40 protein-coding genes and 1 pseudogene are annotated in these 42,467 nt (G+C 74.5%); 33 read left to right on the top strand and 8 right to left on the bottom strand.

Translation table 11 applies throughout. The features are described from left to right. The 19 genes from ACFUVW_RS05270 to ACFUVW_RS05180 form a co-directional block, all read left to right on the top strand. A partial coding sequence (locus ACFUVW_RS05270) for an HIT family protein (RefSeq protein ID WP_430570300.1) occupies window positions 1–433 on the top strand: 433 nt, incomplete at its 5' end. Beyond that, window positions 433–1,089 carry a phosphatidylinositol phosphate synthase gene (pgsA, locus tag ACFUVW_RS05265; protein ID WP_430570299.1) on the top strand — a complete coding sequence of 219 codons (657 nt, stop codon included), beginning with the start codon at window positions 433–435 and terminating at the stop codon, window positions 1,087–1,089. The genes ACFUVW_RS05270 and pgsA, both read left to right, overlap by 1 nt. Then, on the top strand, window positions 1,089–2,051 hold the full coding sequence (locus tag ACFUVW_RS05260; RefSeq protein ID WP_430570298.1) for a phosphatidylinositol mannoside acyltransferase: 963 nt from the start codon (window positions 1,089–1,091) through the stop codon (window positions 2,049–2,051). Before pgsA ends, ACFUVW_RS05260 begins: the two co-directional genes overlap by 1 nt. Beyond that, the gene (locus ACFUVW_RS05255) at window positions 2,048–3,301 is read left to right on the top strand and encodes a glycosyltransferase family 4 protein (RefSeq protein WP_430570297.1); all 1,254 of its coding nucleotides are present in this window, start codon (window positions 2,048–2,050) and stop codon (window positions 3,299–3,301) included. The genes ACFUVW_RS05260 and ACFUVW_RS05255 overlap by 4 nt, the downstream gene beginning before the upstream one ends. Beyond that, window positions 3,298–3,885: a hypothetical protein gene (locus ACFUVW_RS05250; RefSeq protein ID WP_430570296.1), complete on the top strand. Its 588-nt coding sequence runs from the start codon at window positions 3,298–3,300 to the stop codon at window positions 3,883–3,885. The genes ACFUVW_RS05255 and ACFUVW_RS05250 overlap by 4 nt, the downstream gene beginning before the upstream one ends. Before the next feature lie 69 nt (window positions 3,886–3,954). Further along, the gene (gene pdxS / locus ACFUVW_RS05245; protein ID WP_430545412.1) at window positions 3,955–4,875 is read left to right on the top strand and encodes a pyridoxal 5'-phosphate synthase lyase subunit PdxS; all 921 of its coding nucleotides are present in this window, start codon (window positions 3,955–3,957) and stop codon (window positions 4,873–4,875) included. Continuing rightward, complete coding sequence (locus tag ACFUVW_RS05240) at window positions 4,872–5,438, top strand: NUDIX hydrolase (protein WP_430570295.1); 567 nt, start codon at window positions 4,872–4,874, stop codon at window positions 5,436–5,438. The genes pdxS and ACFUVW_RS05240 overlap by 4 nt, the downstream gene beginning before the upstream one ends. After that, window positions 5,435–6,109: a pyridoxal 5'-phosphate synthase glutaminase subunit PdxT gene (gene pdxT / locus ACFUVW_RS05235; RefSeq protein ID WP_430570294.1), complete on the top strand. Its 675-nt coding sequence runs from the start codon at window positions 5,435–5,437 to the stop codon at window positions 6,107–6,109. The genes ACFUVW_RS05240 and pdxT overlap by 4 nt, the downstream gene beginning before the upstream one ends. Window positions 6,110–6,116: 7 nt before the next feature. Next, window positions 6,117–6,875, top strand: a complete 759-nt coding sequence (locus ACFUVW_RS05230) for a YebC/PmpR family DNA-binding transcriptional regulator (protein ID WP_430570293.1) — start codon at window positions 6,117–6,119, stop codon at window positions 6,873–6,875. Between the two features lie 203 nt (window positions 6,876–7,078). Further along, entirely contained in the window at window positions 7,079–7,669 is a 591-nt protein-coding gene (gene ruvC / locus ACFUVW_RS05225; RefSeq protein WP_430570292.1) for a crossover junction endodeoxyribonuclease RuvC, read from the top strand. A gap of 109 nt (window positions 7,670–7,778) precedes the next feature. Further along, window positions 7,779–8,417 (top strand): Holliday junction branch migration protein RuvA, encoded by a 639-nt coding sequence (ruvA, locus tag ACFUVW_RS05220; protein ID WP_430570291.1) that lies wholly within the window; start codon window positions 7,779–7,781, stop codon window positions 8,415–8,417. After that, complete coding sequence (ruvB, locus tag ACFUVW_RS05215) at window positions 8,362–9,513, top strand: Holliday junction branch migration DNA helicase RuvB (RefSeq protein WP_430570290.1); 1,152 nt, start codon at window positions 8,362–8,364, stop codon at window positions 9,511–9,513. The genes ruvA and ruvB overlap by 56 nt, the downstream gene beginning before the upstream one ends. 142 nt (window positions 9,514–9,655) lie before the next feature. Next, window positions 9,656–10,108: a preprotein translocase subunit YajC gene (gene yajC / locus ACFUVW_RS05210; RefSeq protein ID WP_430570289.1), complete on the top strand. Its 453-nt coding sequence runs from the start codon at window positions 9,656–9,658 to the stop codon at window positions 10,106–10,108. Window positions 10,109–10,295: 187 nt separating this feature from the next. Continuing rightward, window positions 10,296–12,338, top strand: coding sequence for a protein translocase subunit SecD (secD, locus tag ACFUVW_RS05205; protein ID WP_430570288.1), 2,043 nt, complete (start codon window positions 10,296–10,298; stop codon window positions 12,336–12,338). Beyond that, the gene (secF, locus tag ACFUVW_RS05200) at window positions 12,338–13,435 is read left to right on the top strand and encodes a protein translocase subunit SecF (RefSeq protein ID WP_430570287.1); all 1,098 of its coding nucleotides are present in this window, start codon (window positions 12,338–12,340) and stop codon (window positions 13,433–13,435) included. Before secD ends, secF begins: the two co-directional genes overlap by 1 nt. 12 nt (window positions 13,436–13,447) lie before the next feature. Next, the gene (locus tag ACFUVW_RS05195; RefSeq protein WP_430570286.1) at window positions 13,448–14,065 is read left to right on the top strand and encodes an adenine phosphoribosyltransferase; all 618 of its coding nucleotides are present in this window, start codon (window positions 13,448–13,450) and stop codon (window positions 14,063–14,065) included. Between the two features lie 53 nt (window positions 14,066–14,118). Further along, window positions 14,119–16,482: a RelA/SpoT family protein gene (locus ACFUVW_RS05190; protein ID WP_430570285.1), complete on the top strand. Its 2,364-nt coding sequence runs from the start codon at window positions 14,119–14,121 to the stop codon at window positions 16,480–16,482. Window positions 16,483–16,548: 66 nt separating this feature from the next. Continuing rightward, window positions 16,549–17,706 carry an ATP-dependent DNA ligase gene (locus ACFUVW_RS05185; RefSeq protein ID WP_430570284.1) on the top strand — a complete coding sequence of 386 codons (1,158 nt, stop codon included), beginning with the start codon at window positions 16,549–16,551 and terminating at the stop codon, window positions 17,704–17,706. Window positions 17,707–17,786: 80 nt separating this feature from the next. Beyond that, window positions 17,787–18,329: a dihydrofolate reductase family protein gene (locus ACFUVW_RS05180; protein WP_430570283.1), complete on the top strand. Its 543-nt coding sequence runs from the start codon at window positions 17,787–17,789 to the stop codon at window positions 18,327–18,329. Window positions 18,330–18,406: 77 nt separating this feature from the next. Here ACFUVW_RS05180 and ligD read toward each other — a convergent pair whose 3' ends face one another. The 4 genes from ligD to ACFUVW_RS05160 form a co-directional block, all read right to left on the bottom strand. Next, window positions 18,407–19,492: a non-homologous end-joining DNA ligase gene (gene ligD / locus ACFUVW_RS05175; RefSeq protein WP_430570282.1), complete on the bottom strand. Its 1,086-nt coding sequence runs from the start codon at window positions 19,490–19,492 to the stop codon at window positions 18,407–18,409. Window positions 19,493–19,502: 10 nt separating this feature from the next. Then, window positions 19,503–20,189 (bottom strand): hypothetical protein, encoded by a 687-nt coding sequence (locus tag ACFUVW_RS05170; RefSeq protein ID WP_430570281.1) that lies wholly within the window; start codon window positions 20,187–20,189, stop codon window positions 19,503–19,505. Window positions 20,190–20,257: 68 nt separating this feature from the next. Then, on the bottom strand, window positions 20,258–22,006 hold the full coding sequence (locus ACFUVW_RS05165) for a DUF349 domain-containing protein (RefSeq protein WP_430570280.1): 1,749 nt from the start codon (window positions 22,004–22,006) through the stop codon (window positions 20,258–20,260). After that, complete coding sequence (locus tag ACFUVW_RS05160; RefSeq protein ID WP_430570279.1) at window positions 22,003–22,785, bottom strand: peptidylprolyl isomerase; 783 nt, start codon at window positions 22,783–22,785, stop codon at window positions 22,003–22,005. Before ACFUVW_RS05160 ends, ACFUVW_RS05165 begins: the two co-directional genes overlap by 4 nt. 186 nt (window positions 22,786–22,971) lie before the next feature. Between ACFUVW_RS05160 and ACFUVW_RS05155 the strand changes: the two genes are divergently transcribed. From ACFUVW_RS05155 to ACFUVW_RS05145, 3 genes are all read left to right on the top strand, one after another. Next, window positions 22,972–23,727, top strand: coding sequence for an MBL fold metallo-hydrolase (locus tag ACFUVW_RS05155; protein ID WP_430570278.1), 756 nt, complete (start codon window positions 22,972–22,974; stop codon window positions 23,725–23,727). A 74-nt stretch (window positions 23,728–23,801) separates the two neighbouring features. Further along, window positions 23,802–25,205 carry a histidine--tRNA ligase gene (gene hisS, locus ACFUVW_RS05150; protein ID WP_430570277.1) on the top strand — a complete coding sequence of 468 codons (1,404 nt, stop codon included), beginning with the start codon at window positions 23,802–23,804 and terminating at the stop codon, window positions 25,203–25,205. A 35-nt stretch (window positions 25,206–25,240) separates the two neighbouring features. Then, window positions 25,241–26,371 carry a hypothetical protein gene (locus tag ACFUVW_RS05145; RefSeq protein ID WP_430570276.1) on the top strand — a complete coding sequence of 377 codons (1,131 nt, stop codon included), beginning with the start codon at window positions 25,241–25,243 and terminating at the stop codon, window positions 26,369–26,371. A gap of 4 nt (window positions 26,372–26,375) precedes the next feature. Here the strand turns inward: ACFUVW_RS05145 and ACFUVW_RS05140 are convergent, their stop codons facing one another. Further along, a complete protein-coding gene (locus tag ACFUVW_RS05140) occupies window positions 26,376–26,759 on the bottom strand; it encodes a VOC family protein (protein ID WP_430570275.1) in 384 nt (127 codons plus the stop codon). A 194-nt stretch (window positions 26,760–26,953) separates the two neighbouring features. Here ACFUVW_RS05140 and ACFUVW_RS05135 point away from each other — a divergent pair, with 194 nt between their 5' ends. The 3 genes from ACFUVW_RS05135 to ACFUVW_RS05125 all read left to right on the top strand — a co-directional run bounded on the left by ACFUVW_RS05135 (window position 26,954) and on the right by ACFUVW_RS05125 (window position 30,373). Continuing rightward, complete coding sequence (locus ACFUVW_RS05135; protein WP_430570274.1) at window positions 26,954–27,568, top strand: hypothetical protein; 615 nt, start codon at window positions 26,954–26,956, stop codon at window positions 27,566–27,568. 79 nt (window positions 27,569–27,647) lie between these two features. Then, window positions 27,648–28,718 (top strand): hypothetical protein, encoded by a 1,071-nt coding sequence (locus ACFUVW_RS05130; protein WP_430570273.1) that lies wholly within the window; start codon window positions 27,648–27,650, stop codon window positions 28,716–28,718. 50 nt (window positions 28,719–28,768) lie between these two features. Beyond that, window positions 28,769–30,373, top strand: a complete 1,605-nt coding sequence (locus tag ACFUVW_RS05125) for an Rv2578c family radical SAM protein (protein ID WP_430570272.1) — start codon at window positions 28,769–28,771, stop codon at window positions 30,371–30,373. 25 nt (window positions 30,374–30,398) lie between these two features. Here the strand turns inward: ACFUVW_RS05125 and ACFUVW_RS05120 are convergent, their stop codons facing one another. After that, complete coding sequence (locus ACFUVW_RS05120) at window positions 30,399–30,758, bottom strand: DoxX family protein (protein WP_430570271.1); 360 nt, start codon at window positions 30,756–30,758, stop codon at window positions 30,399–30,401. A 54-nt stretch (window positions 30,759–30,812) separates the two neighbouring features. Further along, window positions 30,813–31,286: a PPOX class F420-dependent oxidoreductase gene (locus ACFUVW_RS05115; RefSeq protein ID WP_430570270.1), complete on the bottom strand. Its 474-nt coding sequence runs from the start codon at window positions 31,284–31,286 to the stop codon at window positions 30,813–30,815. Window positions 31,287–31,400: 114 nt separating this feature from the next. Here ACFUVW_RS05115 and aspS point away from each other — a divergent pair, with 114 nt between their 5' ends. The 3 genes from aspS to ACFUVW_RS05100 all read left to right on the top strand — a co-directional run bounded on the left by aspS (window position 31,401) and on the right by ACFUVW_RS05100 (window position 34,823). Beyond that, the gene (gene aspS, locus ACFUVW_RS05110; protein WP_430570269.1) at window positions 31,401–33,188 is read left to right on the top strand and encodes an aspartate--tRNA ligase; all 1,788 of its coding nucleotides are present in this window, start codon (window positions 31,401–31,403) and stop codon (window positions 33,186–33,188) included. Continuing rightward, window positions 33,185–34,042 (top strand): GNAT family N-acetyltransferase, encoded by an 858-nt coding sequence (locus ACFUVW_RS05105; protein ID WP_430570268.1) that lies wholly within the window; start codon window positions 33,185–33,187, stop codon window positions 34,040–34,042. Before aspS ends, ACFUVW_RS05105 begins: the two co-directional genes overlap by 4 nt. A 172-nt stretch (window positions 34,043–34,214) precedes the next feature. Continuing rightward, complete coding sequence (locus tag ACFUVW_RS05100) at window positions 34,215–34,823, top strand: peroxidase-related enzyme (RefSeq protein ID WP_430570267.1); 609 nt, start codon at window positions 34,215–34,217, stop codon at window positions 34,821–34,823. 47 nt (window positions 34,824–34,870) lie between these two features. Here the strand turns inward: ACFUVW_RS05100 and ACFUVW_RS05095 are convergent. After that, window positions 34,871–36,223 (bottom strand): annotated as a pseudogene (locus ACFUVW_RS05095) (FAD-dependent monooxygenase); the annotation flags it as partial. A gap of 85 nt (window positions 36,224–36,308) precedes the next feature. Here ACFUVW_RS05095 and ACFUVW_RS05090 point away from each other — a divergent pair. From ACFUVW_RS05090 to alaS, 5 genes are all read left to right on the top strand, one after another. After that, complete coding sequence (locus tag ACFUVW_RS05090; RefSeq protein ID WP_430570266.1) at window positions 36,309–37,697, top strand: replication-associated recombination protein A; 1,389 nt, start codon at window positions 36,309–36,311, stop codon at window positions 37,695–37,697. Window positions 37,698–37,913: 216 nt separating this feature from the next. Continuing rightward, window positions 37,914–38,540 carry a 30S ribosomal protein S4 gene (rpsD, locus tag ACFUVW_RS05085; protein ID WP_429729429.1) on the top strand — a complete coding sequence of 209 codons (627 nt, stop codon included), beginning with the start codon at window positions 37,914–37,916 and terminating at the stop codon, window positions 38,538–38,540. Between the two features lie 145 nt (window positions 38,541–38,685). Then, window positions 38,686–39,066 (top strand): DUF948 domain-containing protein, encoded by a 381-nt coding sequence (locus tag ACFUVW_RS05080; protein ID WP_430570265.1) that lies wholly within the window; start codon window positions 38,686–38,688, stop codon window positions 39,064–39,066. Further along, a complete protein-coding gene (locus ACFUVW_RS05075) occupies window positions 39,066–39,458 on the top strand; it encodes a hypothetical protein (protein WP_430570264.1) in 393 nt (130 codons plus the stop codon). The genes ACFUVW_RS05080 and ACFUVW_RS05075 overlap by 1 nt, the downstream gene beginning before the upstream one ends. Window positions 39,459–39,622: 164 nt before the next feature. Next, the gene (gene alaS / locus ACFUVW_RS05070; RefSeq protein ID WP_430570263.1) at window positions 39,623–42,322 is read left to right on the top strand and encodes an alanine--tRNA ligase; all 2,700 of its coding nucleotides are present in this window, start codon (window positions 39,623–39,625) and stop codon (window positions 42,320–42,322) included. Window positions 42,323–42,467: the final 145 nt, after the last annotated feature.

Here is a 42,467-nt window from a genome sequence, read left to right as displayed (position 1 = left end):
CGACGAGGCCGGCCTCGTCGTCGCCCGCGGGGCCGAGTGCTACGTGGTGCTGAACCTGTACCCGTACAACTCCGGTCACCTCATGGTGCTGCCGTACCGGCACGTGTCCGGCTACGTCGACCTCACGCCGTCGGAGACCACCGAGCTGGCCACGATGACCCAGACGGCGATCCGCACCCTCACCGAGGTGTACGGGCCGGCCGGCTACAACATCGGGATGAACCAGGGTGAGGTCGCGGGCGCCGGCATCGCGGCGCACCTGCACCAGCACGTCGTGCCGCGCTGGCTGGGCGACGCGAACTTCCTGCCCGTGGTCGGCCAGACCAAGGCCCTGCCGGAGCTGCTGGCCGACACGCACGCCCGGCTCGCCGCGGCCTGGCCCGCCGCCGGCGCGGGCACGGACGCCGGCAGCGAACCCGACGGGGGGCGCTGATGCTCGGTGGCCTGCGGGCGACGATGCAGCGGCTGTTCACCCCGCCCGCACGGCTGCTCCTGAGACTGGGGGTGTCGCCGGACGCCGTGACGATCGCCGGCACGGTGGTCGTCGTCGTCCTCGCCCTCACGCTGCTGCCCGCCGGGCACGTCCTGCTCGGCGGCGTCCTCATCGGCCTGTTCGCGCTCGCGGACTCGATGGACGGCGTCATGGCACGGCTGTCGGGCCGCACCGGGCCGTGGGGGGCGTTCCTCGACTCCACCCTCGACCGGGTCTCGGACGGCGCCGTCTTCGCCGGCATCACGCTGTGGTTCGTGCTCCACCCGGACCTGCCGCACGCCACGTGGGGGATCGGCGCGTCCCTCGCCTGCCTGGTGCTCGGGTCCGTGGTGCCGTACGCCCGGGCCCGTGCCGAGAGCGTGGGGGCGACGGCCGCCGTCGGCATCGCGGAGCGCACCGACCGGCTCGTCGTGGCCCTTGTGGCGGTCGCGTTCACGCAGGTGGGGCTGCCGGTGCTCGTGACCGAGATCGCGTTGACCCTGCTCGCCGTCGCCAGCCTCGTCACCGTCGTCCAGCGCGTCTCGACGGTCCGCCGGCAGCTGGCCGCCGCGCCCGCCCCGCACGCACCCACCGACCGCCCCGACCCGGAGGCCTGATGCGGATCGACGTCGCCCGCCTGTACACGTTCGCCTGGCGCCACGCGCCCAAGGTCCCGGAGCCGGTGCTGCGCGCGGCCTTCACCGCCGTCGCCGACCTCACGTGGCTGCGCCGCACCGAGGGGGTGCGCCGCCTCGAGGCGAACTACGCGCGCGTGCGCCCCGACCTCGACGGTCCTGAGCTGCGCCGCCTCACCAGGGCGGGCATGCGCTCCTACATGCGGTACTTCCGCGAGGCGTTCACCCTGCAGGGGGCCACCGCGAAGCAGGTCACCGCGCGCGTGCGCGTGGACGGGTACGAGAACGTCGCGGGCCCGGTCGCCGACGGGCAGGGCGTGTCCCTCGCGCTGGCGCACCTCGGCAACTGGGACCTCGCCGGCGCCTACGCGACCCCGCACATCGCCCCGGTCCTGACGGTCGCCGAGCGGCTCAAGCCGGAGGAGCTGTTCGTCGAGTTCGTCGAGTTCCGCCGCTCGATCGGCATCGAGGTGCTGCCGCTGGGCGACCACGACGTGTTCCGCAACCTCGTGCGCGGCGCCGTGAAGGGCGGGAGCATCATCCCGCTGCTCGCCGACCGCGACCTCACGGCGTCCGGCGTCGAGGTGGACCTGTGCGGGCACCGCGCCCGCGTCGCCGCAGGGCCTGCGGCCCTGGCGCTCGCGGCCAAGGTCCCGCTCGTTCCCGTGGGCATCACCTACGAGCGCCTCACCGGCGAGCGCCGGCGTGCCGCCGGCACCGCCTGGGGCATCGTCATCCGGTTCTACCCGCCGGTCCCGGTGCCCGACGACTCCGGCCTGCACCGCAAGGACCGGGTGGCGCGCATGACGCAGGGCTGGGTGGACGCGATCGCCGTCACCCTGCAGGAGTCCACGCAGGACTGGCACATGCTGCAGCGCGTCTTCGTCGACGACCTCGACGCCGAGCGGTACGCGCGCACCAAGGCCGAGGCGGGCGAGGCATGAGCGCGGTCCCGGACGCCGCGGTGGCCGTGACGCCGTCGCGCCCGCTGCGCGTCGGCATCGTCTGTCCGTACTCGTTCGACGCCCCGGGCGGGGTCCAGTTCCACGTGCGCGACCTCGCCGGCGCGCTCCAGCGCGCCGGGCACGAGGTCTCGGTGCTGGCCCCGGCCGACGACGAGACCCCGGTGCCCGACGTCGTCACGTCCGCGGGCCGTGCGATCCCCGTGCGCTACAACGGCTCCGTCGCGCGCCTGACGTTCGGGCCGCGCACCGCGGCGCGGGTGCGGCGCTGGCTCGAGGCGGGGGAGTTCGACGTCCTGCACCTGCACGAGCCGATGGTGCCCAGCCTGTCCATGCTCGCGCTGTGGCTGGCCGAAGGGCCCGTCGTGGCCACGTTCCACACCTCCCAGGAGCGGTCCCGCGCCCTCCAGGTCGCGTTCCCGCTGCTGCGGCAGTCCCTGGAGAAGATCTCCGGGCGCATCGCCGTGTCGGAGGACGCGCGCCGTACCCTCGTCGACCACGTGGGCGGCGACGCCGTCGTCATCCCGAACGGCGTCTACGTGGACACCTTCGCGGCCGCCGCGCCGTCCGACCGGTGGCGCGGCACCCCCGAGGCGCCGACGATCGCGTTCCTCGGCCGGCTCGACGAGCCGCGCAAGGGGCTCCAGGTGCTCGCCGCGGCGGCGCCGCGGGTGCTCGAGCAGGTGCCGGGGGCGCGCTTCCTCGTGGCCGGCAAGGGCGACGACGGCCGGGACGCGGCGCTCGAGGCGCTCGGCCCGCACGCCGGGTCGTTCGAGTTCCTCGGCGGCGTGAGCGACGAGGACAAGGCGTCGCTGCTCGCGTCGGCGGACCTGTACGTCGCGCCGCAGACGGGCGGCGAGAGCTTCGGCATCGTGCTGGTCGAGGCGATGAGCGCCGGAGCCGGCGTCGTGGCCAGCGACCTCGGGGCGTTCCGCCGGGTGCTGGACGAGGGTGCCGCAGGGCGGTTGTTCCGCACCGGCGAGCCCGACGACCTGGCCCGGACCGTCCTCGAGGCCCTGGGCGACGTCGCCGGCACCCGGGAGCGGCGGGAGCGCGCCACGGCGTTCGTGCGCCGGTTCGACTGGGCCGCGGTGACCGAGCAGGTGCTCGCGGTCTACGAGATGGCCGTGGCCGCGGGGGAGGCGCTGGGCTCCCCGGTGGCACCGACGCGGACGGAGAGCGCCGTCGGCTGGCTGCGCACCCGGCGCGCCGCGGGAGGTGAGGGCGCATGACCTGGTCAGAGCTCGCGCTCGTCGTCCTCGTCGTCGCGGCCGTGGCGGTGTGGCTCGCCTGGATCTCGGCCTCACGCCTCGACCGGCTGCACCGCAAGGTGGTCGCGTCGCGCATCGCGCTGCAGGCCCAGCTCGCGCGCCGCGCGGGAGCCGCCATCGACCTGGCCTCCTCGGGGCTGCTCGACCCGGCGGGGGCCGTGCTCGTCGCGGACGCCGCGTTCGCCGTCGTGGAGGACGCCGCCCCGCCGCCCGCGCCCGGCGCGGAGCTCGCGCTCGAGGGTCTCGGCCCCGACCGCGAGCGTGCCGAGAGCGAGCTGTCCGCCACGCTGCGCTCCGCGCTCGGCGACGACGAGGCGCTGGCGGAGCTGCGCGGCGCGCCGGACGGCGACGAGCTGCTGGGCCAGCTCTCGGCGGCCTGGTACCGCGCCCAGCTGGCGCGGAGGTTCCACAACGAGGCCGTGGCCCAGGCGCGCCGGGCACGACGGACCTGGTACGTGCGCCTGCTGCGGCTGTCCGGGCACGCGGCGCTGCCGCGGACGGTCGAGCTGGACGACCAGATGCCGGAGGGGCTCTCCGGAGCCTGACGCGCGGAACTAGGATGGACGGTGCGTGACAGCGGTCACGCGTCCCACTGCGACACGAGCGAGGTTGCGTTGAGCGAGACCATCGGCAGCGACGGCCGGATCCCCGCGGGCGAGGTGGGCACGGCCCGCGTCAAGCGCGGCATGGCCGAGATGCTCAAGGGCGGCGTCATCATGGACGTCGTCACGCCCGAGCAGGCGAAGATCGCCGAGGACGCCGGCGCCGTCGCCGTCATGGCCCTGGAGCGGGTGCCCGCCGACATCCGTTCGCAGGGCGGCGTCGCCCGCATGAGCGACCCCGACATGATCGACGGCATCATCGACGCCGTCTCGATCCCCGTGATGGCGAAGGCGCGCATCGGGCACTTCGTCGAGGCGCAGGTGCTGCAGTCCCTGGGCGTCGACTACATCGACGAGTCGGAGGTGCTCACACCCGCCGACTACGCCAACCACATCGACAAGTGGCAGTTCACCGTGCCGTTCGTGTGCGGTGCGACCAACCTCGGCGAGGCGCTGCGCCGCATCACCGAGGGCGCGGCGATGATCCGCTCCAAGGGCGAGGCCGGCACGGGCGACGTCTCCAACGCGACCACGCACATGCGGCAGATCCGCGCGCAGATCCGCCGGCTGACGTCGCTCCCGGAGGACGAGCTGTTCGTCGCGGCCAAGGAGTTGCAGGCCCCGTACGAGCTGGTCGCCGAGGTCGCGCGGGCCGGGAAGCTCCCGGTCGTGCTGTTCACCGCGGGCGGCATCGCCACCCCGGCGGACGCCGCGATGATGATGCAGCTCGGCGCGGAGGGCGTGTTCGTCGGCTCCGGCATCTTCAAGTCGGGCGACCCCGTCGCGCGTGCCAAGGCGATCGTCCAGGCCACCACCTTCCACGACGACCCCGACGTCGTCGCCAAGGTGTCCCGCGGGCTGGGCGAGGCCATGGTGGGCATCAACGTCGAGGCCGAGCCGGCGCCGGTGCGCCTGGCGGAGCGGGGCTGGTGACGCCCGCCCTCGGCGACGACTGGGCGGTCGGACCGGACGGGCTGCGCCAGCGGCGCGCCGCGCGCGTCATCGTGCTCGACGACGCCGGCCGGGTGCTGCTGGTGCGCGGACACGACGCCGACCAGCCCGACCGGTCGTGGTGGTTCACCGTCGGCGGCGGCATCGACGCCGGCGAGAGCGAGGTCGACGCCGCCCTCCGCGAGCTGCGCGAGGAGGCCGGCCTCGCCCTCGCGCCGGGCGACCTCGTAGGCCCCGTGCTGACCCGCGACGCGTACTTCCACTTTTTCGCCGAGACGTGCCGCCAGCAGGAGGTCTTCTTCCTGGCGCGCGTGGACGGCGGCCACCGGCCCACGGACGACGGGTGGACGCCGGAGGAGCGCGACGTGCTCGACGAGATGCGCTGGCTGACGACCGCCGAGCTGCGCGCCGAGACGCGCGAGGTGTTCCCAACCGCCCTGCCGGACGTCGTCGACGCCCTGGCCGCCGGGTGGGACGGCACCGTGCGCCACCTCGGCGTCGAGCACGACGACGAGCCGGCCGACCCGGAGGAGCTCCGGCGGTGACGACCGACGTCCCGACCCCGGGCGCGGCCCGGCCCACCGTCGGCGTGCTCGCCCTGCAGGGCGACGTGCGCGAGCACGTCGCGGCTCTGGAGCAGGCAGGGGCGCGCGCGGTGGGGGTGCGCCGCCCGTCCGAGCTGGAGGCGCTGGACGGGCTCGTCCTGCCGGGCGGGGAGTCGACGACGATCGACAAGCTGCTGCGGCTCTTCGAGCTGGCCGACCCGCTGCGGCGCCTGATCGGCGACGGTCTGCCCGTGTTCGGCTCGTGCGCGGGCATGATCCTGCTGGCCGACCGCATCGAGGGCGGCACCGCCGACCAGCGCACGCTGGGCGGGATGGACGTGGTGGTGCGGCGCAACGCGTTCGGTCGTCAGGTCGACTCGTTCGAGGCGGACCTGCAGGTCGCGGGCGTCTCGGACGCGCCGGGCGGCCGACCGGTGCGCACCGCGTTCATCCGCGCGCCGTGGGTCGAGGAGGCGGGCCCGGACGTCGAGGTGCTCGCCCGCATCCCGGACCGCTGGGCGGACGGCTCCGCGGTGGGGCCCGCCGCCGGTAAGATCGTCGCAGCACGTCAGGGACGGCTGCTCGCCACCGCGTTCCACCCGGAGATCACGGGGGACGCGCGTGTGCACGGGTTGTTCGTCCGGCTCGTCCAAGCATCGCGAAGGAGTTAGGGAGCGCATGTCAGGTCACTCCAAGTGGGCCACGACCAAGCACAAGAAGGCGGCGATCGACGCCAAGCGCGGCAAGCTTTTCGCGAAGCTGATCAAGAACATCGAGGTCGCCGCGCGCACGGGCGGCGGGGACCCGGCCGGTAACCCGACGCTGTTCGACGCCATCCAGAAGGCGAAGAAGTCGTCGGTCCCGAACGACAACATCGACCGCGCCGTCAAGCGCGGCTCCGGCGAGGGCGCCGACGCCGTCGACTACCAGACGATCATGTACGAGGGCTACGGCGCGAACGGCATCGCCGTCCTCGTCGAGTGCCTCACGGACAACAAGAACCGCGCCGCCTCCGAGGTGCGCCTCGCGTTCTCGCGCAACGGCGGCAACCTGGCCGACCCGGGCTCGGTGTCCTACCTGTTCTCGCGCAAGGGCCTCGTCGTGGTGCCGAAGGCCGAGGGCGTCACCGAGGACGACGTCATGCTGGCCGCGCTCGACGCGGGCGCCGAGGAGGTCAGCGACGAGGGCGACGTCATCGAGGTCCTCTCGGAGGCCACCGACCTGGTCGCCGTGCGCACCGCCATCCAGGAGGCCGGCATCGAGTACGACTCGGCCGACTCCATCTGGCACCCGTCCATGGAGGTCGAGGTCGACGTCGAGGGCGCGCGCAAGATCATGCGTCTCATCGACGCGCTCGAGGACAGCGACGACGTGCAGAACGTCTACGCGAACTTCGACGCCTCCGACGAGGTCATGGCCGCCCTCGACGAGGACTGATCTCTCCGACCGTCCCTTTCCGCGAGGTAGTTCAGATCACCGCGAGGTAGTCGAGGCGAGCGCGAGGTAGTTCTCTGCGCCAGCCTCGGACTACCTCGCGACCTGCTGAACTACCTCGTGGTCTGTCGAACTGCCTCGCGGGGATCTGGACTACCTCGGCGAATCTCGGACTACCTCGGCCGGGTGCGTGAGAGGGTGACGACGTGCGCGTGCTGGGGGTGGACCCGGGGCTGACCCGGTGCGGTGTCGGCGTCGTCGACTCGTTGCCGGGTCGCAAGGCCCGCATGGTCGACGTCGGGGTCGTGCGCAGCGAGCCCGAGCTGAGCGTCGACCTCCGGCTGCTGCGCGTCGCCGAAGGGCTCGAGGAGTGGCTCGAGCGCACGGTGCCCGACGTCGTCGCCGTGGAGCGCGTCTTCGCCCAGAACAACCGCGGCACCGTGATGGGCACCGCCCAGGTCGCGGGCCTCGCGATGGTCGCGGCCGCCCGGCGCGGGGTCCCGGTCGCGATGCACACGCCGAGCGAGGTCAAGGCCGCCGTCACAGGGTCCGGTCGCGCCGACAAGGAGCAGGTGCAGCGCATGATCGCGCGCATCCTCGGGCTGGCCGAGCTGCCGCGTCCTGCCGACGCCGCCGACGCGCTCGCCCTCGCCGTCACCCACCTGTGGCGGCCGTCGGGCGCGCTCCAGGGCGGCGAGCGGAACGAGCTCACCCCGGCCCAGCGCGCCTGGGCCGCGGCCGAGCGCACCGCGCGGACGAGCTCGCACCGTGGCGCGCCCTCCCGCGCCCGCCGCTGAGCGTGCACCGGCCGGTCCCCGGCGGCGTGTGTCGCCGCCCCGGCGTCGGCGCCGGTTGTTACAGTGACGCCTCGTACGGGTGTTCGAGGGTTCGACGGAAGGACCACGGGTGATCGCCTCCCTGACCGGCACGGTCACGCACGTGACGCTGGAGCGGGCCGTGCTCGACGTCGGCGGGGTCGGGTACCTCGTGCACGCCACCCCGGGCACGCTGGCGGGCCTGCGGGTCGGGGAGCGGGCGCAGCTGCACACCACGCTCGTCGTCCGCGAGGACTCGATGACGGTGTTCGGGTTCGCCGAGGCGGACGAGCGCGAGGTGTTCGAGACCGCGCAGTCGGTCTCGGGCGTCGGCCCGCGCATCGCGCTCGCCATGCTCGCCGTGCTGACCCCCGACGCGCTGCGTCGCGCCGTCGCGTCCGAGGACCTCGCGGCGCTGCGCCGCATCCCCGGCGTCGGGCCCAAGAGCGCCCAGCGCCTCGTGCTCGAGCTGTCCGGCAAGCTGGGCGCGCCGTCCCCCGACGCCGGCGGCGCGGCCGTGCCGGACGCACCCCCGGTCGCGGCGGGAGACCCGGCGCGCGACCAGGTGGTCGAGGCGCTGGTCGGCCTGGGCTGGGCGGCCAAGGTCGCCCAGGACACCGTCGACCGCGTCCTCGCGGACGCCGGCGACGACGGGCACGTCAACGGCCCTATCGATGTCGCGGCCACGCTGCGCGCGGCCCTGCGCTCCCTGGGCGGACGGCGTGGCTGAGCCGCTGGAGCCGGAGTACGGCGGGGAGCGGCTCGTCACCTCCTCGGCCGACGACGTCGAGCGCGCGGCCGAGGCGGCGCTGCGCCCCAAGAAGCTGGACGAGTTCGTCGGGCAGCGCGTGGTGCGCGACCAGCTCTCCCTGGTGCTCCAGGCCGCGCTGGCACGGGACGCGTCGCCCGACCACGTGCTCCTGTCGGGGCCGCCCGGGCTCGGCAAGACGACGCTGGCGATGATCATCGCGGCAGAGCTGGGCACGTCGCTGCGGGTCACGAGCGGCCCGGCGATCCAGCACGCGGGCGATCTCGCGGCGGTGCTGTCCTCGCTCGAGGAGGGCGAGGTGCTCTTCATCGACGAGATCCACCGCCTGGCGCGCCCCGCCGAGGAGCTGCTCTACGTCGCGATGGAGGACTTCCGCGTCGACGTCGTCGTCGGCAAGGGGGCGGGCGCGAGTGCGATCCCGCTGGCGCTGCCGCCGTTCACCGTCGTCGGCGCGACGACGCGGTCGGGCCTGCTGCCCGCGCCGCTGCGCGACCGGTTCGGGTTCACCGGCCACCTCGACTTCTACGACGCCCACGAGCTGGAGCGGGTCATCACCCGGTCCGCCGGGCTGCTGGGCGTCGCCATCCAGCACGCGGCCGCGCACGAGATCGCCGGGCGGTCGCGCGGCACGCCCCGCATCGCGAACCGCCTGCTGCGCCGCGTGCGCGACTGGGCGCAGGTGCGCGGGGACGGCAGCCTCGACCTGCGGGCCGCCCGGGCGGCGCTGGAGGTCTACGAGGTCGACCCCATCGGGCTGGACCGCCTGGACCGCGCCGTCCTCGACGCCGTCTGCCGCCGGTTCGGCGGCGGCCCCGTGGGGCTGGGCACCCTCGCGATGACCGTCGGGGAGGAGCCCGACACCGTGGAGACGGTGGCCGAGCCCTACCTCGTGCGCGAGGGGCTCCTGGGCCGCACGCCGCGCGGGCGCGTCGCGACGCAGGCCGCCTGGGAGCACCTCGGGCTCGAGCCGCCGCCCGGGGCGTGGGGCGCCCCGCTCGGGGGGACGCTGTTCGACGGGTCCGGCGCCGGCGGCGGTGACGGCGGGGCGCCCCAGTAGACTGGGGACGCCCCCGGCCGCCGACGGCCCGGGGCCGGAACTCGACGGGTGCCGTGCTCGTTGGGGCCCGTGTGCGCAGGACCCTGCGCCCCCGACGCCCGGTCGGTCACGACCGTCGGGCAGCGACAGACAAGGACGCTCCGTGGAACTCATCATCCTCTTCGTGGTCCTCGCCGGCCTCATGTTCTTCATGAGCCAGCGGACGCGCAAGCAGCAGAAGCAGCAGGCCGAGTTCCGGTCGCAGCTCGCGCCGGGCCAGGAGGTCATGACCGGTTCGGGCCTCTTCGGCACGGTCGTGGAGATCGACGAGGCGACCGACACCGTCACCATCGAGACGGCCCCCGGCGGCGCGCAGACCCGCTGGCTGCGCGCGGCCATCGCCAAGCGCGTCGACACGCCGGTCGAGGAGCCCGCCGCGCCCGCCGAGGCGGCCGACGAGACCGACGTCACAACCGACTCCACCGCGACCGGTACGATCACCTCCGGCGACGGTCACATCGACGTCCCCGACGACCTGTCGAGCCTGGACACCGCGCAGCGGGAGTACCGGGAGCAGCAGCGTCGTGACGAGGGCGAGGCCGGCACCACGAAGTGACAGCACCGAAGTGACAGCACCAGCGACATGGGACGGCGGGCGGTCGCGCCCGTCGGCCTGACGACGCGCCGGTCGGGGGGATCCCGGCCGGCGCCATCACGCGCCGGCCCCGCGGCGGCGCGCAGACGGGAAGAGACAGAAGTTGGCGAACTCACGCACGAAGCGGTCGCGTCCGGTACGCACCCTCGTGGTCTTCACGATCCTGACGATCGTCCTGCCGTTCCTCGCCCTCGGCGCCGGCGTCTTCTGGGACGCCAAGTCCGACTCCAACCCGGACGGCGCGAGCTGGGCACCGGGGCTGGCGCTCGACCTGCAGGGCGGCACGCAGCTGATCCTGAAGGCTGACACCACCGACGGGTCGCAGGTCACGTCGGAGACGATCGACGAGTCGATCAACGTCATCCGCCAGCGCATCGACTCCTCGGGCGTCTCCGAGGCGGAGATCACCGCGCAGGGTTCCCAGAACATCGTCGTGGGCATCCCTGGCGAGGTGTCGCAGGAGACGATCGACCTCATCTCGCAGCCCGCGCAGATGCGCTTCCGTCCCGTCCTGACGTACGCCGCGGGCACGCCGACCCCCCAGCCGTCCGCCTCCCCGAGCGCCGACTCCGGCGACGCGGCGACGGACGACGCCGGGGCCGAGGACGCCGCCGGCGACACCCCGAGCGGCAAGAGCGCGGGTGCGCCGCTGTCCGTCCCGGCGGACACCGACCCGTCGGCCACGCCGAGCGCGACGGCGACCGCGACCGACGGCGCCGACCCGTCGCCGTCCCCCTCCGCCACCCCGGAGGGCGAGGAGGCCGCGGCGTCCGACCCGAGCGACCTGGCGCAGATCACGCCGGAGATCCAGAAGCAGTTCGAGGAGCTGGACTGCACCGACCCTGCCAACCTCAAGGGCGGCGGCGGTGACGACCCGGACAAGCCGCTGGTCACCTGCGGCGAGCAGGACGGGATGAAGTACATCCTCGGCCCGATGGAGGTCGACGGCGTGCACATCGCGTCCGCGAGCTCCGGTCTGGTCCCGGGCGCGAACGGCACCACCACCAACGAGTGGGGCGTGTTCCTCAACTTCGACTCCGTGGGCACGAAGGAGTTCCGCGAGACCACGACCCGCCTGCAGGGCCTCGAGGCGCCGCGCAACCAGTTCGCCATCGTGCTGGACGGCCTCGTCGTGTCGGCTCCGTCCCTCGACCCGGGCGTCATCATCTCCAACGGCCAGGCGACGATCTCCGGGTCGTTCACCCGCGACAGCGCGGCCACGCTGGCGAACCAGCTGAGCTTCGGCGCGCTGCCGGTGCAGTACACGGTCGAGAGCCAGGAGGTCATCTCCGCGACGCTCGGCTCCGAGCAGCTGCGCAACGGTCTGATCGCGGGCCTCATCGGCCTCGCCCTCGTCGTCGTGTACTCGCTGCTGCAGTACCGCACGCTCGGACTGCTCACCGTCGCGTCGCTGGTCGTCGCGGGAGTGATCACCTACGTGTCGATCGCGTTGCTCTCGTGGGGGATGGGCTACCGGCTCTCGCTCGCGGGCGTCGCCGGCCTCATCGTCGCGATCGGGTTCACGGCCGACTCGTTCATCGTGTACTTCGAACGCATCCGAGACGAGCTGCGCGACGGGCGCACGCTGGCCTACGCCGTCGAGCGGGGCTGGGCACGCGCCCGGCGCACGGTCCTGGCGGCCAAGGCCGTCAACCTGATCTCCGCGGTCATCCTGTACTTCCTCGCCGTCGGCGGCGTGCAGGGCTTCGCGTTCACGCTGGGTCTGACGACGATCATCGACGTCGCCGTCGTCTTCTGGTTCACGCACCCGATGATGGAGGTCCTCACCAAGATCCCGTTCTTCCGGGACGGCCACCTCTGGTCGGGCCTGTCGCCCGAGCGGCTGCGCGCGGGCACCGGCCCGCGGTACGTGGGTGCCGGGCGGGTGCGGATGCCGCAGCCCGCCGCGGCGGGTGCCGCCGCCGACGGGGCCGACACTGGCTCCGCCGACGCCGACGTGCCGGGCGAGCGCGTCCCGGCCCAGGCCGTGCACAGCGGGGCCCGCCAGGCGCCCGCCGCCCCGGTGACCGACGCCGCCGGACGACGGCTCACGATCGCCGAGCGCCGCGCGGCGGAGCGCCGGGCGGCCGCCGAGGAGGCGGACACGGGGCCGGGCAGGGAACCCGACGACGGGACGTCGCCCTCGGCGACCGGTGAGAACCACTCCGGCACGAACGAGGAGAGCCGCTGATGGCCCGCATGCGATTCGCCCAGTGGGGCAATGACCTCTACACGGGCCGGCGGTCCTACCCGATCGTGCAGCGCCGTGCGCGCTGGTTCACCGTGGCGGGCATCCTCGCGGTCGCGTCGATCGCCGTGATCCTCGTCAAAGGCCTCACCCTGGGCATCGACTTCCGCGGCGGCACCGAGTTCACGGTCAACGACGTGACCTCCACCGAGCAGCAGGTGGCCATCGACGCCGTGCACGAGGTGCTCCCGAACGAGGAGCCCCGCGTCGCGATCGTGGGCGGCTCGGCGGTGCGCGTGCAGACCGAGCAGGTCACCCCGGACGAGGAGGCCGCCCTGGTCACGGGGCTCGCCACCGCGTACGACGTCGACGAGTCCGCCGTGACGACGTCGTTCGTCGGCCCGACCTGGGGCGCCGGCGTCTCGACCCGCGCGCTGTGGGGCACCGTCGTGTTCGTGGTCGCCGCGGCGCTGTTCATGGCCGTGTACTTCCGAGCCTGGCGGATGTCCGTGGCGGCGATCGTCGCGATGCTCGCCGACCTGCTCATCTCGGCCGGCGTCTACGCGGCGATCGGCTGGGAGGTCACGCCGTCGACCATCATCGGGTTCCTCACGATCCTCGGCTTCTCCCTCTACGACAAGATGGTCGTGTTCGACAAGGTCCGCGAGAACACGGCGGACGTGCTCACGCAGACCCGCAGCACCTACGCCGAGCGGGCCAACCTCGCCGTGAACCAGACCCTGGTGCGGTCGATCAACACCTCGGTCGTGGCGCTCCTGCCGGTGGCGAGCATCCTCTTCGTGGGCGCGTTCCTGCTGGGCGCGGGCACGCTGCGCGACCTGTCGCTGTCGCTGTTCGTCGGTATCGCGGTAGGCGCGGCGTCGTCGCTCTTCCTCGCCACGCCGCTCGACGTCGCCCTGCGTGAGCGCGAGCCGAAGATCGCCGCGCACACGAAGGCGGTCCTCGAGGAGCGCGCCGGCCTGGTCGCCGAGGGCGGCCACGACGCCGAGGTCGCGGCGTACACGACCGGGTCCGCGCAGCTGATCCCGGGCCAGCACCAGGGCAACCGTGCCCAGCCGCGCCGCAAGCGCGGCCGCTGAGCCGGGACGAGCATGAGGGACGAGACGGCCGACGACCTCGGTCTGCCGAGCGGCACCGTGGACGACATCGTCGTCGACGGGCTGGGCGGCCTCGGCGCCGAGCGCGCCGCGGAGGTGCGTGCGCTGATCCGCGACGTGCCGGACTACCCGCACCCGCCGGTGGTGTTCCGCGACATCACCCCGCTCCTCGCCGACGGCGCGGCGCTGGCGGACGTCGTGGAGGCGTTCGCCCGCCTGGTCGACGCCGACGGCGGCGTGGACGTCGTGGCGGGCATGGAGGCGCGCGGCTTCCTCCTGGGGGCGCCGCTCGCGACCCGCCTCGGGGTCGGGTTCCTGCCGCTGCGCAAGGCGGGCAAGCTGCCGCCGCCGGTGGAGCGGGTGGACTACGACCTCGAGTACGGCTCCGCGGCGATCGAGCTGCGCACGGGAACACTCGAGGCGGGCGCGCGTGTTCTCCTGGTCGACGACGTGCTCGCGACCGGAGGGACGGCGTGCGCGGCGGCCGAGCTGGTGGAGCGGTCGGGCGGCCAGGTGGTCGCCCTGGCGTTCCTGCTCGAGCTCGCCGGCCTGGGCGGACGCGACAGGCTGACCGGCCGGACGGTCGAGGCTCTGCTGCGCGTGGAGTCGTAGACTTGCCGTCCCGGCCGTCGGCGACCCCACGGTGGTTGCGGAAGGAGGCGCAGATGAGCGACGAGACGAAGGTCGCGCGCGCCGCCGCGCCCCAGGGATCCACCGGGCAGGGGGCTGCGCCGGGACGCGGCGGCGGCTCCGGCCGCAGCGTGCGCAACCGGCTCGTGCGGCTCGGCGTGCGGGGCGCGCCACCCACGACGCCGGCGCTCGAGCCCGTCCTCCAGGCCGTGCGCACCAACCACCCGAAGTCCGACCTCTCGGTGCTCGAGCGCGCCTACGCGACGGCCGAGCGATGTCATCGGGGCCAGGAGCGCAAGTCCGGCGACCCGTACATCACGCACCCGGTCGCCGTGGCGACCATCCTCGCCGAGCTCGGCTTCGACGGCGCGACCCTGGCGGCCGCGCTGCTGCACGACACGGTCGAGGACACGGACTACGGGCTCGACGAGCTGACGCGCGAGTACGGCGAGGAGATCGCCATGCTCGTCGACGGCGTCACCAAGCTGGACAAGGTGAAGTACGGCGACGCCGCCCAGGCGGAGACCGTGCGCAAGATGGTCGTGGCGATGGCCAAGGACATCCGCGTGCTGGTCATCAAGCTCGCCGACCGCCTGCACAACGCCCGCACCTGGAAGTACGTCTCCGGCAACTCCGCGCAGCGCAAGGCGCGCGAGACGCTCGAGATCTACGCCCCGCTGGCGCACCGGCTCGGCATGAACACGATCAAGTGGGAGCTGGAGGACCTGTCCTTCCAGACCCTGTACCCCAAGGTGTACGACGAGATCGTGCACCTGGTGGCGGAGCGTGCGCCGGCCCGCGAGGAGTACCTGTCGGTGGTGCGCGAGCAGATCTCCGCCGACCTGCGCAGCGCGAAGATCAAGGCGACCGTGACGGGCCGGCCCAAGCACTACTACTCGATCTACCAGAAGATGATCGTGCGCGGGCACGACTTCGCGGAGATCTACGACCTCGTCGGCACGCGCGTCCTCGTGGACACGGTGCGGGACTGCTACGCGGTGCTCGGCGCGCTCCACGCGCGCTGGAACCCGGTCCCGGGCCGGTTCAAGGACTACATCGCGATGCCGAAGTTCAACATGTACCAGTCGCTGCACACGACGGTGGTGGGCCCGGGCGGCAAGCCGGTCGAGATCCAGATCCGCACGCACGACATGCACCGCCGCGCGGAGTACGGCGTGGCCGCGCACTGGAAGTACAAGCAGATGGCGCCCGCCGGCAAGGCCGCGTCGGACGACCCGCGCGCCAACGACATGGCCTGGCTGCGCCAGCTCGTGGACTGGCAGCGCGAGACCGCCGACCCGAGCGAGTTCCTCGACTCGCTGCGCTACGAGATCGGCGGCGCGGAGGTGTACGTCTTCACGCCGAAGGGCGAGGTCATGGCGCTGCCCGCCGGCGCCACGCCGGTCGACTTCGCCTACTCGGTGCACACCGAGGTGGGCCACCGCACGATGGGCGCGCGCGTCAACGGGCGCCTCGTGCCGCTGGACTCGACGCTGCAGAACGGCGACACGGTCGACATCCTCACCTCGAAGGCGGAGTCCGCGGGCCCGTCGCGGGACTGGCTCGCGTTCGTGAAGTCGGCGCGTGCCCGCAACAAGATCCGCCAGTGGTTCACCAAGGAGCGGCGCGAGGAGGCGATCGAGCAGGGCAAGGACGCCATCACCAAGGCGATGCGCAAGCAGAACCTGCCGATCCAGCGCCTGCTCAGTCACGAGGCGCTCGTCGGGCTGGCGAACGACATGCGCTACGCCGACGTCTCCGCGCTGTACGCGGCGGTGGGCGAGGGCCACGCGTCTGCGCCTCACGTCGTCGACCTGCTGGTCAAGTCCCTGGGGGGCGAGGAGGGCACCGAGGAGGACGCCGCGGAGGTCGCGGCCCCCGGCCGCCCCTCGCGTCGGGGCCGCACCGGCGACCCGGGCGTGGTCGTCAAGGGCGTGGACGACATCTGGGTCAAGCTCGCCAAGTGCTGCACCCCGGTACCCGGGGACTCGATCGTCGGCTTCGTGACCCGCGGGGCGGGCGTCAGCGTGCACCGCGCGGACTGCTCCAACGCGGAGCAGCTCGCGAAGGCGCAGCCGGAGCGGATGGTGGACGTGTCCTGGACGACCGGCGCGAACACGATGTTCCTGGTGCAGATCCAGGTGGAGGCGCTCGACCGCTCACGGCTGCTGTCCGACGTCACGAAGGTGCTGTCCGACTACCACGTCAACATCCTGTCGGCGACGGTCTCGACGTCGTCCGACCGGATCGCGCTGTCGAAGTTCGTCTTCGAGATGGCGGAGCCGGGCCACCTGCAGCAGGTGCTCACCGCGGTGCGCAAGGTGGACGGCGTCTTCGACGTCTACCGGATCACCGGCACGAAGGCCGCCGACGTGCACCAGGAGTCCGCGGGCGTCTGACAGCACAGGGCAGCCTGGGCGGGTCTGACAGCGCGGGCCGCGGGTCCGCGGAGTAGGTTCGCCAGCATGACCCTGCCGCTCGAACCGCCGGTGCTGCCCATGCTCGCGAAGTCCGTGCCGGAGGTGCCGGACCAGCCCGACGGCGAGGCGGCCTGGGTGTACGAGCCGAAGTGGGACGGCTTCCGCGCGCTGGTGTTCCGCGACGGCGACGACGTGCGGATCGACTCCCGCAACGGCCGCCCGATGCAGCGCTACTTCCCGGACGTGGTGGACGCGGTGCTCGACGCGCTCCCGGAGCGCTGCGTCGTCGACGGCGAGATCGTCGTCGCGCGCCCCGGCGAAGGCGCGGCCGGGACGGCGGCGCACCTGGACTTCGACGCGCTCGGTCAGCGGATCCACCCGGCCGAGTCGCGTGTGCGGCTCCTCGCGACCGAGACGCCGGCCAGCCTCGTCGTCTTCGACGTCCTCGCCCTCGGCGACGACGACCTGTCCGGGCAGCCGCTGCGCGAGCGTCTCGCCGTGCTCGACGGGCTCGGACTCGACGGGCCGCAGGTGCACGCCACGCCCCGTACGCAGGACGCCGCCGTCGGCCGCGACTGGTTCGAGTCGTTCGAGGGCGCCGGGCTCGACGGCGTCGTCGCGAAGCGGCTCGACGACCCCTATCAGCCGAACAAGCGCGCGCTGCTGAAGATCAAGCACGCCCGCACGGCCGACGTCGTCCTCGCCGGCTACCGGCTGCACAAGACGTCGACGGCCTCGAAGCCCCTCATCGGCTCCCTCCTGCTCGGGCTGTACGCCGACGCCGACGATCCCACCAGCCTGCAGTTCGTCGGGGTCTCGGCCTCGTTCCCGGCGGCCCGGCGCGCGGCTCTGCACGCCGAGCTCGCGCCCCTCGTCGTGGAGCCGGGCACCGAGGACGCCGCCGCGCACCCGTGGGCCGACTGGCAGGACCCGGCGGTCGCGGACGGCAGCGCGGGGGAGCGGCGCCCGGGCGCGCAGTCGCGCTGGAGCGCCGGCAAGGACCTGTCGTTCACGCCGCTGCGGGTCGAGCGGGTGCTGGAGGTCGGGTACGACCACATGGAGGGCTCCCGCTTCCGGCACACCGCGCAGTTCAAGCGCTGGCGGCCCGACCGGGAGCCGTCGTCGTGCACGTACGCCCAGCTCGAGGAGCCGGTCGGCTACGACCTGGCCGGCCTGCTGCCCGGAGCGCCGGGCACGGCCTGACCCCGCTGCCGGGAGGCCGACCGATGAGGACGGGGCGCGAGGACGGTCTGGGGACCATGGGCACACTCAGGTACGGACTCATGAGCTGTTCGCTCGACGGCTACGTGGCCGACGCGTCGGGCGACTTCGACTGGGGCGCGCCGGACGACGCCGTCCACGCGTTCATCAACGGCCAGGTCCGGGACGTGCGGACCTTCGTCGTGGGCCGGCACATGTTCGAGGCCATGCGCGTGTGGGACACGTGGGAGACCGGGCAGAGCGACGCGACGGACGAGTTCGCGGAGATCTGGCGGGGGATCGACAAGGTGGTGTGCTCCGACACCCTCGTGGCGGCCGGGAGCGGCGTCGACGCGCCCCGCACCACGCTCGAGCCGCGGCTCACTCCCGAGCGCCTGGCCGAGATCGCAGCCGGGACCGACGGCGTCGTCGAGGTCTCCGGCCCGACGACGGCCGCGGGGGCGCTGCTGGCCGGGGTGGTCGAGGAGCTGACGGTGCGCGTGGTGCCGCACGTCGCCGGCGGCGGGCTGCGCCTGCTGCCGGACGGGATGCAGGCCGACCTCGTCCGGGCCGAGTGCGTGCCGCTCGGCGACGGGTCGGTCTTCCTGCGCTACACCCGCCCCTGACAGTTGTGGGTGCTCGTCTGGCGCGATCCACCACATGAATCACGCCCGACGAGCGCCCACAACGATCGGGTGGCCGCTCAGCGCTTGCGGTCGGTGTCCCGGCTGGGCTGCACGCGCTTCGGCTCGCCCGGCATCTTCGGGTACTCCGGCGGGTAGGGGAGATCGCCGAGCCCGTGCTCCTCCTCGTCGCGCCGCGCGAGCTCGAGCGCGGCGTCGAGGGAGCAGTCCAGGCCCGGGTCGCGGTCGGCCCGGAGGGCGGCGAACAGGTCGCCGCGCTCCGCGAAGCGGGCGGGGACGGTCGTGACGTCGAAGTCGTCCGGGTGCACCTCGCCGACCTCGTCCCACTCCAGCGGCGTGGAGACGGTGGCGCGCTTGTTCGCCCGGACGGAGTACGCGGAGGCGATGGTGCGGTCGCGCGCCATCTGGTTGTAGTCGACGAAGATCTTCTCGCCCCGCTCCTCCTTCCACCACTTCGTCGTGACCCGGTCGGGCAGGCGGCGCTCGAGCTCGCGGCCGACCGCGATGGTGGCCCGGCGGGCCTGCTGGAACGACCAGCGCGGCGCGAGGGGCACGAAGACGTGCAGGCCGCGCCCGCCCGACGTCTTCGGGTAGCCGGTGAGCCCGAGCTCCGTGAGCAGGTCGCGCAGGTGGGGCGCGACCGCGGCGGCGTCGTCGAAGGAGGTGCCGGGCTGCGGGTCGAGGTCGATGCGCAGCTGGTCGACCGCCTCGACGTCGTCGCGGCGCACCGGCCACGGGTGGAAGGTCAGGGTGCCGAGGTTGGCGGCCCAGGCGACGACGGCGAGCTCCGTCGGCGCGACCTCGTCGGCGGTGCGCCCGCTGGGGAACGCGATGGTCGCGGTCTCCACCCAGTCGGGAGCGCCCTTCGGCAGGCGCTTCTGGTAGAACGCGTCGCCGCGGTTGTCGGCGCGCGTCGCCATCACCGCCTCCGGCCACCATCCCTTCGGCCAGCGCTCGAGCGTCGTGGGCCGGTGCAGTAGCGCGCCGAGGATGCCGTCGCCCACGGACAGGAAGAACTCGACGATCTCGCGCTTCGTGAGGCCCGGACGGTCGGACAGCTCGGGGAAGACGACGCGGTCGGGGCTGGAGACGCGCACGGGGCGGCCAGCGGCGTCGAGCTCGACGGCGGGTGCGGCGGAGGCCATGCGGCTCAACCTAGGGCAGGGCGGCGGGCGCCGCACGGAGGCCGGCGGCACGGGACAGCACCCGGCGGGCCCGCGGACGCCCCACGACGCGGGCCCGGCGCTCCAGCAGCGCGGCCGCGTCCGTGAGGGCGAGGCGGCAGGAGTCCGCCACGACGCGCGCGAGCCGGGCCGCGTCATCCTCGTCCGGGACGTGCACCGCCACGTCGACGACCGTCCGCAGCGGTGCGGTCACGCGCGTCCCGGCCAGCTCGACGACGTCGCCGCGCAGCAGGGGCGCCTGCCACACGAGCCCGGCGCCCCAGAGCTCGGGCCGGTGCCCGCCGGCCGCGTAGGCGACGTCGAGAGGGTCGGCGGAGCGCGCGCCCGCCGCCCGGCCGGCGTGCACCCACGCCGCCGTGCGGCCGGCGGCCACGGCCCCCGCGGGCAACGACCCCGCCAGCAGCGCCGCCCGCAGCAGAGGAGTCACGACCGTGCCGGCGACGACGGCCGCGTCGCCCCGCACCACCTCGAGGGCGCCGTCGCGCACGAGGACGTCCCACGCCGCGCGCCCGCCGACGTCCTCGGGGCGCACCAGGGGACCGTACCGGCGGTCCGGCGCCGTGAGGAGGTCACCGAGCCGTCGCGGCGGGGCGATGCCCTGGTGACGGCGGCCGGCGGGCGCTGCGGGCGGCACGGGGAGGACGACGAAGGGGCTCACGACGCGGAAACTATCCGGTCGTGAGCCCCTGCGGTGGGCCGCCTGTGGACGGTCGCGGCCGTGCGCCGTCAGCCGCGGGTGTCCTCCGCGGCGCGGACGACCTGCTCGAGCCAGGCTCGCCGCGCGGCGAGCGCCGTCTCGGCCTCCTCGACGCGTCGCGCGTTACCCGACTCGCGCGCCTCGGCGAGGTCGCGCTCGAGCCCCTCGATGGCCGCCTCGAGCTGTGCCGCGGCGCCCTCGGCCCGCGCGCGGGTCTCGGGGTTGGTGCGGTCCCAGCGGGCCTGCTCGGCGCCCCGGACCGCGGTCTCGACGGCGCGCATGCGACCCTCGACCCGCTGGATGTCGGCGCGCGGCACCTTGCCGGCCTCCTCCCAGCGGTCCTGGATGTCGCGCAGCTTCTCCTTCGCGGCGGCCAGGTCCTTGACGGGCAGGAGAGCCTCCGCCTCGACGAGCAGCGCCTCCTTGACCTCGAGGTTCTGCCCGTACTCGGCGTCGATCGCCGCGTTCTCGGCGTCGCGGGCGCCGAAGAACGCGTCCTGCGCGGCCCGGAACCGGGACCAGAGCGCGTCGTCGTCCTTGCGGCTGGCGCGCCCGGCGGCCTTCCACCGCGCCATGAGGTCGCGGTAGGCGGCGGCGGTCGCTCCCCAGTCGGTGCTGGTCTGGAGGGCCTCCGCCTCGGCGACCAGCTTCTCCTTGGCCGCCTTGGCGGCCGAGTTGCGCTGCTCGAGGTCGGCGAAGAAGTGGCGCCGCTCCCGGTCGAACGCGGTGCGGGCGTGGCTGAACCGCTTCCAGAGCGCCTCCTCGGAGGGGCGGTCGATGCGCGGCCCGGTGCGCTGCGCCTCCTTCCAGCGGTCCAGGAGGGCGCGCAGCTCCTCGCCGGCCGGGCGCCACTGCATCTTGGCGGGATCCGTGGCGGCGATCTTCTCCGCGGCCTCGACGATCGCGGTGCGGGCGGCGACGGCCTCGGCCTTCGCGGCGGCGCGCTCCTGCTCGAGCGCGGCACGACGCTCCGCCGCTCGCGCCCGGAGGCCCTCGACCCGGGCCCGCAGGGCGTCCAGGTCGCCGACGGCGGCGGGCTCGCCCGTCTCCTCCGCGAGCTTCGCGAGGGTCTGGTCGATCTCCCGCACCGACAGGTCGGCGCTGTCCAGGCGGGTCTCGAACAGCGCGACCTTGGCGTCCAGGTCGAGGTAGCGGCGCACGTAGAGGCTCATCGCCTCCGACGCGGACACGCCGGGGAACTGGCCGACCTGGCGCTCGCCGGCGACCTCCCGGACGAACACCGTGCCGTCGTCGTCCACGCGGCCGAAGGCCTCGGCGGCGGCAGCCGCGGCGGCGTCCAGCGCGGGCGGCACAGGGGCCACCGGCGTGGTGGGCTCGGCCGCGGGGACGTCCGCCGGCGTGGGCGCGGCCGGGCGCCGCAGCGCCGACGGCTTCGGCGCGCCCGGGCGGGGCGGCTTCGGCACGGCGGCCGGCTTCGGCACGGCCGGTGTGGCAGACGTGGCCGGTGCGGGAGGCGTGGCCGAGGGCTCGGGCGCGGTCTCTACCGTCGGCGTGGACTCGGCGGCAGGGGCGGCCGGAGCGGCGGCGTCCGCGGGCTGGTCGGCCGCCTCGGGCGCCGGAGCGTCCTCGGTGGGCTCGGACGGGGGAGCCGTCTCCGTCGTCGTCTCCGGGGCCTCGGCCGCGGCCGGCTGCGGGTCGGCCGCGGGAACCGGCGGGGTCGCCTCGTCCGGGGTCGTCTGCGATGGAGTCTCGGCCGTCTCCTCGGTGCCGGCCGGGGTCTCCTCGGGGCCGGTCGAGCCGGGGGTGCTCTCGCTCACTGGGTCTCCACTCCTTCGATGATGACGGGGCTCGTGGGGGAACCGTCGCCGGTCCCTCCCTCGACGCCCGCGTCAGCGACTGCCTGGACGGCGTCCAGGCCGGACGTGACGGTGCCGAGCACCGTGTACCCGCCCGCGGTGTCGGACGGGATGGTCGAATCCTGGTACACGATGAAGAACTGCGAGCCCATCGACTCGCCGTCGTCGCGCTGGCGGGCCATCGCGACGGTCCCCGCGGGGTACACGTCGTCCTTCGGGGCGTTCTCGATCGGGCCGTACGCGTAGCCGGGGTCACCGGTCCCGGTCCCCGTGGGGTCGCCGCACTGCAGGACGTAGATGCCCTGGGTGGTGAGGCGGTGGCACGAGGTGTCGTCGTAGTAGCCCCGGTCCGCGAGGGACACGAAGCTCGCGACGGCCTGCGGGGCGGCGGCGCCGTCGAGCTCCAGGACGAGGTCTGTCTCCGTGCCGCCCGCGCACAGGTCGACGGTGGCGGTCCACGTGCGGTCGTGGGCGGCCGACGGGTCGGGCAGGTCCCCGCCGGAGCGGGCGCCGATCTCCGGGGTCGGGCAGTCGCCGGCGGCCTGCGTCGAGGATGCCGCCGGGTTCGCGCCACCGCCCAGGTTCGCGACGACGAACCCGCCGCCCACCAGCGCGAGCACCGCGACGATCGCCACGATCGCCGCCGTCCGCTGCCGCCGGGCGCGCGCCTGCGCCTGCCGCTGCTCCCACTTCTCCTGCCGCTTGCGGGCGTACTCCCGCTCGCGCTTGGTGGCCGCCAACGCGCGGACCTCCTCGACTCGTCCCCGTCGCCGCACGGGAAGTTCCGCGCGCGGGGGACAGTCTAGGGCGCGGGACGCAGGTCACATCCGCTACCCGGGCGGGACCACCACCACGATGCCGACCACGACCCTGACCACGACGCCGACCACGACGCCGACCACGACGCCGACCGTTAGCGTGGCGCCGTGCAGATCCTCGTCGTCGTCGCCCCCGTCTTCGCCACCAACTGCTGCGTCGTGGTCGCCGGCCCCGACGGCCGGGACGCGGACTGCGTGGTCGTGGACGCCGGCGCGGGCGTGGCCCCCGAGGTCGAGCGCCTGGTCGCCGAGCGGGGCCTGGTGCCACGCGCCGTCGTCGCCACCCACGGGCACGTGGACCACACCTGGGACGCCGCGGCGCTCTGCGAGCGGTACGACGTGCCCCTGCGGATCCATCCCGCGGACGTGTACCGGCTCGCGGACCCGTTCGGCACGCTCGGGCTCGCCGGGGCACGGGACGGCGCGGACCCCGGCGTCAGCGGGGCCCTCGCCCAGGCGCTCGCAGGCACGGGCCGGAGGGCCGAGGACTACCGCGCCCCCGGCGTCGTCGAGCCGCTCGACCTCGGCCCGGACGGCACGGGCGAGCTCGTCGCGGGCACGGTGCGGCTGCGGACGCGGCACGCGCCGGGACACACGGAGGGCTCGACGCTCCTCGTCGCCGAGGAGCCCGCCCGCGACGCCGGCGGCGGGACCGGTGTGGTCCTCACGGGGGACGTGCTCTTCGCGGGCGGGGTGGGACGCACCGACCTGCCGGGCGGCGACGCCGCGACGATGGCGCGCACGCTGCGCGACGTCGTGGGGCGGCTCGACCCGGACCTCGGCGTCGTGCCCGGGCACGGCCCGGCCACCACCGTCGGCCGCGAGCTGGCGGGCAACCCGTACCTGCGCCCGCACCTGCGCTGATCCTGCCCGGCCCGGGCACCGGCGGCGGTGGGACGGGTCCCGCGGCGGCGCCGGCGTCTGGGAAGATGAGGCCCATGGCACGCCCCACCCCGCTCTCCGGCTTCCCCGAATGGCTCCCCGACGGTCGCGTCGTCGAGCAGCACGTCCTCGACACGCTGCGGCGCACGTTCGAGCTGCACGGGTTCGCCGGCATCGAGACGAGGGCGGTGGAGCCGCTCGACCAGCTGCTGCGCAAGGGGGAGACCTCCAAGGAGGTCTACGTGCTGCGCCGGCTGCAGGAGGAGCCGGGCGCCGAGGGGACCAGCGGCGACCGGTCGGAGAAGCAGCTCGGCCTGCACTTCGACCTCACCGTCCCGTTCGCGCGCTACGTGCTCGAGAACGCCGGCCGTCTCGCCTTCCCGTTCAAGCGCTACCAGATCCAGAAGGTGTGGCGCGGCGAGCGCCCCCAGGACGGCCGCTTCCGCGAGTTCGTGCAGGCCGACATCGACGTCGTCGGCGCGGGCGAGCTGCCCTACCACTACGAGGTCGAGCTTCCGCTGGTCATGGCCGAGGCGCTCGGCGCGCTGCGCGACGTCGGGGTGCCCGAGGTCCGCATCCTCGTGAACAACCGGAAGGTCGCGGAGGGGTTCTACCGCGGGCTCGGGCTCGACGACGTCGAGGGCGTGCTGCGCCAGGTCGACAAGCTCGACAAGATCGGCCCGGACGCCGTCGCGGAGCTGCTGCAGGCGGAGCAGGGCGCCACGCCGGAGCAGGCCAAGGCTTGCCTCGAGCTCGCCGCGATCTCGGGCACGGACACGACCGTGGTGGACCGCGTCCGTGCGCTCGCGGCGTCCTACGGCGCGGTCACGGACCTGCTCGAGACGGGCCTGGGCGAGCTCGCCGCGCTGGTCGAGTCGGCCGCGCGCCGCGCGCCCGGCGTCGTCGTCGCGGACCTGAAGATCGCGCGCGGCCTCGACTACTACACCGGGTCGGTCTACGAGACCGTGCTCGTGGGGCACGAGCAGCTCGGCTCGATCTGCTCGGGCGGGCGCTACGACACCCTCGCCTCGGACGGCAAGAACACCTACCCGGGCGTCGGCCTGTCCATCGGCGTCTCCCGCCTCGTCTCCCGACTCCTGTCCGCCGGGCTGGTCGCGGCGACGCGCGGCGTGCCCACGGCCGTGCTCGTCGCGGTCACCGACGAGGCCCACCGGGACCGGTCCGACGCGGTCGCCGCGGCGCTCCGCGCGCGGGGGATCCCGGTCGACGTCGCGCCGACCGCGGCGAAGTTCGGCAAGCAGATCAAGGTCGCCGACCGGCGAGGCATCCCGTTCGTGTGGTTCCCGGCCCAGCCCGGCGAGGACGGCGCCGAGCCGGAGGTGCTGGTCGGCCAGGTGAAGGACATCCGCTCCGGCGAGCAGGTGGACGCCGACGCCGCGTCGTGGGCACCGCCCGCCGAGGACCGGCTCCCGCGAGTCGTGCCGGCCGCCGCGGAGTGACGCGCGGGACGGCCGTCCGCACGCGGGCGGGCGGGATGCTCACGTTCGATCCGTGGATCCACGCACGTCCCGGCCTGCAGGCCGCCGCGCGTCGCGGCGACTGGCCGGGCGTGCGCGCCGTCCTGGCCGGGGCCGACCTGGCCGAGCTGTCGTGGTCCGTCGCCCGCCTCGCGGAGCTGTCCGGTGTCGAGAAGTGGCTGCGCCGGCTGGTGGAGGCGGACCCGTCCGACGCGCTGGCGGGCACGACGCTCGCGGCTCGCGAGACCGTCCTGGCCTGGCAGGCCCGCGGCTCGGGCACCGGGGACACCGTCTCCCGGCGTCAGGCGCGCGAGTTCCACGGGCTGCTGGTGCGTGCGGAAGACCGGCTCCAGGTCGTGCTCGCTCGGGAACCCGGGTACGTGCCGGCCTGGGAGATCTCGCTGCGGACGGCGCTCGGGCTCGAGCTCGGGCAGCCGGAGGCCAGTCGTCGCTACGACCAGGTGGCGCGGCGGGTGCCCGACCACTTCCCCGCGCAGCTGGAGTACCTGCAGCACCTGCTGCCGAAGTGGGGCGGGAGCTGGGGTGCCGCCGAGGAGTTCGCGGCCGAGTGCGCCGCGGCGGCCCCTGACGGCTCGCCCGGACGGGCCGTGCTCGCTGCCGTGGTGATCGAACGGTTCGTCGCGGAGCGCCGGCCCGACCCGATCGTCGCGACGCTCCCGGCGGTGCGGCGTGCCGCCGAGGGGTCCGTGCTGCACCCGTCCCACGCGCCGGGCGCGTGGGACCCGGTGGTGCACTCCCAGCTCGTGTTCCTGTTCTCGGTCGCCGGCGAGCACGCGCACGCCGCCCCGCACTTCCGCGCGCTCGGCGACCGGCCCGCGTCGGCGGGGTGGCTCCACCTCCACGACGCCGACCGGTGGTACCTCTACGAGCGTGCGCTCGCGCTGGGCGGCAGGGCAGGTCGGCCGCCCGGCAGGATGCCGTGGGAGCCGCCTCGACGGGGCGTCGCCTGGGTCGCGTCGGTCGTGGTGTGCGCCGTCCTGGCGGTGGCGGGCCTGGCCGGGATGCTCTGGGGTGTGCGGACGGCCGTGCTCGGCGACGTCGGGTCCGGCGCCGGCATCGCGATCGTCGCCTTCGGCCCGTTCGGCATCGGGGTCGGCATGCTGCGCCGGGCGTTCGGCACGGGGTGACCGCTCACGCCTCGATGAGCGCGACGACGTTGCGCGCGGGGTCGCGGAACCACGCGATCGTCGGGCCCTGGCGCGGGTCGTCGCTGCGCACCACGCCGTCTGCGTCCTGCGCGAAACCGGGGTAGCGCACGAGGTCGACGCCGGCGGCGTGCAGCTGGGCCGCAGCGGCCGCGACGTCGGGCACGACGAGGTTGAGCACGGTGTGGCTCGCAGGCTCGTGGGCGTCGCCCTTCGGGTACACGAAGACGGCGGGGCCGCCGGTGACGTCCAGCTCGAGCCCCATGGGCGTGCGCTTCACGGGAAGCCCCACGACGTCCCGGTAGAACGACTCGACGGCGTCGAGGTCGTCGACGGAGAAGCTGCTGAAGCCACGCTGCACGGTGATCACGGGGGACTCCTCGGGCCGGGGAAGCGGCCGGCGGGGGCCGGCCCTCGAGGGGTGGACCCCGCGCCGGGACGGAACTGATCGGAGGACGTCCCGCGGGGGTTGTCCCCCGAACACCCTGAGGCGCCCCTGAGTTTCACCCTGATCTCGTCGTTGACCTGGCCGGACGGGGCCCGCGGGACGGTACGGTGACCGCCGTGAGCATCTACGTGGTCCTGTCCCGCAGCAGCACCGTCCTGTCGCGGACGATCCGCCTCGCGACGCGGGACGAGTACACGCACGCGGCCCTGGCCCTCGACGCCGACCTCGAGCTCATGTTCAGCTTCGGGCGCCGTCGCGCGTCCAACCCGTTCGTCGGCTGCTTCAAGCGCGAGCGGCTCGACGACGACCTGTACCGGGGGATGGACCGCCTGCCGGGCGTCGTCCTCGAGGTCCCCGTGACGGCCCGCCAGCGGGACGCCGTCGGCGCGCGCGTCGCGGAGTTCCTGCTCGACAGCCACACCTACGCCTACAACGCCCCCGGCCTCGTGACCGGGCTGCTCGGCCGCGGGTCCGAGGACGACCGGCGGTTCTTCTGCTCCGAGTTCGTCTACCACGTGCTGCGCGACGCGGGGGTCTGCGACCTGGGCCTCCCGCGCTGGAAGGTGCGACCGCAGACGCTGCTGGACGTGCCTGGCACCGTCGTCTACCGCGGCGACCTCAAGCGCTACCGGCCGTCCGACCTCGCCGCGGCGCCGGTCCCGGCGCTCACGCTCCAGGGCGCGGACGGGCTGTTCGCCACGTCCCGGTCGGGGGTCTCGCTGGCGCTGTGACCGGCGGTCGCCCTCCGGCTGGCCGGGCCCTGTGCAGGTATCCAGGGTGCGCCCAGGGCGTCGTGCCACGCTGACGCCCATGCCGAGCCGAGTCTTCCTGCACGTGGGCGCGCCCAAGTCCGGCACGACCTACCTGCAGTCCCGGATGCACGCCAACCGCCGGGAGCTGCGACGCCACCGCGTGCACTACCCGCACGGCCCGCTGGGCGAGCCCCGTCTGCAGTACTGGGCCGCACTGGACGTCACCGAGACGGACCACGGCGTCGACCCGCGGCGGGTGCACGGCTCCTGGGACCGCCTGGTGCGCCAGGTGCGCCGGAGCCGGGGAGACGTCGTCCTCAGCCACGAGATGCTGGCGAAGGCGACGCCGGAGCAGGCAGCCAGGGCGCTCGCGGACCTCACTGCCACCGGCGCGGAGGTCGTCGTCGTGCTCACCGCTCGCGACCTCGCGCGCGAGCTCGCGAGCGGCTGGCAGGAGACGCTGAAGTTCGGCTCCCGCACCACGCTGCGGGCGTTCCTGGACCGCGCGCGGGCCGGCCGGTCCGCGTTCCTCGACGGGTTCGACCCCACCCGCGTGCTCACCACGTGGGCCGCGGGGCTGCCGGGGTCGCGGGTCCGTGTCGTGACGGCGCCTCCCGCGGGCGCCGGCGGGAACCTCCTGTGGCTGCGGTTCCTGGAGGCGGTCGAGGTCGATCCGGCGTGGGCGCCGCGGGAGGCCGAGCGGGCGAACGTCTCGGTCGGCGTGCCCGAGGCGCAGGTGCTGCGTCGGCTGAACCGCCGGCTCGGGGACGACGCGCGACGCGGCGGCGACCTGTCTCCGATCGTCGACGGCATCGTGGTGGGCGGCGCCCTCGCGCCCCGGGCGTCGACGCGGATCGCCCTGGGGCCCGACGACCACCCGTGGGTCCACGCGCTCAGCACGACATGGGTCTCCTGGCTGCGCGAGCGCGGCGTGACCGTGCACGGCGACCTGGACGACCTGCTCCCGGCGCCGCCCGGCGCGGACTGGACGGACCCCGACGCGCCGCGGCCGCGGGAGGTGACCGCGGCAGCCCTGGACACGGTCGAGGTGCTGCTCGCGGAGGTCCGTGACCGTCCCCTACCGTGGCGCGAACGGGCCCGGCGAGCGGTCACGCGCGCCCGGGCCTGAGGCCGCCGCAGGCGCTGGACACGCGGTCGAACGTGTGTTCGAATGAGCGGGTGAGATGGGATGGTCAGGCGGTCGCCGCGGACGAAGGCGCGCTGCCCGGGCTCGAACGGGCAGGGCTGGCGCGGCTCGGCCTCGTGCGGACGGTGCGGACGCCGGAGTTCGCCGACGTCACGTTCCACGAGGTGCTGGCGAAGAGCGCGCTGTCCAAGGTGCCCGCCGCGTCGCGCATGCCGTTCGGGTGGACGGTCAACCCGTACCGGGGATGCAGTCATGCGTGCCGCTACTGCATCAGCCCGGACACGCTCGTGCTCATGGCGGATGGCCGGCCCCAGCCCATCCGCGACGTCCGGGTGGGCGATCGGATCGTGGGCACGAGGCTCGACGACGCCGGCGAGCGCCGGTACGTGGAGACCACCGTGCTTGCGTGGTGGGTGACTCGGCGGCGCGCCCACCGGGTGACCCTCAGGAACGGGACGCGAGTCGTCGCGAGCGACGACCACCGTTTCCTCGTGGCCGAACGCGGCTGGACCCATGTCGCCCGCGATGAGGTGTCGCTCGGTCGGCGTCCCTTCCTGACGACACACGACCGTCTCGTCGGCCCCGGGCCGCGGGCAGCGGGCGCGGCGACCATCGGGCAGGTCGCCGTGGCGTCCGACGGTCTGGGCGTGGCGAGCGTCGAGGACCTGGGTGTCGAGGAGGAGATGATCGACATCACCACCGGCACCGGTGACTTCATCGCGAACGGGGTCGTCTCGCACAACTGCTTCGCGCGCCCCACGCACGAGTACCTCGACCTGGACGCGGGACGCGACTTCGACTCCCAGGTCGTGGTGAAGACGAACGTGGACGAGGTGCTGCGCGCCGAGCTGGCGCGGCCGTCGTGGAAGCGGGAACCGGTGGCGATGGGCACCAACACCGACCCCTACCAGCGGGCCGAGGGGCGCTACCGGCTCATGCCCGGGATCATCGGGGCGCTCGCGGACTCCGGCACGCCCTTCTCGATCCTCACGAAGGGCACGCTGCTGCGCCGCGACCTGCCGCTGATCGCGGAGGCGGCCCAGCGCGTGAAGGTGGGGGTCGGCGTCTCGCTCGCCTTCGCCGACTCGCCCGCCGACGAGGAGCTGCAGCAGTCGGTCGAGCCGGGCACGCCGACACCCCGCGCCCGGCTCGACCTCGTCCGCGCGGTGCGGGCCGCCGGCTTGCCCTGCGGGGTGATGGTGGCCCCGGTGCTGCCGTGGCTCACCGACTCCCGCGACCACCTGCGTCGGCTGCTCGACGCGATCGCCGACGCCGGGGCCACGGGCGTCACCGTCGTGCCGTTGCACCTCAAGCCGGGCACCCGCGAGTGGTACCTGCAGTGGCTCGAGCGCGAGCACCCGCGTGCCGTCGCCGGGTACGGGCGCGTGTACGCGCGCGGCACCTACGCGCTCGAGGCCTACCGGCAGTGGCTGTGGGACCGGGTCGAGCCGCTCCTCACCGAGCGCGGCTTCCGCTCGTCGGGGCACCGCTCGCGCTCGGGGGCGACGGGGCGGTTCCCGGAGGAGCTGCAGCCGCACGACGAGGGCGACTACCCCGCGGGCGCTCTGGCAGGCATGCCGCGCGACGGCGGCGGACTCGAGGTCGCCGGCGCGGGGATCGAGCAGGTGCTCTTCTGAGCCCGCGAGCCCGGGGGCTGCGGGCTCAGCGCAGGAACGAGAACCACAGCACGAAGACGCACAGCAGGAACATGCCCGTGGCGTTGACGAAGAAGTTGCGGCCGAAGTCACGCGCCCGCACGTGGAACGTCAGGGCCAGTACGAAGTACACGACCAGGCAGACCGACGTCACGAGCCCGAGGTAGGGCACCCAGATCCCCGCGATCAGACCCGCCGCGGCGGCCGCCTTGATCCACGGCATCACCCACCACCAGCGCTCCGGGAAGTTCACGTCGCGGAAGCACTGCGCGATGAACGCCACCGGTTTCACGCACAGCAGCGCGTCGCCCGCGGAGACGAACGCGAGCACGAGCACGGGCCACACGGGATCGGGCAACGTCGCCATGAGGTCGACGCTACGGCCCCCCGGGCGCACGTGCGCCCGGGTGTGAGCAGGCTCTCAGGCGCCGTCGACCAGCCGGGCGGGGAACCCGCCCGTCGCGACCGGCCCCCAGCGCTCGATCGTGATCCGCACGACGCTCTTGCCCTGGCGGAGCATCGCCTCCCGGTACTCGTCCCAGTCGGGGTGCTCCTTGCCGGCGGCGGCCCGGTAGTACTCGACCAGCGGTTCCACGGATTCCGGCGCGTCGATCACCTCCGCCGTGCCGTCCACCTGCACCCAGGCGTCGTCGAAGTCGTCGCCGAGGGCCAGGAACGACGCGCGCGGGCTCCGACGCAGGTTCACCGCCTTCGCCCGGTCCGGGTACGTCGACACCACGACCCGGCCGACGTCGTCCACGCCGAACGTGACGGGGCTGAGCTGCGGCGAGCCGTCCCGCCGGGTGGTGACGAGCACGCCGTGCCGGCGCTGCCGCAGCACGTCCAGGAGCCCGTCGCGGTCGACGGCGGTCGTGGTGGCGATCCGTGGCGCCATGGGAATCTCCTCGCAGCGGGTGGTCGGGTACCGATTAGACTCGCACGGGCGCGCCAGCGCCCGCACGTCGCCACCGGCGACGCAGTCTCCCACCCCGTTCGAAAGGAACACTCCGTGCTCCGCACCCACACGGCCGGCTCACTGCGGGCCGAGCACATCGGTCAGACCGTCACCCTCACCGGGTGGGTCGATCGGCGCCGGGATCACGGGGGAGTGGCCTTCATCGACCTGCGCGACGCGTCCGGCATCGCCCAGGTCGTCATCCGCGACGAGGCGGTGGCGCACCCGCTGCGTGCCGAGTTCGTCCTCCAGGTCACGGGCGAGGTCGGACGCCGTCCCGAGGGCAACGCCAACCCGAACCTCGCCACCGGCGAGATCGAGGTGCTGGCCAAGGACGTCGTGGTGCTCAACGAGTCGGCGCCGCTGCCCTTCCAGGTCTCGACGGCGCTCGCGGACACCGAGGTGATCGGCGAGGAGGCTCGACTCAAGCACCGCTACCTGGACATCCGCCGCCCCGCGCCGGCGCACGCGCTGCGGCTGCGCGCCCAGGCGAACCAGGCGGCCCGCCGGGTGCTCGACGCGCACGACTTCGTCGAGGTCGAGACGCCCACGCTGACCCGCTCGACGCCGGAGGGCGCGCGCGACTTCCTGGTGCCCGCGCGCCTGGCGCCCGGCTCCTGGTACGCGCTGCCGCAGAGCCCGCAGCTGTTCAAGCAGCTCCTCATGGTCGGCGGTCTGGAGCGGTACTACCAGATTGCCCGCTGCTACCGCGACGAGGACTTCCGCGCCGACCGGCAGCCCGAGTTCACCCAGCTGGACGTCGAGCTGAGCTTCGTCGACCAGGACGACGTCATCGCCCTGGCCGAGCAGGTCCTGGTCGCGCTGTGGAAGCTGATCGACGTCGAGATCCCCACGCCGGTCGCCCGCATGACGTACGCCGAGGCCATGCGCCTGTACGGCACGGACAAGCCCGACCTGCGCTTCGGGAACCCGCTCGTCGAGCTCACGGACTACTTCGCCGAGACGCCGTTCCGCGTCTTCCAGGCCGAGTACGTCGGTGCCGTCGTCATGGCCGGCGGGGCCGCGCAGCCGCGCCGCCAGTTCGACGCCTGGCAGGAGTGGGCCAAGCAGCGCGGCGCCAAGGGCCTCGCCTACGTCACCTACGGCGAGGACGGCACGCTGGGCGGCCCGGTCGCCAAGAACCTCTCCGACGCCGAGCGCGACGGCCTGGCCGCGGCCACCGGCGCGCAGCCGGGCGACGCCGTGTTCTTCGCCGCCGGCAAGACCGCGGAGGCGCGCGCTCTCCTGGGCGCCGCCCGTCTCGAGATCGCGCACCGCACGGGGCAGATCGACGAGGACGCCTGGGCGTTCGTGTGGGTCGTGGACGCGCCGCTGTTCAAGCCGACCGGCGAGGACGACGACGTCGACCTGGGTCACTCGGCCTGGACCGCCGTCCACCACGCGTTCACGTCGCCCAAGCCGGAGTGGCTCGACAGCTTCGAGCAGGACCCGGGCAACGCGCTGGCCTACGCCTACGACATCGTCTGCAACGGCAACGAGATCGGTGGCGGCTCCATCCGTATCCACCGCCGCGACGTGCAGGAGCGTGTCTTCGACGTCATGGGCATCGGCCCCGAGGAGGCGCAGGAGAAGTTCGGCTTCCTCCTCGACGCGTTCAAGTTCGGCGCCCCGCCGCACGGCGGCATCGCGTTCGGCTGGGACCGCATCGTCGCCCTGCTGACGAAGTCGGCGTCGATCCGCGACGTCATCGCGTTCCCGAAGTCGGGCGGCGGCTACGACCCGCTCACCGAGGCCCCGGCGCCGATCACGCCGGAGCAGCGCAAGGAGGCCGGCGTCGACGCCCGCCCGTCGGACGAGGCCGCCGCGGCCGCGGGAGCGTGACGCTCGCTCTCGACGGGCACGGGCTCGCCCCGGTCACGGACGTGGCCGGGGCGAGGCTGCCCGACCGTTGGGCCCTGCACCCGGTGGTCGTCGCGGAGAACGCGTTCCACGGGTGGGACGCGAGCCACGTCTGGTGGGACGACGACGCGCTGCTCGTGCGGCTGCGGTGGCGCGAGCGCACGGACGGCGAGCGGCCCTTTGCGGTCGAGGCGGACGCCGCGGGCACGAGCCTGCTCGGCGTCGGGACGGCCGAGGGCGCGGCGCGGCTGCTCCTCCGGGCCGACGACGAGCTCCGGTCGCAGGGCGACGCGCTGCGCGTGCGGCGCGCGTCGCTGCCGCGCGGGACCCGCGCGGCGCTGGTCGCGCAGCAGGCCGGCGCCGGCGTCCCCGAGCCCTTCGACCGGGAGCCCGCCGGCGCATGGGACTGGTTCGGCACCACCGCGGCCCCCGGGACGCAGTCGGGCGAGGAGCGTGTCTCCGAGCTCGAAGGCCCCGAGGCTCGCGACCAGGTCGCCCGTGCGCTCGCCACCGCGAACCCGCACGGCGAGCTGCCGCCGGACGAGCCCCGGTCGCGCTGGTGGGGCTGGCGGGACGACGACGGCGTGCTGCGCGGCGTCGCGGGCGCATCCCGGCGGGTCCCCGGTCAGCCGTGGGTGCTCGGCTCGATCGGGACCGACCCTGCGTGGCGCGGCCGCGGGATCGCGGCGGCCGTGACGGCGGCCGCCACCCGGGCCGGCCTCGACGAGGTCGCGATGGTCACCCTCGGCATGTACGCCGACAACGCTGCCGCCCGCCGCGTCTACCTGCGCCTGGGCTACGCCGTCGCGCAGCGGTTCGAGAGCTGGCGCTCCTGACCACGGTCCTGACCACGGTCCTGACCACGCCACTGACCACGCCACTGACCACGCCACTGACCACGCCACTGACCACGCCACTGACCACGGTTCACCCGGCGAGGGCCGGGCGACGGAGCGGCGGCCGGGGGACCATGGCAGGGCAGGGGGCTACCCGGACCGGGGGCCGACGATGACGATCATCAGGACGGTGGAGCCGGCCGACGCGGCCGGCGAGGTCGGCGCGATCTACGCGGAGGACGTCGCGTCGCTCGGCTACGTGCCCAGCCACACGCGCGTCATGGCGACCGACCCGGGCGCGCTGCGCGCCTTCGAGCAGCTGGCAGGGTCGATCGCGGACGGCCTCGGGCCGCGCCTGTACGAGCTCGTCACGCTGGCCGCGGCCAAGGCGCTGCGCTCCGAGGCCTGCCTCCTGGCGCACGGCCGGCGCAGCCGCGCGCTGTTCGACGACGCGCAGCTGGCCAGGATCGCCCGCGACCACCACGACGCGGGCCTGAGCGGGTCCGAGGTCGCGGCCATGGACCTCGCGGCGCGGCTGAGCACCGACGCGGCCTCGATCGCCGAGGCGGACACGGAGCGGCTGCGTGCCGCGGGCCTCACCGACCGGCAGGTGGTCGACGTCGTCCTCGCCGCGGCGCTGCGGAACTACTACTCCCGGGCGCTGCTCGCCCTCGCCGTGCCCCCGGACGTCCCGCCCGACCTGCCCGACGACCTGCGTCGCGCGCTGCTCGACGGGCTCCCCGGCGACGGCGACCCGGGCAGCCGCGCGTCGGCGAGATAGCCGTCCGGACGCACCAGCAGGGTCGCGTCGTGGCCGTCGGCGCGGTGCACGACGACCCGCTCGCGGGCATCGAGCTCCCCGGGGGCGCCGGGCACGTCCTGCGGGCGACCGGCCCGCGGCGCGACGAGCACGAAGCGCCCCGCGCGCAGCGCCTCGGCGAGGCGCGACCCCGACGGGCCGGGCACCAGCGGCAGGTCCGGCACGCGGCGCCCGGCGGCGGGGTGCGCTCCGGGCGGCGCGGGGTAGCGCACGCCCAGGGCCGAGACGGTGGCGGCGGCCCGCCTGCGCGCGGCAGCGGCCCGGCCCAGGACCGTGGCCCCGGCTGCGCGCAGGACGGCGGCACCGCGGCCCCGGCTCGTGGCGAGCCGGAGCATCGTGCCGCTGGTGCGCAGCACCTGGGCGCCGACGGGGTGGCGCTCCGCCGAGTACCCGTCCAGCAGTGGGTCGTCGGCGCCGCGCACCACCGCCGCGAGGCGCCACGACAGGTTCGCGGCGTCCTGCAGGCCCGTGTTCATGCCGAGCCCGCCGGCCGGGCTGTGCGCGTGCGCGGCGTCTCCCGCGAGCAGCAGGCGTCCGGCGCGGTACCGGGGCGCCTGACGCTCGTCGGCCGCGAACCGGGTGGCGAACCGCAGCTCGGCCATGCCGTGGTCGTCGCCGAGCGTCGCCCGCGCGAGGGCGCGGACCTCGTCGAGGTCCACGGGCCCGTCGTGGCCCGGGTCGAGCGCCTCGTCCCAGCCGATGAAGCGGTACCAGTCGCTACCGAACGGGGCGAGGAAGCCCAGGGCCCCGCCCGCGGACGCGACGGTGAGCGCGTCCTCGGGCGGGCGGGTCAGGCGGACGTCCGCGAGCACCATGGCGCGGATGACCGTCTCGCCGGGGAACGGCAGACCGGTGGCCCGCCGTACCGTCGAGCGCACGCCGTCGGCGCCGACCACCCACGGGGCCCGGACCTGCACGCTCTCCGCGCCGTCGCCGGACGCCTCGTCGACCGTCACCACCGTGGCGCCGTCGTCGTCCTGGGCCACGTCCGTGACGCGCAGCCCGTGCCGGAACACCGCGCCGGCGTCCTCGGCCCGACGGCGCAGGAGGCGCTCCACCTCGTACTGCGGCGTGACGAGCACGAACGGGAACCGGCCGGGCAGCGCATCGAGGCGCACGTCCACCCGGCCGAGCACGCGGATCCGCCGGACCCGGCGCCCGGTCTCCAGGAGCTCGTCGGCGAGCCCCCGCGCGTCGAGCACCTCGAGGCTGCGGGCGTGCACGGCGAACGCGCGGGTGAGGTTGCTGAGGCCTGCGGGGCGCTTCTCGACCACGACGACCCGCACGCCCGCCCCGGCCAGGTCCCCGGCGAGGAGAAGGCCCGTGGGCCCGGCCCCGACCACCACGACGTCGGCGTCCATGCGGCCACCCTAGGGCGAGTGACGTCACAGCGGCGGGGCGGCCCCGGCGCCCGGCGCGTGGGTGGCGCTCCGTAGGCTGAGGTCCATGGACCTGTTCGACGCCGCGCTCACCGGCACCCGCGGCACGCCGGCGACCGGCCGCACCGGCCCGAGCGCCCCGCTCGCCGTGCGCATGCGCCCGGCCGCCCTCGACGAGGTCGCGGGCCAGTCGCACCTGCTCGTGCCCGGCTCGCCGCTGCGGCGGCTGGTGGAGCCGGACGACGAGTCGGCCCGCCGGGCGGCGCCGGGGTCCGTGATCCTGTGGGGGCCGCCCGGCGTGGGCAAGACGACGCTCGCGTACCTGGTCGCGACGGTCTCCGGGCGGCGGTTCGTCGAGCTCTCCGCGGTCACCGCCGGCGTCAAGGAGGTGCGCCAGGTCGTGGAGGACGCCCGGCGGCGCCTCGCCACCGGCGGCGAGGAGACCGTCCTCTTCATCGACGAGGTGCACCGCTTCTCCAAGACCCAGCAGGACGCGCTGCTGCCGAGCGTGGAGAACCGCTGGGTGACGCTCGTGGCCGCCACCACCGAGAACCCGTCGTTCTCGGTCAACTCCCCGCTGCTGAGCCGCTCCCTGCTCCTCACGCTCAAGCCGCTCACCTCCGACGACGTCCGCGCGCTCGTGCGTCGCGCCGTCGCGGACGGGCGCGGCCTGGACGGCGCCGTCGAGCTGGCGGACGACGCCGAGGACCAGCTCGTGCGCATGGCCGGCGGGGACGCGCGCAAGGCGCTCACCATCCTGGAGGCGGCCGCGGGGGCGGCCCTCGCCGACGCCGCGCCCGGTCGCGACCCCGGGGACCCGGTCGCCGTCGACCTCGACACCGTCGAGCGCGCCGTCGACGTCGCCGCCGTGCGGTACGACCGCGACGGCGACCAGCACTACGACGTCGTCTCCGCGTTCATCAAGTCGATCCGGGGCTCGGACGTGGACGCCGCGCTGCACTACCTGGCCCGCATGGTGGCCGCGGGCGAGGACCCGCGGTTCATCGCCCGGCGCCTGGTGATCTCCGCGGCGGAGGACGTCGGCATGGCCGACCCGTCCGCCCTGCAGACCGCCGTGGCGGCCGCGCAGGCCGTCCAGCTCATCGGGATGCCCGAGGGGCGGATCGTCCTCGCGGAGGCGGTCGTGCACCTGGCGACCGCGCCGAAGTCGAACCGGGCGTACCAGGGGATCGACGCGGCCCTGGCGGACGTGCGCGCGGGCAGGGTGGGCGTGGTGCCGCCGCACCTGCGCGACGCGCACTACGCGGGCGCCGAGGGGCTCGGCCACGGCAAGGGCTACCGGTACGCGCACGACGCGCCGCACGCCATCGCGGCGCAGCAGTACCTGCCCGACGAGCTCGCCGGGCGTCGCTACTACGACCCGAGCGACCGTGGCTTCGAGAAGCAGGTCACCGACCGGGTCGCGCGGATCCGGCAGATCCTCGACGGCGCCTGACGCGCCCGGGCTCGTCGGCGGGCGCGGGGGCAAGGTCGGACCCCGGGATGCGGTAGGATGCTGCGGTTGCCGTTTCCGGCGACCGCCTGGGACCTCGGCCCCGCGAGCACCCGCCCCGCGCGGGAGCTCCATCGGCTGGTCCCGCACCCGAACCTCCCCGCACGGGGCGGACGTCGGGTGTGACCTCATCCATCACCACAGGACAGGAAGCAACCAGTGACCGCTGTCACCAAGTCGCGCCGCCAGGTCCGCCTGAGCCGCAAGCTCGGCCTCGCGCTGACCCCGAAGGCCGTCCGCCACTTCGAGAAGCGCCCGTACCCCCCGGGTGAGCACGGCCGCGCCCGCCGCCGCACCGAGTCGGACTACGCGGTCCGTCTCCGCGAGAAGCAGCGTCTGCGCGCCCAGTACGCCCTCCGCGAGAAGCAGCTCCTCAAGGTCTACGAGAACGCCCGCAAGCACCCGGGCCTGACCGGTGAGGTCATGGTCGAGGACCTCGAGACGCGCCTCGACGCGCTCGTGCTGCGCGCCGGCTTCGGCCGCACCATCCTGCAGGCCCGCCAGGCCGTGACGCACCGTCACATCCTGGTGGACGGCAAGATCGTCGACCGTCCCTCGTTCCGCGTGAAGCCGGGCCAGACCATCCAGGTCAAGCCGAAGTCGCAGACCACCACGCCGTTCCAGGTCGCCGCCGCCGGCGCGCACCGCGACGTGCTGCCGGCCGTGCCGGGCTACCTCGACGTGAACCTCGAGAAGCTGTCGGCCACGCTGACCCGCAAGCCGAAGCGCGCCGAGGTCCCCGTGACCTGCGAGGTGCAGCTCGTGGTCGAGTTCTACGCGCGCTGATCGAGCGCACCGCCGCGGACGAGTCCGCAGCACCTGGACGCCCCGTCACCCGCCGTCGCGGGGGGCGGGGCGTCCGCCGTTCGCAGGGGGTCACCCGGGATAGGGTGACGACCGACCGTCTGACGCCTGTGCGAGGAGAGATCTGATGTCGATGGGTGACGTGGCCGGGCTCATCGCGGCCGTCGCGTTCGTGCTGCTCGTGGGGCTGCTCGCGATCCCGCTCGTGAAGCTGGGCCGCGTGCTCGACGAGGCGACGCGCTCCATCCGCGAGGTCACGGAGCACTCGGTGCCGATCCTCGACGAGGCGGCCACCACGGTGGCCTCCACCAACGACCAGCTGGTCAAGGTCGACACGATCACGACGTCGGCGGCCCAGGTGAGCGAGAACGTGTCGGCGCTGGCCGGCCTGTACGCCTCGACGCTCGGCCGCCCCCTCGTGAAGGTCGCGGCCTTCTCCTACGGCGTGCGCCAGGCGTTCGCGCGGGCGTCGCGCGCCGGCGGCGACGAGCCGAAGGCCGGCCGCTGATGCGCCGGCTGTTCTGGGTCGGCGTCGGCGTCGTGGTGACGGTGGTCGTCGTCCAGCGGGGCCGCCGGATCGTGGCGCAGTACGCGCCCGAGGCCGTGGTCGACCGGGCGGAGCGCGCGGCGCAGGACGCCGGACGACGGGCGGAGACGTTCGTCGCCACGTTCCGGCGCGAGTTCTCGCAGGCGCGCAGCGCCCGCGAGGCCGAGCTCACGGCCGCGCTGCTGGCCGAGGGGCAGCCGGACCCGGACGACGTCCGCGCGAGCGGGCTGCGCCCCGCCGACCTGCGCGGCGGTCCCGGGCGAGCCCGGCACGCGGCCTCGGCGCCCGAGCGGCGCCCGGACCCGGAGGCCGAGATCGCCGCCGACGAGGCGGACCTCGGCTACTCGTTCTGATCCTCGCTCTGCGAAATCCCGTTCCGACCATCCCCCGGCGGGCGCGAGAATAGGGGACGGCCGCCGCCACGGCGGGCGGCCCACCCGCCCGTCACCAGCCGTACCGGCTCGACGTCGGCCTCGACACCGGCCTGACATCGACCCCGACATCACTGAAGGACACCATGCGCACCGCCGAGATCCGCAAGCGTTGGCTCGACTACTTCGAGTCGAAGGACCACGCGATCGTCCCGAGCGCCCCCCTGGTCTCGCCGGACCCGTCGATCCTGTTCACGATCGCCGGCATGGTGCCCTTCATCCCGTACATCCTCGGTACGGAGCCCGCGCCGTGGCCGCGGGTCGCGAGCGTGCAGAAGTGCATCCGCACCAACGACATCGAGAACGTGGGCCGCACCACGCGGCACGGCACGTTCTTCCAGATGAACGGCAACTTCTCGTTCGGGGACTACTTCAAGCGCGAGGCGATCGACTTCGCGTGGGAGCTCCTCACGACCGAGCAGGGCCGGGGCGGCTACGGCCTCGACGGCGACCGCCTCTGGGTGACCATCTGGGAGGAGGACGCCGAGGCCTTCGACGCCCTCACGAAGGGGGTCGGGCTCGACCCGAAGCACGTGGTGCGCCTGCCCCGCGAGGAGAACTTCTGGGACACGGGCCAGCCCGGCCCCGCCGGCCCGTGCGCCGAGTGGCACTACGACCGCGGCCCGGCCTACGGCCCGGACGCCGTCGGCGGCACGGTCGACCCGGGCGGCGACCGCTACCTCGAGATCTGGAACCTCGTCTTCGACCAGTTCGTGCGCGGCGAGGGCCAGGGCAAGAACTACCCGTTGCTGGGCGAGCTCGAGCACAAGAGCATCGACACCGGTGCCGGCCTGGAGCGCATCGCCTACCTGCTGCAGGGCAAGGAGAACCTCTACGAGATCGACGAGGTGTACCCCGTCATCGCGCGCGTGGAGGAGCTCACCGGCAAGCGCTACGGCGCCGACGCCGAGGACGACGTGCGCATGCGCGTGGTCGCCGATCACGTCCGGTCGTCGCTCATGGTCATCGGCGACGGCGTGCGCCCGTCGAACGAGGGCCGCGGCTACGTGCTGCGCCGCCTCGTGCGCCGCGCCGTGCGCGCGGTGCGCCTGCTGGGCGTCGACGAGGTCGCGCTGCCCTCGCTGCTGCCGGTGTCGAAGGACGCGATGAAGGCGTCCTACCCGGAGCTGGAGGCCGACTTCGGCCGCATCAGCGACGTCGCGTACGCCGAGGAGGACGCGTTCCGCCGCACGCTCGCGCAGGGCACGACCATCCTCGACACGGCCGTGGGCCGCGCCAAGCGGTCCGCGGACGGCGCGACCCCGGTGCTCGGCGGCGCGGAGGCGTTCCAGCTGCACGACACGTATGGCTTCCCGATCGACCTCACCCTCGAGATGGCCGCCGAGCAGGGCGTCCAGGTGGACGAGAAGGCGTTCCGCGACCTCATGGCGGAGCAGAAGCAGCGCGCCCGCGCCGACGCGCTCGCGAAGAAGACGGGCCACGCCGACCTGCGCTCGTACGAGACCCTGAACAAGGAGCTCGCCGCGCCCGTCGAGTTCCTCGGTTACACGGACACGGAGTCCGCGGTGACGGTGGTCGGCCTGCTGGTCGACGGCGTGCCCGCCCCCGCGGCGAGCGCGCCCGCCGACGTCGAGGTCGTCCTGGACCGCACGCCGTTCTACGCCGAGGCCGGCGGTCAGCTCGCCGACCAGGGCACGATCGTGCTCGACGGCGGGGCGACCGTCGAGGTCGACGACGTGCAGCGCCCGGTCAAGGGCCTGTCCGTCCACCGCGGCCGCCTGGTCGAGGGCACGATGGCGCTGGGCGACCCCGGCACCGCGACGATCGACGTCGCGCGCCGCGTCGCGATCAGCCGCGCCCACTCGGCCACGCACATGATCCACAAGGCGCTGCACGAGATGGTCGGGCCGGACCGCACCCAGGCCGGGTCGGAGAACGCCCCGAGCCGCGTGCGCTTCGACTTCCGCTCGCCCACCCCGGTGCCGGGGGAGGCGCTCGGCGAGATCGAGGAGCGCGTGAACTCGCGCCTGACCGAGAACCTCGAGGTGACCGACGCGACCATGCCGATCGCCCGCGCCCGCGAGCTGGGCGCCATGGCGCTGTTCGGCGAGAAGTACGGCGACACCGTGCGCGTGGTCTCGATCGGCGGCGACTGGTCGCGCGAGCTGTGCGGCGGCACCCACGTCAAGGCCACCGGCGAGGTGGGCCGCGTCGCGCTGCTCGGCGAGGCGTCGATCGGCTCCGGCGTGCGCCGCGTGGACGCCCTGGTGGGCGACGGCGCGTACGGCTTCCAGGCGAAGGAGCACGCCCTGGTGGGCCAGCTCACCGGCCTGCTGGGCGCGCGCCCCGACGAGCTCGCCGACCGCGTCGGCTCGCTCCTGACCCGGCTCAAGGAGACGGAGAAGGAGCTCGCCGGGATGCGCCAGGAGCGGATCCTCGCCGCGGCGGGCACGCTCGCCGCGCAGGCGGAGCGCGTCGGCGACACCCGCGTCGTGGCGCACGACGCCGGCGAGGTGGCCTCGGCGGACGACCTGCGCGCGCTGGCGCTCGACGTGCGCGGCCGCCTGGGCGACGCCGAGGCGACGCTCGTCGCCGTCGGCGGCGTGGCGGGCGGGCGGCCCCTGGTGGTCGTGGCCACCAACGCCGGCGCCCGCGACGCGGGCCTGCGGGCGGGCGACTTCGTCAAGGCCGCGGCGAAGACCCTCGGCGGCGGGGGCGGCGGCAAGCCCGACCTGGCCCAGGGCGGGGGCACCGACGCGTCCGCGCTCCCGGCCGCGCTGGCCAGCGTGGCCGAGGGCGTGCGCGCGGCCCGGGCGGGCGCGTGACGGGTCCGCACGGGCTGGGCTCGCCGGAGCAGGACCTGTCTCTTATACACATCCGAGGCTTGGGGAACGCCGCCCCGCTGCCCCTCGACAACGACAGCCGTCTGCCGTTGATTCGCGCAGAGCAGCTTGGGCCAGCGGTCCGGCC

The sequence above is a fragment of the Isoptericola sp. NPDC057391 genome, assembly GCF_042668085.1.
In the GTDB taxonomy this organism is placed as follows: domain Bacteria; phylum Actinomycetota; class Actinomycetes; order Actinomycetales; family Cellulomonadaceae; genus Isoptericola.
Note: the sequence above shows the minus strand (reverse complement) of the source record. Positions and strands in the feature narration are given on the sequence as shown.

Coding starts and splice junctions, on each gene's coding strand:
- ACFUVW_RS05230 (WP_430570293.1), top strand. CDS start 6,117: ATGTCAGGTCACTCCAAGTGGGCCACGACCAAGCACAAGAAGGCGGCG.
- ACFUVW_RS05080 (WP_430570265.1), top strand. CDS start 38,686: ATGTCGATGGGTGACGTGGCCGGGCTCATCGCGGCCGTCGCGTTCGTG.
- pgsA (WP_430570299.1), top strand. CDS start 433: ATGCTCGGTGGCCTGCGGGCGACGATGCAGCGGCTGTTCACCCCGCCC.
- ACFUVW_RS05145 (WP_430570276.1), top strand. CDS start 25,241: ATGCTCACGTTCGATCCGTGGATCCACGCACGTCCCGGCCTGCAGGCC.
- ACFUVW_RS05260 (WP_430570298.1), top strand. CDS start 1,089: ATGCGGATCGACGTCGCCCGCCTGTACACGTTCGCCTGGCGCCACGCG.
- ACFUVW_RS05250 (WP_430570296.1), top strand. CDS start 3,298: ATGACCTGGTCAGAGCTCGCGCTCGTCGTCCTCGTCGTCGCGGCCGTG.
- ACFUVW_RS05180 (WP_430570283.1), top strand. CDS start 17,787: ATGAGCTGTTCGCTCGACGGCTACGTGGCCGACGCGTCGGGCGACTTC.
- alaS (WP_430570263.1), top strand. CDS start 39,623: ATGCGCACCGCCGAGATCCGCAAGCGTTGGCTCGACTACTTCGAGTCG.
- ACFUVW_RS05120 (WP_430570271.1), bottom strand. CDS start 30,758: ATGGCGACGTTGCCCGATCCCGTGTGGCCCGTGCTCGTGCTCGCGTTC.
- ACFUVW_RS05185 (WP_430570284.1), top strand. CDS start 16,549: ATGACCCTGCCGCTCGAACCGCCGGTGCTGCCCATGCTCGCGAAGTCC.
- ACFUVW_RS05100 (WP_430570267.1), top strand. CDS start 34,215: ATGACGATCATCAGGACGGTGGAGCCGGCCGACGCGGCCGGCGAGGTC.
- ruvB (WP_430570290.1), top strand. CDS start 8,362: ATGTCGCGGCCACGCTGCGCGCGGCCCTGCGCTCCCTGGGCGGACGGC.
- ACFUVW_RS05130 (WP_430570273.1), top strand. CDS start 27,648: ATGCCGAGCCGAGTCTTCCTGCACGTGGGCGCGCCCAAGTCCGGCACG.
- ACFUVW_RS05075 (WP_430570264.1), top strand. CDS start 39,066: ATGCGCCGGCTGTTCTGGGTCGGCGTCGGCGTCGTGGTGACGGTGGTC.
- ACFUVW_RS05090 (WP_430570266.1), top strand. CDS start 36,309: ATGGACCTGTTCGACGCCGCGCTCACCGGCACCCGCGGCACGCCGGCG.
- ACFUVW_RS05255 (WP_430570297.1), top strand. CDS start 2,048: ATGAGCGCGGTCCCGGACGCCGCGGTGGCCGTGACGCCGTCGCGCCCG.
- secF (WP_430570287.1), top strand. CDS start 12,338: ATGGCCCGCATGCGATTCGCCCAGTGGGGCAATGACCTCTACACGGGC.
- ACFUVW_RS05190 (WP_430570285.1), top strand. CDS start 14,119: ATGAGCGACGAGACGAAGGTCGCGCGCGCCGCCGCGCCCCAGGGATCC.
- ligD (WP_430570282.1), bottom strand. CDS start 19,492: ATGGCCTCCGCCGCACCCGCCGTCGAGCTCGACGCCGCTGGCCGCCCC.
- hisS (WP_430570277.1), top strand. CDS start 23,802: ATGGCACGCCCCACCCCGCTCTCCGGCTTCCCCGAATGGCTCCCCGAC.
- ACFUVW_RS05195 (WP_430570286.1), top strand. CDS start 13,448: ATGAGGGACGAGACGGCCGACGACCTCGGTCTGCCGAGCGGCACCGTG.
- ACFUVW_RS05115 (WP_430570270.1), bottom strand. CDS start 31,286: ATGGCGCCACGGATCGCCACCACGACCGCCGTCGACCGCGACGGGCTC.